The organism is Paenibacillus sp. RC334, from assembly GCF_030034735.1.
Lineage (GTDB): Bacteria > Bacillota > Bacilli > Paenibacillales > Paenibacillaceae > Paenibacillus > Paenibacillus terrae_A.
Window position 1 is genome coordinate 2,131,650 of the sequence record NZ_CP125370.1, and the last position, 57,671, is coordinate 2,189,320.

Below are 57,671 nucleotides of genomic sequence, written 5' to 3' on the forward strand. Positions count from 1 at the left end.
CGAAGGAGGAAGTCAGCATGCGGATCGCCATTGATGCCATGGGGGGAGACAATGCTCCCGAGGCGACAGTAGAGGGCGCGTTATCTGCGGCGGCGGAATGGAAGGATACAGACATTACGCTGGTTGGTGACCGGGAACGAATCGAATCGGTGCTGAACGGCAGAGTGTTGCCTGCGAATCTCAGCATTCGCCATACATCTGAAACGATAGATGCGCAGGACGAGCCTGTGAAGGCAGTACGACGTAAAAAGGATGCCTCGATGGTCGTAGCTGGCCGAATGGTCAAAGAAGGCGAAGCGGATGCCATGATATCGGCAGGTAATACGGGTGCGCTGATGACGACAGGGTTGCTGGTGGTCGGGAGAATGGAAGGCATTGAGCGCCCTGCTCTCGCACCGATGATTCCGACGATTGACGATCAGGGTGTGCTGGCGCTGGACTTGGGAGCTAATATGGACGCGAAGCCCGAACATCTTGCCCAATATGCGCTGATGGGTAGCTTGTACCGCCAAAAGGTTCATGGTGTGGCTTCCCCCAGAGTGGGTTTACTGAATGTTGGGACGGAAGCCGGGAAGGGCAATGAACTGACGAAACTGGCTTTCCCTCTGATTGAGCAGTTGCCTGTTAATTTTGTAGGTAATGTAGAGTCCAGAGACGTTCTGACCGGGAATTGCGATGTGCTGGTGTGTGACGGATTCGCCGGAAACATCATGCTGAAATCGCTGGAGGGTACGGCGGGTACGATATTTTCTCTCTTAAAGGAGCAGTTTAGTAAATCTTTAAAGACCAAGCTAGCAGCGGCCCTGATTATGCGTGAGCTTCGCGGTTTGAAAGATAAGCTGGACTACAAAGAGCATGGTGGCGCTCCATTGCTGGGGCTGAGCGGGCTCGTCTTGAAGGGTCACGGTTCATCTGACGGCATTGCCGTCAAAAACGCGGTAAGACAGGCCCGTACGGCCTTGCAAAACCAGTTGGTGGAAAGTATATCCAAGGAAATCAGCAGGAAGTGAGTGACGATATGAATAATTTGCGATCGGTTGGTGTTATCGGAACAGGGAAATACGTGCCTGAAAAAATATTGACGAACAAAGATTTGGAAGCAATTGTGGAAACAAGTGACGAATGGATTGTCAGTCGTACAGGAATTCAGGAGCGCCACATTGCGGCTCCAGAGCAGGCCACATCCGATCTGGCTTATGAAGCAGCGATTAAGGCATTGGCATCCGCAGGTATGACCGCACAGGATTTGGATCTGATCATTGTGGCTACGGTTACGCCGGACATGGCGTTTCCTTCGACTGCCTGCATTCTTCAGGACAAGCTTGGAGCCAAAGGCGCAGCGGCTTTTGATTTGTCTGCGGCATGCTCAGGGTTTGTATATGGGCTGGCAACTGCGACGAGCTTTATTAAGACGGGCATTTATAATAATGCGTTAATCATTGGGGCAGACTGTCTTTCCCGAATCACGGATTATACAGACCGCAATACTTGTGTTCTTTTCGGAGACGGTGCAGGAGCTGTAGTAATTGGTGAAGTACCTGAGGGTAGAGGATTCCAATCCTTTGATCTCGGTGCCGAAGGAGCAGGAGGCGGATTGCTTAAGCTGGAAGCTGGCGGTTCACGTTTGCCTGCGAGTGCGGATACTGTGGAAAACAAGCAACACTATATTTATATGAACGGACGCGAAGTATTCAAGTTCGCGGTACGTGTTATGGGAACGGCAACTGTCGATGTGCTTGAAAAAGCGGGGCTTTCCAAAGATGATATTGATTTGTTCGTTCCGCATCAAGCCAATATTCGCATTATTCAATCGGCGATGCAGCGTTTGGATCTACCGGAAGAAAAGGTTATCATTAATGTTCATAAATATGCGAATACATCAGCTGCATCAATTCCTCTTGCGCTTGTAGAAGCAGCCGAGGAAGGTCGCATGAAGGAAGGCGACCGGGTATTAATGGTGGGCTTCGGCGGTGGTTTGACTTGGGGCGCGTCGGTTCTTGTCTGGTAAGAAAGCGGCGGGTTTGATACAATATTGAATTTGTCTGGTACTTTACAGGACAAGCATTGGATACAGAGAGGTGCATACACGATGGGCAAAACGGCATTTATATTTCCCGGTCAGGGTTCACAAGCTGTAGGTATGGCTAAAGATGTTTATGAAGCGGTTCCTGCAGCAAGAGAAGTGTTCCGCCAAGCGGACGAACGGTTGGGTTTTGCGCTAAGCTCACTGATTTTTGAAGGTCCAGATACAGCCTTGAAGCAAACATCCAATACGCAACCTGCGCTGTTGACGGCGAGCATTGCGTTGTATGAAGCGTTCAAGGAAAAGGGCATTCGCCCTGATTACGTGGCTGGACACAGTCTTGGAGAATACAGCGCGCTCGTTGCTTCTGGCGTACTTGCATTTGAAGATGCAGTTGAGATCGTTCGTACTCGTGGGGAGTTCATGGAGCAAGCCATTCCTGACGGACAAGGCGGGATGGCTGCTGTACTGGGAGCCGACCGTGAAGCGCTGTCGACACTATGCCGTGATATTACGGAATCTGGTCAACTGGTCGAATTGGCGAACATCAACTGCCCGGGGCAGATTGTCGTATCCGGTGCGAAGGAGGGCGTAGCCGCTGTCGCTGAACGCGTGAAGGAAGCGGGTGGCAAACGTGCTATTACTTTGGAGGTCAGTGGTCCTTTTCATTCTTCGTTGATGAAGGAAGCAGCGATTAAGTTGTCCGGCAAGCTGGAAGACGTAGCTTTCTCCAAAGCTCAGGTTCCGGTTGTAGCCAATGTCACAGCGAAACCTGTGCGTGAGGGTGGCGAAATTCGCCAGCTACTGGTCGAGCAGGTCTATTCCCCGGTATTGTGGGAAGACAGTGTAGCATGGCTGCTGGAGCAGGGAGTTGACACTTTTGTCGAGTTCGGACCGGGCAGTGTTTTGACCGGACTGGTTAAAAAGATCGACAAAACGGTTAAGCTGTATAATATAAGCAGCCTGGAATCGCTTGTTTCGGTAACGGAAGCCTTGGAGGCCCGTTAAAAGTAGCAATTATCGCCTTAACGGTTATATACTTGCAAGGGGAGGCTGGATGATGTCTAAGCCATTAAGTGGAAAAACGGCGCTCGTTACAGGGGCGTCACGGGGGATCGGCCGCAGTATCGCATTGGCGTTGGCTGAAGCAGGCGCTAATGTAGCGGTAAACTACGCTGGTAGTGAAGCGGCTGCGGCAGAGGTTGCGGAGCAAATTCGTGCCAAAGGCGTGGAAGCTATTACGGTTCAGGCTAATGTCGGTCGCGCCGACGAGGCAGATCGGTTAATCAAGGATGTGATCGGCGCTTGGGGCAAGATCGATATTCTGGTGAATAATGCCGGAATAACAAGAGATAATTTAATCATGCGTATGAAGGAAGAGGAGTTCGATCAGGTGATCGAAACGAATCTGAAAGGTGTGTTTAATTGCCTCAAGGCAGCGACTCGTCCGATGATAAAGCAGCGTTCCGGTCGGATCATCAATATTTCTTCCGTTGTCGGCGTACTCGGCAATGCAGGACAAGCCAACTATGTGGCTGCCAAAGCAGGAGTGATCGGTCTTACCAAATCGTCCGCGAGGGAGCTTGCTTCGAGAGGTATTACAGTCAACTGCGTAGCCCCAGGATTCATTGATACCGAAATGACACAGGTGCTTGCTGATGATTTGCGTGACAATATGCTCAGCGGTATTCCGCTGGCCCGTCTCGGACGGCCTGAGGAAATTGCGGATGTGGTGCTATTTTTGGCCTCTGATGCTTCCTCATACATGACGGGCCAGACTTTGCATGTGGATGGCGGCATGTACATGTAGCTACATGTAGCTAATCCGCATGCCCCGAAGAAGAGTAGTGATTGAAAACTCTCTTCTATGGCATTTTAATTGTAATTTTCGTATAATACCTAAGGAGGAGGTGAGCCGGATGTCCGACGTATTGGAGCGCGTAAAGCGCATTGTCGTTGACCGTTTGGGAGCCGACGAAGCCGAAGTTACACTTGAAGCATCTTTCAAAGATGATTTAGGCGCTGATTCTCTCGATGTAGTTGAATTGGTTATGGAATTGGAAGATGAGTTTGATATGGAAATCTCTGATGAAGATGCAGAGAAAATTACAACCGTAGGTGAAGTTGTAAAGTACATACAATCTCATACCTAATTCAAGTCAACAAAGTCCCGTTCTGTTACAGGCGGGACTTTCTCCTAATCATACAGATTGAACTAAAGACGGAATTGCCGCGTGTTCTTGAGCTTGGCTCGGCATGACTTAGTCAAGGGTGGGAGTAAGCGGCATTACTAACTTTAGTTGATTCTATATTATTTTTGCACACAAGAGCGTACGGCCTTGAAATACAATATGCAGTAGACATAGAGGTGATTATCTTTGAAACAACGTGTTGTCATAACAGGAATGGGTGTAATCACTTCGCTGGGACAGGATTTGAACACACTGTGGGATAATCTGATGGCTGGAAAATCTGGCGTCAGTGAAATCGAAGCTTTCGATACCAGTGAATATACAACGAAAATTGCGGCTTCTATTAAGGATTTTAATCCTGAGGATTATATAGAGCGCAAGGATGCCCGAAAAAATGGATCGTTTTGTACAATTTGCTGTTGCCGCCAGTAAATTGGCACTCAAGGATAGCGGACTCGTAATCGGAGAGAACGCCGATGCCGAGCGTGTTGGTGTATCCGTTGGCTCCGGTATTGGCGGATTGGGTACCTGGGAGGATCAGCACAATGCGCTGATTGAAAAAGGACCTAAACGCGTAAGCCCTTTCTTTATCCCGATGATGATTGCTAATATGGGTTCCGGTCAAGTGTCGATTTCACTCGGCGCTAAAGGACCTAATACATCACCGGTTACGGCTTGTGCAACGGGTAGTCATGCGATCGGCGATTCGTTCCGCATGATTCAGCGTGGTGATGCTGACGCTATGATTTGCGGCGGAGCTGAGGCAACTATTCGTCCTATTGGAATGGCTGGCTTTTGTTCGATGCGGGCGATGTCCACTCGTAATGATGAGCCTGAGAAGGCAAGCCGTCCTTTTGATACAGACAGAGACGGATTTGTTATGGGCGAAGGCTCCGGTGTTCTGATTCTGGAATCGTTGGAGCACGCATTGAAGCGCGGCGCACGTATTTACGGCGAAGTGATCGGCTACGGTCTGTCCGGCGATGCACATCATATGACAGAGCCAGATCCGGATGGTGCAGCACGCTGTATTAAAATGGCGATCCGCGACGCAGGGTTGAATCCTGAAGATATTGATTATATCAATGCGCATGGTACATCCACGCCAGTCGGTGACAAATCGGAAACAGAAGCGGTTAAGAAAACGCTTGGAGACCACGCCTATAAAGTGGCGATTAGCTCAACCAAGTCAATGACGGGGCATTTGTTGGGTGCAGCTGGCGGTGTTGAAGCCGTGATTTGCGGATTGGCTCTCCAGCATCAGACCATTCCGCCGACGATTAATCTGGATAATCAGGACCCGGCTTGCGATCTTGATTATGTACCTAACGAGCCGAGAAAAGCGAAACTGAATGTAGTGATGTCCAATTCCTTCGGTTTTGGTGGTCACAATGCTACGGTTATTCTAAAAAAATATGAAGCGTAAGGGGTCAGTTCGTTGAGTGGAGACTTGAAGCAATTACAGCAGAAACTTCATATTCAATTCAACAACCGGCAGCTTCTGAAGCAGGCCTTTACGCACGCTTCCTACGTAAACGAACATCGGTTCAGTCAGCATGCAGACAATGAGCGGCTTGAATTTTTAGGCGACGCAGTTCTGGAGCTGACCGTATCCGAGCAATTGTACAATCAGTACCCTAACCGGCCGGAAGGCGAGCTGACCAAGCTGCGTGCAGCCATTGTCTGTGAGCCTTCTCTGGTGAAATTTGCTGTCGGACTTGAGTTCGGGCAATATGTACTGCTTGGCAAAGGTGAAGAGCTGACAGGCGGACGTACTCGTCCGGCTCTGTTGGCCGATGTATTCGAAGCGTTCGTAGGCGCGCTTTATTTGGATCAGGGTCTGGATGCCGTCCGGTCGTTTCTGGAACGTTATATTTTTCCTCAAATTGTGTTAAACGGTAAGCTTCAGATGAGTGATTTCAAAACAGAGCTTCAGGAACTGACGCAGCATCATAACATGGGGATGCTTGAATACAAGATTGTGGAGGAGCGCGGACCTGCCCATGAGCGCGAGTTTGTAGCTGAGGTATATATGGGCAGCGAACGGCTGGGTACAGGTACAGGACGCTCCAAAAAAGAAGCTGAGCAGCAGGCGGCGGCAGTAGCCTTAAACCGTTTGAAACTGGCAGAATCGTAATCGGTACCTGAGCGGCCCGGACGGGTTACACGAGCAGGGGACACAAAGTAAGAGCAAAGGGCAGTCCGCGGGGAGTCCCGGCCCGCAATGGCGAATGGACTGCGTTTTGCTCTTTTTTCGTGGCTTTGCTACTGTAGCTTTGTATGTCTTTGCCGCGCTTTATCCGCGGTAGTCTTGTGCTACAATAGGGATAATTCTTGTTAACCAGGTAAACGGTGTTGTACAAGCATATTTAAATGTTAGAGGTGAGATTGAGTATGTTTTTAAAGCGCATTGAGCTGGCGGGCTTCAAATCGTTTGCAGATAAAACGGAGATGGAATTTGTCCGCGGCATTACAGCGGTCGTCGGACCCAATGGAAGCGGAAAGAGTAATATATCCGACGGTATTCGCTGGGTGCTGGGTGAACAGAGCGCCAAATCACTGCGCGGCGGTAAAATGGAGGACATTATTTTTGCGGGTAGTGATGCACGTAAGGCTGTTAATTACGGCGAAGTGTCGCTTACGCTGGATAATGAGGATCAGGCGTTGCCTCTTGATTTTGGAGAAGTCACGGTCACGCGGCGTGTGCATCGCAGTGGAGATAGTGAATATTTTATTAACCGACAATCATGCAGACTCCGTGATATTACCGAGCTGTTTATGGATACAGGTATTGGTAAAGAAGCTTATTCCATTATCGGACAGGGGCGCATTGAAGAGATTTTGAGTACCCGTTCCGAGGACCGCCGGGGGATTTTTGAGGAAGCGTCCGGTATCGTGAAATATAAATCACGTAAAAAAGATGCGGTTCGCAAGTTGGATGACACGGAGCAAAATTTGCTTCGGATTCATGATTTGGTCAGTGAGCTGGAGGATCAGATCGGACCGCTCAAGGAGCAGTCGGAAAAGGCAATCCACTTTAAGGAGCTGCGGGGTGAACTGAAATCGAAGGAAATTTCGATGTATGTCCATCAGATTGAACAGATTCATACCTCGTGGAGCGATGCGACTTCCAAGCTGGCTTTGTTGCAGCAGGAGCAGCTACAGCTGTCTACGGTGGTGTCACGTCATGATGCGATGCTGGAGAGCGATCGTAACGAGCTGCGTCAGCTGGAGGAGCAAGTGGAACGGCTGCAAAGGGATCTGTTGCAATACAGTGAAGCTACGGAAAAGAGCGAAGGCTACGGCGAACTGTTAAAAGAGCGCACACGCAATCTGGAGGCAAACCGGGAGCAGCTCATTTTATCGCTCAGCACAAGCGAATCACGTCATTCCGAGCGCAAAAGTGAGCTGGATCTACTGAACGAAAAACTGTCTGCATTGACTGTTGAGCTTGACGAGCTGCGTGAACGGCTATCCGACGAAGAGGCGAAGCTGATTGGTGTCACAGGTGGAATCAGCCAGGAGCAGGAGGAAAGCCTGAAGGGCGGACTGCTGGAGCTGATGAATCAGATGGCACAGGCCCGTAACGAAATCCGTTATACCGACCAGCAGAAGGAAGCGTTGGAACGGCGGGTGACTCGCGTAAGTGACGAATCCGGCAAATGGGAAGCCCAGAAAGCTGAACTGGAACAGCGTAAAAAGGGTTTGGAAACGGCTGTTCAGAAGCTTGGTCAGGAAATCAGCAGTCTGCGCAGCGGATATATTCAGGGAAGCGAAAAATACCAGGCGCTGCAAAAGCTGCTGGAAGAAAGCCAGGGTACTGTCCGCAAATGGGAACAAAAACGTGAGGCCCAAATTTCACGCCGAGATACGATGAAGGAAATGCAGGATGACTTCGACGGCTTTATGCTGGGCGTTAAAGAAGTGCTGAAGGCGGCACGCAAAGAAACCCTGCATGGCGTGCATGGAGCTGTAGCAGAGCTGATCCGGGTACCTGAGCATTTGGAGCAGGCGATGGAAACGGCTTTGGGCGCTTCGATGCAGCATATCGTGATGGAAAATGAATCGGTGTCCAGACAGGCGATCAGCTTTTTGAAGCAGCGTCAGCTGGGCAGAGCGACGTTTTTGCCTATGGATGTTATCCGTCCGCGTCAAATTGGGGCGGGTGAACGCCAAATCGTGGAAGGCGCCGAGGGTTTTGTCGGAATTGGTGCGGATCTTGTTCAGTATGATGAACGGTATGCTGGCATTGTAGGCAGCCTTCTGGGAAATGTGGTTATTGCCCGTACGCTGGAAGATGCGAACCGTATTGCGGCTCGTTGCCAATATAGATATCGCGTCGTGACGCTGGAAGGCGATGTCGTCAATGCAGGTGGTTCCATGACAGGTGGTAGCCAATTCAAGAAAAATGCCAATTTGCTTGGACGTAAACGTCAGCTGGATCAGCTTGATCAGGATATTATCGATACGGAGCAACAAATTGCAAGGCTGCGTCAGAGCGCGGTAGATGCAAAACGTCAGTTGGAAGAGACACAGACCCGTTTGGACGAGCTGCGTCAGGGCGGCGATGTGAAGCGCGGCGAAGAGCAGCAGGCAGCAATGGAACTCAAGCAACTGGAGCATGAGCTTCGTCATGTTCTGGAGCAGGTGGCTGCATCTGGTCAGGAGAAGAAGGGTTTTGATCAGGAGATCAAGGAACTGGAAGCTTCCCGTGAAGAGGCGTTGCTGAAATTAGCTGCGCTGGAGGATGAAGAGAAGAAAACCCACCAGGCTATCCATGCCGCTGAATTTGCCCGTAAGGCCAACGAATCTGCGAAAGAACAGTTACAGGGAGAACTTACGAATCTCAAGGTAAGAGAAGGAAAGCTGGATCAGGAGCGTTTTTCACTGGAAGAACAGCTGCGTAGATTACGGGGAGATTATGATACCCTTGGCAAGGATTCGAGACAGAACAAGACCTTGCTTGCTTCCATCGAAGCTGATCTGCTGACCAATGAGCAGGAAAGCGTGAAGCAGATTGAAAATCTCAATCAGTATCGGCTTAAAAAGGAAGAGGCTTCGCAGCAATTGGAATTTAAGCGTGCTGCACGCAGTAGCTTGTCCAAAAAGCTGGAAGTGGCCGAAAACGAGACGAAAGAGCAACGCGTTCAGCTCAAGTCTGTCGAAGAACAGCTTCGCCAGACAGAAATTGGAGTGAATCGGCTTGATGTAGAGCTGGAGAACGTCCTGAAAAAATTGAGTGATGACTATGAACTCAGCTATGAGCTGGCCAAGCAGCGTTATCCGATACCAGAAGATATAGAAGGTACGCAGGCCGAGGTGCAAAGGCTCAAACGCGGTATTTCCGCATTGGGCGAAGTAAACCTGGGTGCCATTGAGGAATACCAGCGTGTGCATGAGCGTTATACGTTTCTCGATGAGCAGAAGTCTGATCTGGTCGAGGCCAAGACAACGCTCTATCAGGTTATTCGAGAAATGGATGATGAAATGTCCAAACGCTTCAAAGCCACTTTCGATGCCATCCGGCGCGAATTTGGTACGGTGTTCTCCAAGTTGTTCGGAGGCGGACGTGCTGATCTGGTGCTAATTGACCCGGAACGCATGTTAGAGACGGGAATTGACATCGTAGCCCAGCCGCCAGGAAAAAAACTGCAAAACTTGCAGCTACTGTCAGGAGGCGAGCGGGCGTTAACGGCGATGGCGCTATTGTTTGCCATTTTACATGTCAAGCCTGTCCCATTCTGTGTGCTGGATGAAGTGGAGGCCGCATTGGACGAAGCTAATGTGGTACGTTTTGCCCAATATTTGCGGGAATTCTCCGAGCAGACACAATTCATTGTAGTTACACATCGCAAGGGAACGATGGAAGAAGCCGATGTGTTGTATGGGGTTACGATGGAAGAAGGCGGGGTTTCCAAGCTCGTATCCGTCAAGCTGGACAATGATGAAGCTGAGATTGCCTGACATAAAATAACATACTTTCAGATCAACGGAGGGAACCTATGAGTTTCTTTAGGAAATTAAAGGAAAGCATTGCAAGCAAAACCGAATCCGTCACCAAACAGTTCAAGGACGGTTTAGAAAAAACACGCAAAGGATTTGTTGAAAAAGTATCGGATCTGATGATTCGCCGCAAGAAGATTGATGAGGAGTTCTATGAGGAGCTGGAAGAAATTCTGATCGGTGCCGATGTTGGCGTCAACACCGTTATGAACCTCATTGAAGACCTGCGAGGAGAAGTGAAAAAACGCAAAATCGAGGACGCATCCGAGCTACAGCCTGTATTATCGGAAAAGCTGTCTGAGTTGCTGCGGGGCAATGACAACAGTCAGCTTCAAATGAGCCCTGACGGGATTACGGTCATTCTGTTCGTCGGTGTCAATGGTGTCGGTAAAACAACAACAATTGGCAAGCTGGCGCACCGTTTTAAACAAGAGGGTAAAAAAGTGTTGCTGGCCGCCGGGGATACGTTCCGTGCTGGCGCGATTGAACAGCTGGAGGTATGGGGCGAAAGGGCTGGTGTAGAGGTCATTAAACAGCAATCTGGTTCTGATCCAGCCGCGGTTATGTTTGATGCGGTACAGGCTGCCAAGCAGCGTCAGGTGGATGTGTTACTGTGTGATACCGCAGGACGTCTCCAGAATAAAAGCAATCTGATGGAGGAACTGAACAAAATTTTCCGCGTAATCCAGCGTGAAATTCCCGATGCTCCCCATGAAGTACTGCTGGTACTCGATGCGACGACTGGACAAAACGCGCTCAATCAAGCCAAAATGTTTGGCGAGAAAAGTGGCGTAACCGGGCTGGTGCTGACGAAGCTGGATGGTACAGCGAAGGGTGGTATTGTCGTGGCGATCCGCCAAGAGCTGAATTTGCCGGTGAAGCTGGTAGGCTTGGGTGAAAAGGTGAATGATCTCCAGCCATTTGATTCCGAGCAATTCGTTCATGCGTTGTTCGCTGGGTTGATTCAGGAAGAAGGCGTAGATGAAACCGCTCTGGGTGAGGAAGAACAGGCTTAATCAGGTTTGTTGCAAGGTTGGACGAGGCTTTTTTGATCTTAAGACCTGCCAGGTCTGGGGCTAAGTAGGGTCCGGTTGCTGCGTGAGATCACAGGGATGTATAATGAAAGAAAAGGGTCTGTCGGCGCCGGATATGAATTTTTTGGATGTAAAAAAATATTTCACAGGAAGCCGGGTGAAGAACCAATGGCGAATACCTATACTTATTCCCGCCGGGAAGAAATAGCCAATGCGATCACACACGGAATTGGAGCCGTTTTAAGTGTGGCGGCACTTGTGCTGCTCATTGTTTTTGCAAGCTTGAAAGGGACCACTTGGCATGTCGTCAGTTTCACGATTTACGGAATTACGATGCTGCTGTTGTACACCAATTCCACGTTGCTTCATAGTCTGCGCGAAGGAAAATTGAAGGATTTGTTCGAGATATTCGATCATTCTTGCATTTACCTGTTCATTGCAGGCAGCTACACCCCGTTTATGCTCGTTGCACTGCGCGGGACATTAGGTTGGACGCTGTTTGGCGTTATTTGGGGAATCGCCCTGTTTGGTGTGCTATTCAAGGCATTCTTCACCAAGCGCTTTCTGTTCATGTCTACCGTGTTCTACATCGTGATGGGCTGGCTCATCACGATTGCCTGGAACCCGCTGGTGGCGGCTGTTCCCGCCGGAGGCATGACGCTATTGTTCCTGGGCGGTCTAATGTATACGCTGGGCACAATCTTCTATGTGTGGCGGGCGTTTCCGTATCATCACGCGATCTGGCATCTGTTTGTTCTGGCAGGCAGCATACTTCATTTTCTGGCTGTTCTGCTGTATCTTACCCCGGTAAGAGTTTAAACCCTAGTAGGCAAAAAGCCGATTCGTACTTCCGTTTAAGGGCAGTGAATCGGCTTTTTTTTGGTTGACAAGGGATAACGCTTGACATCTTCTTTTCTTTTATGTATGATAAGGATCGTTGAAAAGAACTGTAAAGTGTTTTTCCTTGACGATGGAGGTATACGCGATGAGTCAGGAGAATCGGCTGGAAAAGACAAACCGGATTAACCGACTGTTTGACTTCTATGAACCTCTGCTTACGGAGAAGCAACAGATGTTTTTGAAATATTACTTCCATGATGATTTTTCTCTGGGAGAGATTGCTTCGGAGTTTCAAATTAGCCGTCAGGCCGTGTATGAGCATATCAAACGTGCCGAGCAGGTACTGGAAATGTATGAGGAAAAGCTCGGGTTGCTCAGTAAACATGAGCGCAGAAGCCGAGATCTGGAAGAATTGAATACAGCGTTGTATGAGGCGTTCGGTAAAATCGGTAAACCCGATGAAGGCACTCTGCAACATGTTAATCAAATTGTAAATCGCCTGCAGGAATTGTAGGTCATATAGATTAGTAAACAAACAACCCTGGTAGACAAGGAGGTGCGGAAATATGGCATTTGAAGGATTGTCGACCCGCTTGCAAAATGTATTCAGTAAACTGCGCGGCAAAGGAAAAGTGTCTGAGGATGATGTAGCTCAGGCGATGCGCGAAGTACGATTAGCTTTGCTGGAGGCGGACGTTAACTTCAAGGTTGTAAAGGACTTTATTGCCAAGGTGAAGGAGAAATCCGTTGGCAAGGAAGTGATGGACAGCTTTACACCAGGTATGGTAATCATCGACATCGTGAACAAGGAACTGACCGAGTTGATGGGTGGCAGTCAAGCCAAGCTTGCCAAGGCAAACAAACCGCCTACGGTCATTATGATGGTGGGTCTCCAGGGCGCAGGTAAGACGACGACATCCGGCAAGCTGGCGAAGTTGCTGCAAAAGCAAAATCATCGCCCATTGCTTGTAGCTGGTGATATATATAGACCGGCTGCAATCAAGCAACTACAGGTACTTGGTGAGCAGATTAATGCTCCTGTATTTACGCTTGGTGATCAGACAAGCCCGGTGGAGATTGCAAAACAGGGCTTACAGCATGCCAAGGATAATGGTAATGACTACGTTATTATAGATACTGCCGGTCGTCTTCATGTGGATGAAGAGCTTATGGAAGAGTTGCGTCAGATTCATGCGAACGTCAAGCCGGACGAAGTTCTGCTGGTTGTTGACAGCATGACAGGTCAGGATGCGGTAAACGTCGCGGAGCACTTTAACACTAGCTTGGAGTTAACAGGGGTTGTACTAACGAAGCTGGACGGTGATACCCGCGGTGGTGCGGCCTTGTCGGTTAAGGCTGTGACCGGATGCCCGATCAAGTTTGCTACATTGGGTGAAAAGCTGGATGCGATGGAGCCGTTTCATCCGGAACGGATGGCTTCACGGATTTTGGGTATGGGCGACATGTTGTCCCTGATTGAAAAAGCGCAATCCAATATCGGCGCCGATAAGGCGAAGGAAATGGAACGGAAAATGCGCAATGCTGAATTTACCTTCGAAGATTTTCTGGAGCAGATGGATCAAGTTAAAAAGCTTGGCCCAATCGACCAGATTCTCGATATGATTCCCGGCATGGGCAATATGAAGCAAATGAAAGATGTCAAAGTGGATGACAAGCAGATGGGCCGGATTGAGGCTATCGTTCATTCCATGACCACACAAGAAAAGCAAAACCCGGACATGATTAATCATAGCCGTCGCAAACGGATTGCTGTAGGCAGTGGAACATCACTGGCTGAGGTAAACCGCCTGATCAAGCAATTTGATGAAATGCGGCGCATGATGAAGCAGTTCTCAGACATGATGGGACCCAAGGGTGGCAAAAACAAAGCCCTGAAGCAGTTGAAGGGTATGGGTAAAGGTATGAAGTTTCCTTTCCGTTAAGGCCAATAGGCCGTTGGAATTATAGGATAACAATATACAGTCTACTTTTTGAAGGAGGTGAATTTTCGTGGCAGTTCGTATTCGTCTGAAACGTATGGGTGCACATAAAGCTCCTTTCTATCGCGTCGTGGTATCGGATTCCCGTTCCCCGCGTGACGGTCGTTTTATCGAAGAAATCGGTTATTACAACCCTATTACAGTACCAGCAGTTGTAAAAATTGATGAAGATAAAGCGTTGAAATGGTTGCAAGATGGTGCACAAGCATCCGATACAGTCCGCAACTTGCTTAGCAAAGCGGGCGTAATGAAAAAGTTTCATGAGCTTAAACAACAGAAATAAGGTGCTGATGCGGAGGGTCAACCATGGAAGAATTAGTGATAATCATTGCTAAGGCTTTAGTCGATCATCCGGAAGATGTAACCGTGAAGACCTTGGAGAAGGATCGGCTTGTCGTATATGAGCTTAGCGTGCATCCTGAGGATGTAGGCAAAATCATTGGCAAGCAGGGTCGTATCGCCAAGGCGCTTCGCACTGTGGTTGCATCAGCAGCCGTTAAGATGGATAAACGGGTTACCGTAGACATCATATCTTAAAGATATACGAAAGTGGGTTAGGATGTATGTCCTAACCCTTTTTCGTACATGATGAAGATGATATGGAGCGGGACCGATTATATGCAGGAGGAACACGATGCAGCAATTGTTTAATGTCGGGAAAATTGTGAATACACACGGAATCCGCGGCGAGCTTAAAATATTAACGACGACCGATTTCCCGGAGGATCGTTTTGCTAAAGGCAGTGAGCTGTTGATCATTCCTGCGGATGGTAAAGCGCCGATCCCTGTAACTATTGAAACAGCACGTTTTCAAAAAAATATGGTTGTAGCCAAATTCAAGGAATATCATAACATCAATGATGTTGAAAAGTATAAAGGCAGCTTATTGAAGGTATCCGCTGAACGGCTAGGCGAACTAGAGGAAAATGAGTTCTATTTTCATGAAGTTGTTGGCCTGGAAGTAGTGACAGAAGGTGGAGAAAAGCTCGGTGTGGTGAAAGAGATTTTGACACCAGGAGCTAACGATGTATGGGTAGTCACAATGCCTGATGGCAAGGAACTGCTGTTGCCGTATATAGAAGATGTCATTTTGGATGTAAACGTGCCTGAAAAACGGGTTACGGTACGGTTGATGGAAGGACTACTGTAATGCGGGTGGATGTGCTGACCCTGTTTCCCGAAATGTTTGACGGTGTATTTAATGCAAGCATTCTGGGAAAAGCAAGGGATAAGGGAACCATATCACTGCAAGCGGTTAATTTTCGCCAATATGCCGGGAACAAGCACGGTCAAGTGGATGATACACCCTATGGCGGCGGGGGCGGGATGGTATTGAAGCCTGACCCGATTTTCACTGCGGTGGAGGCGCTACTGGATGAGGCAGAGTGTCCAACCATATTAGGGAACACAGACGAAGTTGTTCAAGGTGATGAGGCTGGGTCGAGTGCAGGTTTGAAAGCTCCGCGTATTATTTTGATGTGTCCGCAAGGTGAGACTTTTACGCAAAAGAAAGCGGAGGAGCTTGCTAAAGAGGACCATCTTATTTTTATATGCGGGCATTATGAGGGCTATGATGAGCGTATTCGCGAATATTTGGTGACGGATGAGCTTTCTATCGGAGATTATGTGTTGACTGGTGGGGAACTGCCCGCCATGGTCGCTATAGATAGTGTGGCACGGTTGCTGCCTGGAGTGCTGGGCAATGAAACGAGTGCAGTAACGGACTCTTTCAGTACGGGGCTGCTGGAGTACCCGCATTATACCAGGCCTGCTGAGTTTCGGGGCTGGAAGGTACCAGAGGTGCTGTTGTCAGGACATCACGTTAATATTGATGTATGGAGACGGCATGAGGCACTGCGTCGTACGATGGAACGTCGACCGGATCTGCTGGAGCAGGCTGAATTGACAAGCAAGGAACGGGTATGGATAGAGGAACAGCGCAAGATGGATTGATCATGGGAAGAGTGTATTAAAGTGCTGAGCAATGAGGGGATTTGAAAGCAGGTGCTAACCTGTTTTATAATGTAATTAATTAAATATAATGTTTGGTCAAATCCCTTTTTCTTGTTGCAATGCGGTATCCTCCATGATACAATACATCTGTTGTGTGTAATACGGTGGTCCTCTGTGGATGATGAAGGAAACGGATGTGTTTCCAGAAGATGCATGAACACCTGTACGGAAGGAGGGAGTCATAGATGAATATCGTCCAAGCGATCACTGAAGAACAACTGCGTAAAGATTTGCCTAACTTTCGTCCCGGTGACACTTTGAAAGTGCACGTGAAAGTTATTGAGGGAACTCGTGAGCGTATCCAGTTGTTTGAAGGTGTTGTAATTAAACGCCGTGGTGGCGGAATCAGTGAGACTTTTACAGTTCGTAAAATTTCTTACGGTGTAGGTGTGGAAAGAACTTTCCCGCTTCATTCCCCGAAAATCGATAAAATCGACGTGGCTCGCCGTGGTAAAGTGCGTCGTGCGAAGCTTTATTATCTTCGTGAACTGCGCGGTAAAGCAGCGAGAATTAAAGAAATTCGTCGTTAATACAACGAATAACGAAAGGGGCTTGATTACAAGCTCCTTTCGTTTTTTCTACGTACATAGGGAACTGTGGATTATTGACCGTAAAGAGAGGACAGTGAGCTATGGAGCAAGAAGTAGGACAAGGAGCTATACAGCAGCCGACCGATCAGGATGGTACGCCCAAGCGTAAACCGAAAAATGAGATTTTTGAGTGGGTCAAGGCCATCGTTATCGCGTTAGTGTTGGTCTTTTTAATCCGTTGGTTTCTTTTTAAGCCGTTTATTGTGGATGGCCCGTCGATGCAGCCTAACTTTCATACCGGAGAACGTGTCATTGTAAATGAAATTTTGTATGATTTCCGTTCCCCAAAACCGGGAGAGGTAATCGTTTTTCATGTGCCGGATGAAGGAAGAGACTTCATTAAGCGCGTCATTGCCGTTGAGGGCGATACGGTTAAGGTAGAAGGTGACACGATTACGGTGAATGGTAAACCTATTCAGGAGCCTTACTTGAAAACTCCGTTGGAGGAAGCGCATCAAAATGGTGAGCTTTACAACAAGTTTACAAATTTCCCGAATGAAAATTTTAAGGATGGTAAAGTTCCCGCAGGACATATTTTTGTTATGGGGGATAACCGTTCCAACAGTACAGACAGTCGGATGATTGGATATATTGATTTGAAAGAAGTCGTCGGCCGTGCTGATGTTATTTTCTGGCCGGTGAAGGATATGAAGTGGATTAACCACTAGAACAACTAATATGCAGCATAGCTGCCGTAATCCTGACGCATAACTCTATGGGAAACGTTAGGAGTTACGATCAATGAGGTGATGACGGTGACGATACAATGGTTTCCTGGTCATATGACCAAAGCGCGCCGCCAAATTGAAGCAAAATTAAAGCTGATTGATTTGGTAATTGAGTTGATTGATGCTCGATTGCCGCTTTCCAGCCGAAATCCAATGATTGATGATATTTTGCAGGGCAAGCCGCGAATGATTATTTTAAATAAGGCAGATTTGGCGGACCCGGTAGTATCACAGCAGTGGATTGCCTACTTTAAGGAGCAAGGGCATATCGCTTTTCAGGTGGATGCTACAACAGGCACAGGGATGAAAGAAATTCCGGTTCAGGCCAAGTTGCTGCTTAAGGAAAAGATAGATCGGCAGATTTCTAAAGGTATGAATCCTCGTCCTATGCGTGCTTTGATTGTTGGTATACCGAATGTCGGTAAATCGACCCTGATCAACCGTATGGCAGGACGTAGCATTGCAGCTACGGGCGATCGTCCTGGGGTGACGAAGGCACAGCAATGGATCAAGATTGGTGAAATTGAGCTGCTGGATACACCGGGTATTTTGTGGCCCAAATTTGAGGATCAGAATGTTGGTTATCGTCTGGCGGTTACAGGCGCGATCAAGGAAGAGATTTTGAATGTTGAGGATATCGCTTTTTTCGCGACAAAATATTTGGTTCAATATTACTGGGATGAGCTGGCAGCGCGCTTTGAGCTGACTGAACGTCCCGAGGATACGGAAAATGCCGATGAAATTGTCAGTGTCATGGAAGCGATTGGACGTAAACGCGGCTGTATTGTCAGCGGTGGACGTGTAGATCTCGAAAAGTCGTCAAAAATCATTTTACGTGAGCTGCGTGCAGGTAAGCTGGGACGTTTCAGTTTGGAAGCTCCTTACTGATTCTGCCAGATGTACCGGATACACAACATAGCATAGTGTGGCAAGGAAGAACCTTCCCCATCTCTCCGGAGAGAGGAAGGTTTTTTGGTATGTGAAGGCAGGTTAACGAAAAGGGTTTTGGGGTGGACAGGTCTGTGTTAAGCTGAATAAAATTGTACAGAACTATGGCGTGAATTAAGCGCCAAACTACATATAGATAGGCGGGTATGGAGTATGGAAGAAAAAGCGGTAACGGACATGCTGCGTTATGAAAAAGAGTGCTGGGAGCAATCCTATGAGCGCATCGCTGGCATTGATGAGGTAGGCCGAGGATGTTTATTCGGGGATGTTGTGGCTGCGGCGGTCATTTTGCCGAACGGTGAGCTGCTGGAGGGCGTGGATGATTCCAAAAAGCTGACGGACAAAAAGAGGGAAACCTACTATGAGCTGATTATGGAGAAGGCCATTGCCGTAGGAGTCGGGTATGTGGACGCACGAACGATTGATGCCATCAATATTAAACAGGCAGCTCGTTTGGCTATGAAGCAGGCTGTTGAGGCTCTGCATGTATCTCCTGATTATTTACTTGTAGATGCAGAAAAGGTGGATTTGCCTATATCCCAGCTTTCTATTATTAAAGGAGATGCGAACAGCCAGTCTATTGCTGCGGCTTCTATTATTGCCAAGGTAACCCGTGATCGACTGTGCAAAGGTGAATGGGATGCAAAGTACCCGGAATATGGGATTGGCATACATAAAGGTTACGCTACGAAGCTGCATAGGGAACAAATTTTGATGCTGGGACCTACAGCAATGCATAGACGCAGCTTTCTTGGTAATTTGTTGATCGAGCAACCGACGTTGTTTGACCTGTAAATACTTATTATGAGTCGGGACTGTGCCGATATAATGTATACCTAAGGATTTTGAAAAATCCTGACCTAATAAAATAGGCCCCTTGAATATGGGGCATGAAGAGAGGAGGGACCCTATGAATATCGGATCTGTATTTCGAGGATTACTTGGTGATGTGAAGGCGGGAGAGGCTAAAAAGCTTGATATGCAGCCAGGTCAGGTCGTACGAGGCGTCGTATTAAAGGTGTCTGAGGACGGCGGTGAGGCTGTGTTGCAAATTCAAGGTTCCCAGGTCAGAGCCAAGCTGGAAACCCCTCTTCAACCTGGACAGTCCACATTACTCCAGGTCCAGCCAGCCTCGCCCAGCGGAATGACTGTACTTAAGCCTTTGAACGATGCAGCCAACACAGGGCAGCAGACTGTAGCGCTGGCAGATGTACTGGATTCGGTGGGACTACCGGATACAGCGCAGAACAGGGAGCTGATACAGGCGATGCAAAAGAATGGCGTACCGTTGACATCGGAAAATGCGGCTTCTTTACGAGACGCTTTGGCGAAGCAGCCGGGAAAAGTACAAATAGAGACGTTTGTGCAGGCAGCAGCGGTTGCCTTTCAACGTGGATTGCCGTTGACGGCGGAAAGTATAAACGGCCTGCGACAGGCGATGTTTGGGCCTCCTTTAAATGATCTTTTGTCTTCGCTGGAGCAGGAGCTTGAAGCAGTATTCAAGCAGCAAGGTCAAGGAGCATCTGGTGACCGTATGGCGGGAGAAGCAACAGCGGTAAAGGGGGCTGACCGAATGTCCCCTGCTCCATCAGGCGCTTCTTCAGCTGTGATTGCAGATGCACCAGAAGGCCAAGTTCCTGTATTGTCCAAAGATGCCGCTGCTGTTACTACAAAGCAGGCAGAAGCGGCACTGGCAGCAGGAGGCAAGGAGACGCTGAAAGGGACTCAGGCGGCAAATCTTGCTGCTATGGTGGGTGAAGCGGGCGCTTCGGCGACAGACACGGATGCTCCGACTGGTACTGCTGCATCTGTAGCTAAAGGTGCTGCCTCCGGGGAACCAGCACTAGCTAATGGGCGTGGAGCCATAGCCACGGACGTGGTGGCGGACTCTGGTGTAAATGCACCTGAATCGGGCGCTGATGCACTAAGGGCTTCACGTGCCGGAGCGGAGAAGCCGCAAGCAGCCACAGCGGGTACACAGCAGCCTAAGGGCGCCGACGGCGCTCCAGCGGCGGCAATGGCAGAGCCTGCCGGGGCGAAGCCCGCTGCAAACGCCGCTATGGCCGACCGTGCCGCCGCGCAGCTGGCTGGCGGCTCTGCGCCGCAGGCCGCTGCGGGCAACGCGGCCACGCCGGAGGCGCCTCTTCAGCGGCTGCGTACGCTGCTGCAAGAGCTGCGCGCGGCGGTGCCGCCCGCGCTGGGCACGGCTGCGCCGGAGCAGCCCGCAACAGAAGCGCCGCAGCCTGCGGCTGGCGCTCTGCGGGCTACGGACGCAGCTGCTGCGCAGCCAGCGGCGTCCAGCACGCAGCTCACCCCCACGGAGGACCCGTGGGTGGGCCGCGTGCTGAAGCTGCTCGGTGCAGAGCACGAGCAGCAGGTACACCGCGCGGCTGCACAGACCGCGCAGGGAACGGCGGCGGCCCGTATGGAGCCGCCGGAAGGAACGCATCCGCTGCCGGGATTAGCGGCTGCGGCGGGCGGTACGGTGTCAGCGGATGCCGACACCGTAAAGGGGGCGCTGCTCCAGTTGATGGGCAGCGATGACCTGCCGCCTGCCCTGAAAGAGGCGGCGCAGCAGGTCGTGCAGCACCTGACGGGTCAGCAGTTGCTGCTGAATACGGACCGTACGGCCCCTTTTGCACAGGTACACATGTTTATTCCGTTTGTCGGACCGGATGGTCGTGAAACAGCTACGATCCAGATTCAGTCTCGACGCGGTAAACGCGGGGAACTGGATGCATCCAACTGCCGGCTTTGGTTTGATTTGGACATGAAGGCGCTAGGGCCAACATTGGTGGATGTGCAAGTCGTGGACCGGATAGTGAGCCTTAAGCTCCATAACGATCAGGATTGGGCTGCTTCGCTGTTGACCAGCGGGCGTGAATCCATTCATACGGCGCTGGAATCGCTAGGGTATCAGCTTTTATCCCTGCGCACCGAACCGATGCCGATAAGGACTGGACAGGAGAGCAAAGGTCTGGTCTCTTCGGAGGTACAAAGCTATGTGCCTCAGCCGTATAAAGGAGTCGATCTTAAAATATGAAAGAGCCGTTGGAGGCTCCTTCTCCTTCCAGGAAGAAGGCTGTCGCCCTTAAATATACGCCCGGTGAGAGCGAAGCCCCAATCGTCGTTGCCAAAGGAAGCGGTCGTATTGCGGATAGCATTTTGGAAAAAGCCAAAGAGCACGGCGTTCCCGTTCAAGAGGATGCCGCACTGGTTGAGGTATTGTCCAAGCTTGACTTGGATGAACAAATTCCTGCTGAGCTATATCAATTGGTGGCAGAGGTGCTCACCTATATATATCAAATGGATAAGCTTGCTCCAAGGGATGATAGCTGATGAGGAACGATATGAGGACCGGAAGCAAGGATCAACGAAAAGCCAAAGGAGCTTTGGGTGAACAGGCGGCGGCTTCGTTTTTGGAAAATCTGGGGTATCGTATCATAGAGCGTAACTGGCGATGTCGTAGTGGTGAAATGGATCTGATTGCCTCCCGGGAGGATATTCTCGTGTTTATTGAAGTACGCAGCCGAAGTAGCTCCAATTATGGAACGCCCGCAGAATCAATCACTGCACGTAAAATAACCCAGGTTCGCCAGACAGCTGCTGTTTATTTGCATATGAACGGGATTGGAGATGTTCCAATCCGTTTTGATATGATTTCTGTACGATTGATTGACGAAACCGCAGTCGTCACGGAGCATATAATTGAGGCATTTTAAAAGAGCAGTAAAGTACACTGGATTGAATTTCATATGTACAGGTTGACAGGAAGGAATGCTAAAGGTATATTTTATTGAGAATGGTTATCATTTTGAATATATAGTTATAGTGATATCCACGAGCTATACCTGTGAAGGAGGATATACGTGACAGAGCATACCTTTAGTGAACATGTCATAGATGTAATTCAGGAACGACGGACCATTAAACGCTTCAAATCCGACCCCATTTCGGTAGATACCATTAAAGAACTGCTGGACGTTGCTGTATGGGCTCCTAATCATAAAATGCGTGAGCCATGGCGTTTTTTCTTGTTTGCTGGCGACGGACGGAAAAAGCTCGCTGAAGCTATTGAAGCCGATATTGGCAAGGATAACAAATTCGAAAGCGGCATTTTACACAATCCGATTCAACTTTTAGTTGTGTTGGAGGAAGACCCTCGTCAGTCAGTTTGGGATGAGGATTTTGCAGCGGTTAGTGCCCTTGTACAAAACTTTATGCTTGCCGCATGGAGTAAAGGAATCGGAACGTTCTGGGTCACAAAGCCTTTTCTTTATTCGCCGAAATTCCGCAAGCATTTGGGAATCCAGCCTGGTGAGAAGGTCATCGGAATGGTGTATGCAGGTTATCCTGAAGTCATTCCAGAACCAAGACCACGTATTCCAGCAGCGGATAAGCTAACCCTTTTTGACAAATAATCTTTTGTCGAATAACCTTGATTAGACAGTTTGTGAATTAAAGATGTAACATTACATTTGCAACAGATGAAAATTTGGAAGCACCTTTTTTCATACATGCAATGCTCCCCCGGGAGGAGACATTTCAATATGAGGAGAGGTGTTTTTTTGTTATGTATGGAAAACTACATGGAGCTTGTCTTTATGGAATAGACGGTGTTCTGATTGAAGTTGAGACTGATTTGTCTAATGGGTTACCTCAAACTGCGATCATCGGATTGCCGGATTCAGCAATTCGAGAAGCCGTAGAGCGCGTAAGAGCAGCGATCAAAAACTGCGGTTTCAAATATCCGTCCCAGCGTGTAACCATAAATTTGGCTCCTGCTGATTTACGTAAGGAAGGCTCATCCTTTGACTTTGCAATCGCTTTGGGACTGCTGACAACCAGCGGACAAGTCGTTTTACCTGCGGGGAAACGGACGTTATTCATCGGTGAACTAGCGTTGGACGGCAGTATTCGCCCCGTGAACGGGGTATTGTCTATGGTTGATTTGGCCAAGCGAGAAGGATTTCATTCGGTGCTGCTTCCTGAGGAAAATGCAGGGGAAGCACGCCTGATCACGGGTATACGTATTTACGCTGTTCGCCATCTGATGGATCTCATTCCAGCAAAAGATCACGCACAATACATTATTGAAGGACAATCAAAAGATCGGAATTCTAACTACTTACCTGATCAAACGGATGGTGAAGGAACTAATCAAACAGGTAATCAAATAATTAATCAAGATATTAAGCAAGCTATTGATCCAGATCCTAACCCCGTCTCGAATCAAGTCGAAAATCATGACCATGGTATGCGTATTACTGCTAGACAGCAGGTCATTATCCATTCTTATGAGCATTTGCTTTCGGTAGATCAGATACCCATGTGTGAGGTCAAAGAGATGATTGACGTTATGGAGGATTACAGCGATGTATTGGGCCAGCTACACGCCAAACGAGCGCTGGTTATCGCTGCTGCCGGGATGCACAATATTGTCCTTATCGGGCCGCCAGGTGCCGGAAAAACGATGCTTATCCGCAGGCTGCCATCCATTCTGCCGCCCTTGACCGAAAAAGAGGCATTGGAGGTTACCAAAATTTACAGCGCCGCCGGGAAGTGGAAGGAGTCGTCGCCTCATTTGATGAACATTCGCCCCTTCCGTTCACCTCATCATACGATTTCCGCTGCTGGACTGGTGGGCGGCGGCGGCATTCCCAAGCCGGGAGAAATTAGCCTTGCCCATCGGGGGATTTTATTTCTGGATGAGTTGCCTGAGTTTAGTCGTCATGTGCTAGAGGTGCTGAGGCAGCCGTTGGAAGATCGCAATGTAACAATTAGCCGTTCACGTGCAGTTTTTAAGTACCCGGCACACTTTTTACTTGCAGCTTCTATGAACCCGTGTCACTGCGGCTTTTTCGGAAGTGATACGCAACATCAGCGCTGTACCTGTTCACCTGCTGCGGTAGCCCGCTATCGTTCGCGTATTTCTGGTCCATTACTGGACCGGATCGATCTTCAGCTTGAGGTATCGCAACCGAAGGACTGGCGTGAGGAAAAGGAGTCACTGTCATCCGCTGAAATGCGAAGACAGGTACTAGCTGCTCAAGCGATACAAATCGATAGGTACAGCAAGCTTCCTTTTTCATGGAATAGCGAACTATCCGGTCAAATGCTTCGGAAATATGCGGTATTAGAACTCAATGCGGCAGAACTGCTTGATCAGACGATGGATGCACTCGGTTTAAGCATGCGTGCGTATGATCGAATTCTCAAGCTGTCACGCACTATTGCGGACTTGAGTCAATCAGAGAAGATCACCGTGTCGCATGTAGCTGAAGCCATTCAATATCTGAATATGGACAGAGCACATGCCAGTTTTTCAGAAGAATAAAGCGGCATAGAAGTAACTCCATGTCCATATTTTTTATGTCAGGATTTTGCAAAATCCTCATGTAAGACAAAAAAAGCTCCAGACGCTTAAGTTCTGGAGAAGAAAAAAGATTATGACAACGTTATTATACAATAAGTATATCAATTTCGTATATACGATTATGCATCATCTCCCATGTTACTTGATGGAAGAAAAACCATCTATCAATCCTTTGTTGAGAAGGTGTAGCTGAAAGTATACAAAGCCTCCGAACCAGAAACAGCTCGGAGGCTTTATTGTAAAATTCGGATTAGAGCACGTTCAACTTGACTTCAATGTTGCCGCGGGTAGCGCGGGAGTAAGGACACTGTTCATGTGCGCCTTCTACCAGTTTTACCGCTGTTTCATGGTCAACGCCTTTCACCACTACATCGAGGTTTACTCCGATTCCAAAGCCGCCGTCTTCAACTTTACCGAAATTGACCGTTGCTGTTACTTCGGTACCTTCATGTTTAATACGTTGCATGCGGGCAACCATATTCAAAGCACTGTCAAAACACGCTGAATAGCCTGCTGCGAACAATTGCTCCGGATTCGTACCCGCGCCGCCTGCACCGCCCATTTCTTTGGGTGTATCAATATTTAAACGAAGTTCAGGGGAAGAAGACTCGACATAACCATTACGTCCTCCAACTGCTTTCACTGTTGTTTCATACATTTTTTGTTGAATGGTCATCATAATTCAATCACTGCCTCTCGCTCAGTTTATATTTTACACAATTTAATTTATCAAAATAATTATTATTTGTAAAGTATTTTGTGCAATTAGCATGCTTTTTGTTATATAATGTGATAAAATAATGACGAAAGTAGGTGATCTGACAGCATGGACAACAACAAACATAATGAAGGTACAGCATTAAAACTTGATAATCAGTTATGCTTTGCCATATATGCGTGCTCCAGAGAGATTACGAAGCTATACCAGCCTTATCTGGAAAAGCTTGGTGTGACATACTCACAGTATTTGGTACTCATTGTGTTGTGGGAGCGCGAGGAATGTACAGTGAAGGAATTAGGCGAGGCGTTGTATCTGGACTCAGGCACACTGACCCCGTTATTGAAAAGATTACAGAATGCCGGACTCATTGACCGAAAGCGTTCGACTCAAGATGAACGTAAGGTGCTGATTTCTTTGACTCCTGAAGGAAGTGCATTGCGGGAAAAAGCGCAATCTGTACCGGGATGTATTCAGGAAAAAACAAGCATGACCCACGATCAATTCGGCTCGCTCCTGTTTCAGTTCAACGATCTGCTGGATCGAGTTCATGAAGCGAATGTGCAGGTTGAAAAATCATAATCGGTATTTCCGGCTACATTACGAATCTCTTGTTATGTAGCCGCCCGTAGCTGGATGAAGGAATGCCCCAATGTAAAGTACCTCTCATACGGATTTAATAAATCCCGAACTTGAAGAGGTGCTTTTTTTGTATTCTATTAAAATGAATATCCATTAATATCCAAGCATTCGATTTTGGGAATGATAATGATATCAAAATACTGTAATTCATAAGGTTAAATTATAAGGAAAGCGTTTTAAAAACATGTTACAATGATGTAGGTTTAGTATAGATTTCCTTGTGAACCGCCCTTGTTGCAGTCATGTTGATAGGAGGATTCCAGAATGAATATCCATGAATATCAGGGTAAAGAAGTATTGAAGCAGTACGGAGTGGCTGTACCGAACGGTAAGGTTGCCTATACGGTGGAGGAAGCCGTTGCTGCAGCAGAATCGCTTGGAAGCGCTGTTACGGTGGTCAAGGCGCAAATTCATGCCGGTGGACGTGGTAAAGCGGGCGGTGTGAAGGTGGCCAAAAGCTTGGATGAAGTGCGTACCTATGCTTCTGAAATTTTGGGTAAGGTGCTGGTGACACATCAGACCGGGCCTGAAGGCAAAGAGGTTAAACGCCTTTTGGTAGAGGAAGGCTGCGATATTCGTAAAGAGTATTACGTCGGTGTTGTCGTGGATCGTGCGACCGGACGTGTCGTGATCATGGCCTCGGAAGAAGGCGGTACGGAAATCGAAGAGGTAGCTGCGGCTACTCCGGAGAAAATTTTTAAAGCGGTTGTTGATCCGGCGATTGGGCTTCAGGTATATCAGGCGCGCAAACTGGCGTATGACATTAACATCCCGAATGAGCTGGTAAACAAGGCGGTTAAGTTCATGCAGGCGCTCTATGAAGCTTTTGTGGACAAGGATTGTTCGATTGCAGAGATCAATCCGTTGGTCGTCACAGGTGACGGGAATGTGCTGGCGTTGGATGCCAAACTGAATTTTGACTCTAATGCGTTGTTCCGCCACAAGGATATTTTGGAGCTGCGTGATTTGGACGAAGAGGACGAGAAAGAAATCGAAGCTTCCAAATACGATCTGAGCTACATTGCATTGGACGGAAATATTGGGTGTATGGTCAACGGCGCAGGTCTTGCAATGGCGACGATGGACATTATCAAATATTACGGTGGCGATCCGGCCAACTTCCTGGACGTAGGGGGCGGTGCGACGACAGAAAAGGTAACCGAAGCGTTCAAAATCATTTTGTCCGATCCGAAGGTAAAGGGCATTTTTGTGAACATTTTCGGCGGAATCATGCAGTGTGACATCATTGCGAACGGTGTGGTGGAGGCTGCCAAGCAATTGGGGCTGACACGTCCGCTTGTTGTCCGTCTCGAAGGTACGAATGTCGAGTTGGGTAAACAGATTTTGGCGGAATCCGGTTTGAACATCGTGGCGGCTGATTCCATGGCGGATGGTGCCCAGAAAATCGTCGAACTTGTTCAATAGCCTGTTTGCATTCCGATATGCCGAATAAACGATAGGGGATGTGAAGATCGTGAGTATTTTGGTCGATAAGCATACAAAGGTGATTACACAGGGGATTACGGGAAAAACGGCGTTATTCCACGCCAAGGGTGCGCTTGATTATGGCACACAGATGGTAGGAGGCACCTCTCCAGGCAAGGGCGGCACCGAGGTGGAAATTACGCTGGAGAACGGACAGCAGGTCAAGTTGCCCGTGTTTAATACAGTGAGCGAAGCGAAGACTGCTACAGGCGCGACAGCGAGTGTTATTTATGTGCCGCCTGCTTTTGCTGCGGATTCCATTTTGGAGGCTGTGGATGCAGAGTTAGACCTCGTGATTTGTATAACCGAGGGCATTCCGGTGCTTGATATGATCAGGGTAAAGCGTTTTATGGAAGGTAAAAAGACCGTTCTGATCGGTCCTAACTGTCCAGGCGTAATTACACCTGGAGAGTGCAAAATTGGCATCATGCCAGGTTACATTCATCTGCCGGGCCATGTAGGCGTTGTGTCGCGTAGCGGCACGCTAACCTATGAAGCGGTACATCAGCTGACTACCCGGGGCATCGGACAATCTTCCGCGGTTGGTATCGGAGGGGACCCAGTTAAAGGTTCGGAATTTATTGATATTTTGCATCGCTTCAATGAAGATTCTAACACGCATGCTGTCATTCTGATCGGAGAAATCGGCGGTACAGCCGAGGAGGAAGCAGCAGAGTGGATTCGGGACAATATGACGAAACCGGTGGTCGGTTTTATCGGCGGTGTGACTGCGCCTCCGGGCAAACGGATGGGGCATGCAGGCGCTATCATTTCCGGCGGAAAAGGAACAGCCAAGGAAAAAATCGCTACGCTTGAAGCCTGTGGTATCAAGGTGGCACCGACTCCTTCGGAGATGGGCTCGACGCTGGTCAGTGTGCTGGAAGCGCGTGGTATTTTGAATTTATGTACAACACATTAAATCGTGTTTCTTCATTAATATACAAGCTGTAAAATGGCATCGAAATTTGCCGCTTGCTAGTGTATAATGAAAGAAAGGTAAGCAACCTTTTTGTCTTCTTAAACAGGGGATGAAAAGGTTGCTTTTTTTGCGTTAGGACAGGCTTATCAGGGAAACGCTTGCAAAATGATACGTTGTGCCACAAAATAAGGGAGGGTTCACTCTCCCCGAGAATGGGGGAACCACAGTTTGGAAGAAAGATGGCTTTTGCTGGGTTTGCATGAATTAGAGGGTATCGGTAGAAAAACAATTCAGCGTATTTGGTCGAGTGACTACCGACTGCATGAACTGCTGCATTTTAGCGAGCAGAAATGGCTTGAGGTAGGATTAAATCCCACTCAGGCCCGTATAGCGGCGCAGTGTTACGATGAAGATTGGGTACATGAAAGATATGAGCGGGTTCGATCCGGCGATATCGGAGTGATTACTTATGTGGATGAGGATTATCCCCTATTAATGAAAGAAACGGTTGACGCGCCTTGGGTATTGTATACGAAAGGGGACATTTCACTTTTGCATACATGCTCTATAGCTATGGTGGGGACTCGCATTCCTACGGCTTATGGACGCAGAGCGGCCGAAATGCTGACAGAGGGATTGTGTGATGCGGGCATTACAGTAGTCAGTGGACTGGCGAGAGGGATCGACAGTATTTGCCACGAAGCTGCCCTGCGCCGGGGAGGCAATACGATAGGGGTTCTTGGAACGGCGATTGATCAAATTTACCCGCCTCAAAATGCATCTTTATTTGCAGAGATGGCGAGCAAAGGCTTGATTGTATCGGAATATCCACCTGGCACCAGATCGCATCCGGGAATGTTTCCGCAGCGTAACCGGATCATTGCTGGTCTGACACAGGGAACCGTTGTGGTGGAAGCAGATGTAAGAAGCGGTTCCCTAATTACAGCTGATGCTGCGTTGGAGGCGGATCGAGATGTGTTCGCCGTTCCCGGACCGATTACATCACCGAAGAGCAGAGGTACGTTAAGTTTGATTAAGCAAGGGGCTAAAACGGTCACCGAAGCTTCGGATATTGTAGAGGAGTACGTAGCTAATTTGCGTACAAGGGATGTTTCTTCATACAATAGAGAGCAGAGTCTGGATGTGAATGGTGTCTCCAAAGTACCAGTGAGTGAGACTGCCGAGGAAAAACATGTCGTGCTGTTACTGGAGCAGGGAACACTTACACTGGATGAACTGCTTGAAGCGACTGCATGGGATTTTGGACTTTTACACTCAGTTCTGTTATCGTTAATCATAAAAAAAAGGATCACCCAGCTTGCGGGTACAAAATACAAACTTATTTAATAGTTGATTTTGCAAATCCTTAATGTAGTAATTGTATAAATTCAGTATTAAACATCCAGGGATGGGAGTTTAGATATTTATCCGCACAGCGGATTCCTGCTCCCTCCCCACTTCCTGAAATGTGTTGACTTTATAGCTCGGAGCGCCTCCGCGCTATAACTCACCACATTTCAGGAAGTCTATCCTAATTGTACGTAATTGAGAGGAGGAAGAGCCTATGGCGGATTCACTCGTCATCGTGGAATCGCCTTCCAAGGCGAAGACGATCGGCAAATACTTGGGCAGCAAATATATCGTCAAGGCTTCCATGGGTCATATCAGGGATTTGCCAAAGAGTCAGATCGGCGTAGAGGTCGAAAATGATTTTAATCCCAAATACATTACCATTCGAGGTAAAGGCTCGATTTTGAAAGAATTAAAGGATGCCAGAAAAAAAGTGAAAAAAGTATATCTGGCGGCTGACCCGGATCGCGAAGGCGAAGCTATTGCTTGGCATTTGGCGCATGCGCTGGATTTGGACGATACAGCAGACTGCCGCGTTGTATTTAATGAGATCACAAAGCAGGCCGTCAAGGATGCTTTTAAAACACCACGCAAAATCAATATGGATTTGGTCAATGCCCAACAAGCACGGCGGATTCTTGATCGGCTTGTCGGCTACAAAATCAGTCCATTGCTTTGGAAAAAGGTAAAGAAGGGCTTGTCTGCAGGGCGCGTGCAGTCGGTTGCCGTGAAAATTATCCTAGACCGGGAAAACGAGATTAATGAGTTTGTGCCTGAAGAGTATTGGACGATCACAGCTAAACTAGCGATTAAGGACAGTACCTTTGAAGCGAAATTCCATCAGCTTCGTGGCGAAAAGAAAGAGCTCTCCAGCGAAGCGGATGTACAAGAAGTGCTGGAGGCTATCGGCAAGTCGTCTTACAAGGTCCGTGATGTGAAAGAGAAAGAGCGTTTGCGCAATCCTTCTCCACCATTCACGACTAGCTCCTTGCAGCAAGAGGCGGCTCGGAAACTCAACTTCCGTGCATCCAAAACAATGTCCGTGGCCCAGCAGCTGTATGAGGGTGTGGACTTGGGCAAGGAAGGAACCGTGGGTCTGATTACGTATATGCGTACGGATTCCACACGAATCGCCGTCTCGGCCCAAGAGGAAGCGAAGGAATTCATTATTCAGAAATATGGTGAAGCTTTTGTACCTGAAAGTCCTCGTCAATATTCCAAAAAAGCGGCCAACGCCCAGGATGCACATGAAGCGATTCGTCCAACCTCTGCGCTGCGTGATCCGGAAACGGTTAAGCCGTTTATGAGTCGGGACCAGTTCCGTTTGTACAAACTGGTATGGGAGCGTTTTATGGCCAGTCAGATGGCTTCAGCTATTATGGATACCTTGTCCGTTGATATTGAAGCGGGTGAGACCATATTCCGTGCAGCTGGCTCGAAGGTTCGTTTTTCAGGCTTCATGAAAGTGTATGTGGAGGGGAATGACGACGGCAAAACCGAAGAAGATAAGCTGCTGCCGCCGCTTAAACCGGGCGACAAGCTGAAAAAGGAATCGGTTGAGCCGAAGCAGCATTTCACGCAACCGCCTCCTCGTTATACAGAAGCACGGCTGGTGAAAACGTTGGAAGAACTGGGTATCGGACGTCCGAGTACGTATGCACCGACACTGGAAACTATTCAGAAGCGTGGCTATGTCGCCATTGAAGAGAAGAAGTTCTTCCCTACAGAGCTGGGAGAACTGGTCATCGAGCAGATGGAGGAATTCTTTCCTGAAATTCTGAACGTGGAATTCACGGCCAATATGGAAGGTGACCTTGATCACGTAGAAGAAGGCGAAGGAGACTGGGTCAAGGTCTTGAGTGACTTTTATGAGTCGTTTGAGAAACGTCTGGAAGTGGCAGAGGAAGAAATGAAGGAAATTGAGATAAAGGATGAAGAATCCGATGTCATTTGTGACAAATGTGGCAGCCCGATGGTGTATAAGCTCGGCCGCTTTGGTAAATTTCTAGCCTGCTCTGCGTTCCCAGATTGTCGCAATACGAAGCCGATTGTCAAGGATATCGGGATCAATTGTCCTACATGTGGTGAGGGCCATGTTGTGGAACGGCGGAGTAAAAAAGGACGTATCTTTTATGGGTGTGACCGTTATCCGGAATGCGATTTTGTATCCTGGGATAAACCATCCATTAAGCCTTGTCCAAGCTGTGATGGCCTAATGGTTGAAAAACGTACAAAACAGGGAACGAAGCTCAACTGTACCGTCTGTGATCACAGTGAAATGCTGGAAGATAGCGACGAGGGCGTAGAGACTTCATAAGAACAACAATAGCAGGGGGATTTAAACGTGAGTGAACCACTAAAGGTAACGGTCATCGGAGCAGGTTTGGCGGGCAGCGAAGCTGCCTGGCAGATTGCAAGCCGTGGTGTGCCTGTGAAGTTATATGAAATGAGACCGGTTGTTAAAACACCGGCACATCATACAGATAAATTTGCCGAGCTGGTGTGCAGCAATTCTTTACGGGCTAACGGCTTGACTAACGCGGTAGGTGTGCTGAAGGAAGAAATGAGAATATTGAACTCCTTGATTTTGAATGCCGCAGATCGTCATGCTGTTCCGGCTGGTGGTGCGCTGGCGGTGGATCGAGATGGATTTTCCGGCCATATTACAGATACCCTTCATCAACATCCGCTTATTGAGGTTGTCAATGAGGAACTTCAGGAAATTCCACAGGATGGGATCGTGGTCATTGCTACCGGGCCTTTAACTTCTCCGGCTTTGTCGGAACAGATTAAATCGCTGATGGGAGAAGAGTATTTTTACTTTTACGATGCGGCGGCCCCGATTGTGGAGAAGGACTCTATCGACATGAGTAAGGTTTATCTGGCTTCCCGTTATGATAAGGGAGAAGCAGCCTACTTGAACTGTCCGATGAATGAAGCGGAATTTGACGCTTTTTATGAGGCGCTGATTACGGCTGAGGTGGCACAAGTTAAGGAATTCGAAAAAGAAATTTATTTCGAAGGCTGTATGCCCATTGAAGTGATGATGCAGCGCGGTAAGCAGACGGCATTGTTTGGGCCGATGAAACCAGTCGGTCTCGTGAACCCACATACAGGAGAGTTGCCATATGCCGTTGTGCAGCTTCGTCAGGATAATGCGGCGGGTACACTGTACAACCTGGTTGGCTTCCAGACTCATCTGAAATGGGGAGAGCAAAAGCGCGTATTTTCCATGATACCGGGCCTGGAGAATGCAGAGTTTGTACGTTATGGTGTAATGCATCGCAACACCTTTATTAATTCTCCACAGCAGCTTCATCCGACCTATCAGTTCAAAGGCAGAAGTAATCTGTTCTTTGCCGGACAAATGACTGGAGTAGAAGGGTACGTGGAATCCGCGGCCTCAGGATTGCTGGCGGGAATGAATGCAGCGCGTGCGGCGCGTGGACAAGAAATGTTTGTGTTCCCTGCGGAAACGACACTCGGCAGTATGGCTCGTTACATCACAACCGCTGATTTCAAACATTTTCAGCCGATGAATGCGAACTTCGGTCTGCTGCCAAAGCTGGAAACGCGTATTCGCAACAAGAAGGAAAAGAACGAAGCGCTTGCTAACCGTGCGCTGGAAAGCTTGCGTGGTTACATCAACGAAGCGGAAGTTATGTCAGCCGAAGTACAGGCATAAGGATGAAGGAAAAGGAGGAGCGCGTTATGGATATATCCTTTCATGCTACCACCATCTGTGCTGTACGCCACAATGGCAAGGGAGCTATTGCCGGTGATGGTCAGGTAACGTTTGGTAACAGTGTCGTCATGAAGCAGACGGCAAAAAAAGTACGCAGATTATACCGTGGTCAGGTGGTTGCAGGTTTTGCCGGCTCAGTGGCGGATGCCATCACATTGTTTGAAAAGTTTGAAAACAAGCTGGAGGAACATCACGGCAACCTTCAGCGGGCTGCGGTGGAGCTGGCTAAGGACTGGCGGCAGGACCGTATCCTGCGTAAGCTGGAGGCTTTGATGATTGTTATGGATCAATCCGGAATGCTACTCATTTCCGGGGGCGGTGAAATTATTGAGCCGGACGATGATGTGCTTGCGATCGGCTCAGGCGGTAATTTTGCATTGGCGGCGGCGCGCGCATTCAAGCGTCATGGCTCCGGTATGGAGGCAAAGGATATGGCCCGGGAAGCGCTGGAGGTTGCCTCGGAGATATGCGTGTATACGAACAATCAGATTATCGTGGAAGAACTGTAAATCGGCTCTGAGTATTCAAGGGTGGAGGAGTGCAAAATGAATAATCAATCGTTGACGCCCAGACAAGTTGTATCCGAGCTGGATAAATATATTGTCGGACAAAAGCAGGCTAAAAAATCCGTTGCCGTTGCCTTGCGCAACCGTTATCGGCGCAGCAAGCTGCCGGACGATATCCGGGATGAAATTGTGCCCAAAAATATTTTGATGATCGGTCCGACGGGCGTGGGTAAAACCGAAATTGCACGCAGACTGGCCCGGCTCGTGGGAGCTCCTTTTGTTAAGGTAGAGGCGACTAAATTCACAGAAGTGGGTTATGTCGGCCGGGATGTGGAATCCATGGTGCGTGACTTGATGGAAACCTCGATTCGCATCGTTAAAGCGGAGCGGACGGAGAATGTGAAGGACAAAGCCGAGGACATGGCGAATGAACGGATTGTCAGCATTCTTGTACCTGCGGAGAAATCGAATAAATCCCAACGTAACCCTTTTGAAATGCTGTTTGGCAATAACACTGGGAATTCGGTAGAGGAAGAACCCCCACAACAGGACGCATCCTTGGCAGAGAAACGGCGTAAGGCTAAATTCGATCTGTTGTCCGGCAAGCTTGAGGATGAAGTTATTGAGATTGATGTGGAGGATACCGCACCAAATATGCTGGATATGTTTGCTGGGCAGGGAAATGAGCAAATGGGCATGAACATGCAGGAAATGTTCGGAAGCTTTCTGCCAAAGCGGACCAAAAAGCGCAAGTTGCCGGTGAAGGAAGCCCGCAAGGTGCTAATTCAGGATGAGGCTGCCAAGCTGATCGACATGGATGATGTCATTCAGGAGTCCGTGAAACGTGCTGAACAATCCGGTATCATTTTTATTGATGAAATCGACAAAATTGCCAGCCAGGGCAAGGGCAGTGGTCCTGATGTATCTAGAGAAGGTGTCCAGCGCGATATTTTGCCTATTGTCGAGGGTTCTACCATTATGACTAAATACGGCCCGGTAAGGACAGATTATATTCTTTTTATCGCCGCTGGAGCTTTTCATGTTGCTAAGCCTTCTGATCTGATCCCTGAGCTGCAGGGACGTTTTCCAATCCGTGTTGAACTGAGCAGTCTCACATTGGATGAATTTGTGTCCATACTGACAGAGCCTAAAAATGCGTTGACCAAGCAATACACGGATTTGCTTCGTACCGAAGAGATTGAAGTAGAATTTTCGGCGGAAGCCATCCGTGAAATTGCCAGCATTGCCGAGTCTGTAAACCGGAACACGGAAAACATCGGTGCGCGCCGATTGCATACGATTTTGGAGAAGTTGTTGGAGGATTTGTCCTTCGAGGCTCCGGAGCTTACTTTGGACCGCATGATCATTACCCCGGAATATGTTCGGGAGAAGCTGGGTGATATTGCCCAAAACAGGGACCTTAGTCAGTATATTTTATGAGCGGGAGCTTTTAAAATAGGATGCGTTGTCTAGAATAACACTATCTTGCACCGTCACATAGACCTAGATGAGTGTCCCTTAGATGATTTTTCTGTCTATTCCAAAAGTAGGACGTATAATCTTTTACAGGTGCAAAGTGCTAAGAAAACATTCATTTCATTGAAAAAAACCTGAAAAATTTAACATTTTATGCATCGAAAGCCCTCTTTTTTTAAAAAAGATAGGGCTTTTTTCTTATTGTAATTAGGTCCCAACTCTACGAAACTTAGAATATATGACACAAAGCAATTATTTTCTACTTAAGACCTAAGAGAAATGTATAATTATGAAATTTTATTGTCGAAAAAAAGTGAAAAATCTTGTTTTATTGAATCTTACTTTGGAGTAGACGCTGGAAGGAGGAGCTAAATGAATCTGCTGGGTGATATGAGCTTTCAAAAACTTCAGGCAGGTGTTCAGGCGGCAAATACGAGACAACGTGTGATAGCCAACAACATTTCCAATGAGGATACCCCGTATTTTAAGCGTTCAGAGGTTTCATTTGAAGAATTGCTTCAGCAGCAAATGGGTGGCGACGTGACACCATTACGTGGAAAAGTAACCAATGCGAAACATTTTCAGATAGGACCTGCGAACTCCATTCCAGATGCTGTGGTCACCAAAGATGGGTATTCTGTCATGAACAACAATATGAATAACGTGGATATCGACAGAGAAATGAGCCTTATGGCTGAGAATCAACTGAGATATAATACCTACATCCAAGAAATTAGTGAACGCATCAAAATGATGAGAACAGCGGTAGAAGGGAGATAGGACCAGGTGAAGATTAACAACGGCTTTGATATCAGTGCCTCTGCTCTTACGGCCCAAAGGTTGCGGATGGATGTCATATCAAGCAACATTGCCAATGCAGAGACAACCCGGGCAAAAGTGGAGAATGGACAAGCGGTTCCATATCGGAGAAAAACGGTTGTTTTGGAGCCTAACCAATCTCGGTTTGCCGATGTTTTGCAGGCTCAAATGGAAGGAAATGGAACAGGCGCCGCTGGCGTCAAGGTTTCGCAAATACAGGAAGATCAGTCACCTTTGAAGCCTGTGTACAATCCGGGTCACCCGGATGCTGATAAAGATGGCTATGTATATATGCCTAATGTAGACATTATGAAAGAAATGGTAGACATGATTTCCGCAACACGCTCTTACGAAGCCAATGTAACAGCTCTGAATGCATCCAAGGCAATGGTTTCCAAGGCACTTGAAATCGGTCGCTAAGTTCCAGGACTACTAACTACAGAATAGGGAGAGTAAAACATGATCCAGAACGCCATGTTTAATGTACAGACACCGGCAATACAGCAAATTCAATCGCCTAACAATGAGTTGACGAAAGCGACGCCTTCCGAATCCTTGAAGGATTTTGGTTCGTTCCTAAAGGATGCGCTCAATGAAGTGGGGCAGCAGGAAGCCGCTACACACACGATGTCCGACCAGTTCATGGCAGGAAAAGTTGATGTTGATCAGGTCTTGATCACTTCCCAACAAGCGCTGCTTTCTCTGCAGCTTACTACTCAAGTCCGAAACAAAGCGATTGAAGCCTATCAGGAGATCATGCGTACACAGATGTAAAGAGGATCTAGCAAAGTTTCGGATGGGGTGACGGAGTGAACGAGAGAATCGCCCAATATCGGGATAAGATTTCCGGGTATTGGAATAATTTCAGCAAAAAACAGAAGATATTACTTGTTTCGACATTGGCATTCATCATCATTGCCATTGTAGTGCTAACGATGCAGTTTACCAAAACCGAGTATGAAGTGGCTTTCCGGGATTTAAACGCAAACGATGCTGCCGGGGTCATTAAATATCTCGATTCTGCGGGTATTCCGTATCAGCTCAATGCTGGCGGGACGCAAATCGCAGTTCCAACCGCAAACGCGGATAAGGCAAAGGTAGATGTTGGGTCTCAGGGCCTAATTCAAAAGGGTTCAATCGGCATGAGTGCCTTTGACCAGTCCTCCTCGGCAATTGGTATGACGGAGAACGAGTTCAATGTGAAATACAATAACGCCTTGAACGGCGAAGTGCAGCAATTGTTGGAACGGATGGATGGTGTCCAAAGCTCCAAAGCTGTCATAAATATGCCGAAGGAAAACATTTTTGCTGGGCTTGAAGAAAAAGACAAAGCTTCTGCTTCGGTTCAAATGGAATTCGAACCTGGCTTTACGCCAAATCAGCAAGCCATCGACGGATACTTTAATCTGGTAAAGACGGCTGTGCCGAATTTGCCTGTAGAAAACATTACGATCACCAATAAGGAGTATGAACTGATTCCAACGGCCAAGGGCGGTCAAGGAGGTCTCTCCAGTGGTGTTGAGGAAAACATGGCTCTGCAGAAGAAGTTTGAGAGCGATGTAAGGAATAATGTCCAACAATTTTTGTCGAAAATTGTTGGCGAAGACAAAGTGAATGTGCTGGTTATGTCACAGCTAAATTTCGACAAAGTAACGTCGAAAGAGCAGATGGTCACACCAGTTGATCAAACGAAAATGAAGGGCATTGAAATCAGCGCCCAGCAAATTCAGGAAAGCTACACTGGCAGTAGTGGACAAACCGGAGGAGTCGCAGGAACAGGAACGCAGGATGTACCTGGTTACCCTGGAGGAAGCAATTCGGGCAACACAAGCTCAGATAAGAGCTCAAGCACAATTAACTACGAAGTTAACCGAATTGCGAAGGATATTATCCAAAGTCCGTACACTGTAAAAGATTTAACCATTAATGTAGCAGTTGAACCACCAACGGGGCAGCAAACTTTGGATGCAGCAACTCAGGCCGCAATCCAAAATATTTTGGTTAATATTGTAAGAGCTTCATTAGCGAATTCCGGTATTACTATTACAGACGCTGATTTAGCCAAAAAAGTTTCAGTGTTCTCTCAAACCGTACCGGCGCCAGCGAACACCAACACGTTTTTTTCAGCTTCCAACCCTTGGGTATGGGGCATCGGGGCTGCTGTACTGGCACTGTTGGCAGGCGTAATCTTCCTGATTGTACGCGGTCGTCGTAAGCAGCAGGAAGAAGAATTAGATGAAGATCTGCAACTTATGCCAACACCGACGGAGTTCCCGTCCATTACCATGGAAAGTGTGACAAATGAAAGTCAAGTGCGTAAACAGCTTGAGAGTCTGGCGAAAAAGAAACCCGACGAATTCGTCAATCTGCTTCGTACATGGCTGGCTGACGAATAGAGGTGAGTTCATTGGCAAAAGCAAGCAGTCAAGGTTTAACGGGAAGACAAAAAGCGGCAATTCTGCTAATCACGATGGGGCCGGAAGTATCTGCTCAAATATTCAAGCATTTGCGTGACGAAGAGATTGAGCAACTTACATTGGAAATCGCCAATGTGCGGAAGGTCGATGCAACGGAAAAAGATTCGATTATGGCTGAGTTTCATCAAATTTGTTTGGCTCAGGAGTACATTTCCCAAGGCGGCATCAATTATGCCAAAGAGATATTGGAAAAGGCACTCGGGTCGCAAAAAGCAGTTGAGGTCATTAACCGTCTGACGGCGACGTTGCAGGTGAGACCGTTCGATTTTGCCCGCAAGGCTGATCCAAACCAGATTTTGAACTTTATACAGAACGAAAATCCACAGACGATTGCTCTCGTGCTCTCGTACTTGCAATTTGAGCAGGCGGCGGCGATTCTGTCGTCCCTGCCACAGGAAAAGCAGGCTGAGGTGGCTCGGCGTGTCGCTGTAATGGACAGCACTTCGCCGGAAGTCATTTCACAAGTGGAACGTGTGCTGGAGCAAAAGCTGTCAGCAACCGCGACGCAGGATTACACGAATGCAGGTGGTATCGAGTCCATTGTTCAGATTTTGAATGGGGTAGACCGAGGGACCGAACGCACGATCCTCGACTCGCTTGAAATTCAGGACCCTGAACTGGCCGAGGAAATCAAGAAAAGAATGTTCGTATTCGAGGATATCGTCAATGTGGACAACCGTTCCATTCAACGTATTATCCGCGATATCGACAATGCCGATTTGCAGTTGGCGCTTAAAGTGTCCAGCGAAGAAGTACGCGATGTGATTTTCCGAAATATGTCGAAACGGATGGCAGAAACCTTCAAAGAGGAAATGGAATATATGGGACCGGTACGGCTGCGTGATGTGGAAGAAGCGCAGACTCGCATCGTATCGACGATCCGCAGATTGGAAGAGGCCGGTGAGATTATAATCGCACGCGGCGGAGGAGATGACATCATTGTCTAACTTGATCAAATCTTTCCAATATGTGCCTGTTGAAGCTTTGAAAACCATTGATGTGGCACATACGTATGCGCCAGAAACGTCGGACGAGGAAGTCACAACTGAACATATGGAGCCGGAACCACAGAGAGATTACGAGACTGAACGGCTCCGGGATGAAATGCTGAATGATGCCAAGGATTTTGCCGAACGGCAGGTTCGTGAGGCGGCTGAAGAAGCGGAACGGATGCTTCAGGAGGCGCAGCAGCAGATTGAAACCTGGTGGCAGGAACGCCGTGAGCAGGACGAGCAGTTAACAGAGTCCTTAAAGGCTGACGGGTTTCAGCAAGGCTATGAGGAAGGCCAAAAGTTGGCTGAGGCCGAGCTTCAGGTGAAATCGGAACAGATGATGGCAGAAGCGCAGGATATTTTGCGTCAGGCCTATGAGACCAAGGAGCAATTGATTCAGGAGGCTGAGCCTTTTCTGGTCGAGCTGAGTAGTTCTATTGCTGAGAAAGTTATTGAAAAACAGCTTAGTATTGAGCCTGAATATACCATTGAGCTCATTCGTAAAAACTTGGCTCGTAAGCGGGAAAAAGGAACAATTACACTGTGTGTGTCGCCTCAGCATTTCGCATTTGTGCAAGGTGCACGCGAAGAATTGTCATTAACTGTCGATTCGCAGGCAGAACTGCAAATTATTCCTGATGGAACTGTGAAGGATCGCGGCTGTGTTATTCGTTCTTCCTTTGGAAGTGTGGATGCACGGATAGATACACAACTGGCTGAGATCAAAAAGGAACTGCTGCGTCTGGCACATGAGAACGAGGAGCGAAGACATGAAGGGGCTTAATGCGCAGCGCTACATGGATCATTTGCGACAATTAGACCCGGTTCGGGTAAACGGCAAAGTGACACAGGTTATCGGTTTGATGGTGGAATCGGAAGGTCCGGACGCCAGTATTGGGGATGTTTGTTACATTTATCCGGGTAAAACGGCTAAGCCACTGCAAGCGGAAGTTGTAGGCTTTAGAGACAACAAGGTACTTTTGATGCCGCTCGGAGAACTGCAATCCATTGGTCCCGGCTGTGATGTCGTAGGAACAGGAAAGCCATTGAACGTGCAGGTGGGATCGGAGCTGTTAGGCAAAGTGCTGGACGGTTTGGGCCAACCTTTGGACGGTTCGTTGATTCCCTCACGGATGGCGAGATACTCGACCTTCAACATTCCATCGAATCCGCTGAGTCGCCCGCGTGTGCAGGAGCCGATCAGTATCGGTGTACGAGCCATTGACGGATTGCTTACCATCGGTAAAGGACAGCGGGTCGGTATTTTCGCAGGCTCCGGTGTAGGTAAGAGTACCCTAATGGGAATGATTGCCCGTAATACGGAAGCAGATGTGAACGTAATTGCTCTGATCGGGGAACGTGGACGCGAAGTGCTGGACTTTATTGAACGGGATTTGGGTCCGGAAGGGCTTGAACGTTCAGTAGTCATCGTGGCAACTTCCGACCAACCCGCGTTGATCCGTATTAAGGGTGCGCTCATTGCAACGACGATCGCTGAATACTTTCGTGATCGCGGATTGAACGTCATGCTGATGATGGACTCGGTAACCCGGTATGCGATGGCGCAACGTGAAGTAGGATTGGCAGTCGGTGAGCCACCGGCGATGAGGGGTTATACCCCTTCTGTATTCGCCAGTTTGCCCAAGTTGCTGGAGCGTGCGGGAACCGGGCCTACAGGTTCCATAACCGCTTTTTATACGGTGCTGGTCGATGGTGACGACATGAATGAACCCATCGCGGATGCGGTGCGCGGGATCTTGGATGGGCATATTGTGCTCAACCGGGGGATAGCGAATAAAGGACATTTTCCTGCAATTGATGTGTTAGCCAGCATTAGCCGGGTCATGAAGGATATTGCACCACGTGACCAGATTGACGCTGCCGAGAATATTAAGCGCCTGATGGCGGTTTATAAAGATTCAGAGGACCTGATTAACATTGGGGCTTATCAGCAGGGTTCGAATGCAGAAATTGACGAATCCATGGATCGCATACGGGATATATGGGATTTTACAAGGCAAAGAACGGATGAAAAGGTTGAGCTGGACGAGGTTCGTGAGCGTTTGATTTCTGAATTTACGAGGAGATGAAGGTTGAACGATGAGATTTCAGTATTCCTTTCAGAAAGTTGTAGACTTGAAAACCAACGAAAAGTCACAGGCCGAATGGTTGCTTTCCAGTGCTGTCGGACAATTGCAGGCTGAGGAGCAGACATTGATACAGCTATTAGGCGAAAGGAATCGGGTCATATCAGCCATTCAAAAGGCTGCCGAGGATTGCGCGCCGCTCTCTACCATTCAGGAATTACAGACTTACGTCAATCATCTGGATCAATGTATCACACGCAAGCATAGGGACGTTCAATATGCGCAGCAAAATGTGCAAAGCAAACAAACCGTTTTGACCGATAAAATGCTGGATGAACAAGTTTGGCTGAAAGCGAGAGAGAAGGCCAACGTGAAATTCCAACAGGAAATGCTCCTGCGCGAGCAGAACGAGCTGGATGAAATGGCTTCCGTGAGATTTGCCATGAAAGCCCGGTAAGCGGAAAGTCACAGGATACGCATATCAGCTGCCTGAGGAGGAAGACGATGGCACGGAATTTAGCAGAAAATGAACTGGATATGGATTTGGAAAAAGAGTCAGGCGGGGGATTTGAACGGTTTATGTTTTTCCTGATTCCGATTGTTTTTACAATCGTTCTGGTCGGGGTCCTGCTTACGCTGTTCAACATGGATTTCAGAAGTGAAATGATTTCATTGGGAAACAAGATTCCGATTGTGAAGAATTGGATTCCTGAACCGAAAGACAAGGTTGCCAAGAGCAAAGAGGCTGATCAGAAAGCCCAGTCCCAAAGCTCCGAAGCCACTATCCAGCAGCTTAAGGCAGATTTGGCCAAGCAGACAGAAGAACTTAAAAAGGCTAGTGATGCCAAAACGACTCAGGATAAAAAGGTTACAGAACTGCAAAATCAGGTTAGTACGTTGCAAACGCAACAGGAACAACAGCCGCAGTCCAGTCAGCAGGGACAGACACAGACAGGTACGCAAGCGGCAGACGGAACAGCGAATGAAGACCCATATGTAAAACAGGCCAGAGACCTTGCTTCCATGTATGAAGGAATGACGGCAAGTAAGGCAGCACCGATTATGGAAAACTTGACCACCGAAGAAACGGTACAACTGCTAAGCTACATGGACCCTGCGAACAGTGCGAAGATTTTACAAAAGATGGATGCTAAAAAAGCAGCCGATATCACGATGGCTCTGAAAAACGTAACGCCATCTACCGATTTGTCGTTGGCTGCGTTGCAGTCCCGCTTGAAAAAGGACCAAAGCACGGCAGCGGGAACAACGAGTAAAAGCCTGCAAAACACTCAAATTAGCAGTACATTCGCTTCCATGGACAAGAAAAGTGGTGCCGAGCTTATTTTACAAACTTACAAAATCAGTCCGGACAAGGCATTGAACATATTAAATACAGTAGATGATTCGACACGTGCCTCTTTACTGCAAAATATGTCTGCGAAGGATGCTGCACAGACGGCGAAAATTTTGAACAAGCTGATGGGCAGCAAGTGATTTGAATGAAGGGAGGTGAAAAAATAAATGACACTTATTTCTCAAAGTGTATCTCTCAGCAGTTCCAGTCAGACGGCTGGTAGCACAGCTAGTACAGCGACAACTTCAACAGCAGGGACGGCAGCAGCAGGAGCCACAGGCGGTGCTTTTAATCAGACGCTTACGCAAATGATGACTGGCGGGCAAACGGGTTCTACAAGCACAGATGCTGGGAAATCTCCATTAGTTATGGTGCTGCCGTTGATTGCTGCCGGAGAATCGACAGAAGCTTCAGCAGAACCGCTTGTTGAGACATTGGCTCCATTACTGCAAAATCTTGAAAAGCTGGATGATCAGGTAACAGCTGATCCAGCCTTGTTTGCAGCTCTCCAGTCGTGGGTTCAGCAAGTACAGCAGCTTTTAGGCGGTGGAGCGGAGCAGCAAACAGACGGGGCAGGAACGAATGAGGCGACAGGCTTAACGGCTTTGGCAGCTCATCCGGCTACCATTCGGTTTGCATTACAGGATGCTTTGTCACAGCTTGCAAATGTAGCGAATCAGGCTACGGGAGACCAAAAGTCCCAGATTACACAGCTGTTACAATCGCTTCAAAATACGACGGCTGGTACGGGAGCTATTTCCGATGAGCAGTGGACCGGCGTACTAAAAGCTGTGGAGCTTGCTGATGGCGCAGATTCACAAGCAGTTCAGCCTTCCGCGAATCGGGCGAATGGCACTCAGACATTAACGGCTGTTTCTACAGACAAACAGGTTGTTGCTACTGAGCAGCAGACGAGTCAAGGTGGGACAAGCCAGCAAGGTACAGAAGGACAACGTTCATCAGCTAATATTCATGTTCAAGCCGCTGTTAAAGCCACTCCAACGGATGAAACTGGTGCAGTAGTAGACGTAACCGAGCAGTCTGATCCGGCAGCGACCGACAGTCAAACTTCTGTGATTACGACCGCAGGCCAGCTTTCGGTGCAGACGCAAGGCACAACTCCTTCCGCTCCGGCGCAGCCTGTTGTACATGTACGACAATTTGCTAAGGAAATGACGGAATTTGTAGTGCAAAAGCTTGATATCGTGAAACATTCTGGGTTAACGGAAGCGACTATCATGCTTCGCCCAGATCATTTGGGACAGCTGGAAGTTAAACTGACGATGCAGAATGGGCACTTGGTCGCCCAGTTCATGACTGAGCACAGTGGAGCTAAGGATTTGCTTGAACAGCAAATGTCACAGCTGCGTGCAAGTCTTCAAAGCCAGGGTATTCAGGTAGATAAAGTGGAAGTGACGCAAAATGAATCACTCTCTTCCCACATGTATCAGGATGGCCGTGGATCAGGTGCAAATCAGCAGCAACAATCCGAGCAACGTTCCAAGTCGCGGAGTAGAGAAGAAGCCGAGGATGCTCTAAAGGTAGCTGAAATGGCGGAGGAACTCCGCAATTGGACAGCAGAACAACGCACAGATGATGTAAATCGGACAGGCTCCTTTACAGCACAAGCGTAGCATGGAGGTGAGAACACAATGACGACTGCGGACAATAATGTATCCACCAGTAACGTCTGGCCAAACTACAACGTGAATAACGTCAAAACGGCAAGCGCCAAGGATACCAAAACGATGGGTAAGGATCAATTTTTGAAAATTTTGATTACCCAGCTCCAAAACCAGGACCCAATGCAGCCTCTGGAAGATAAGGAATTTATCGCGCAAATGGCGCAATTTTCTTCCGTGGAGCAGTTGATGAACATTTCTACCCAGTTGAATACGTTGGGACAGTCTTTAGGAATATCCTCCGGTTTGATTGGAAAAGAAGTCAGTTGGATTGAGGCTGGTAAAAAGGATTCGCTTACGGGTGAAACGGGTGCAGGTGCGGTGAAAAGTGGAATCGTGGATTCCATCGTTATTCGTGACGGTGTACAGTATGCCAAAATCGGAAAGTCAGAGGTAGCCCTGAAAGATGTGACATCGGTAAGCCAGGCTCAAACAACGGCTTCCTCGGCAGGGACAACGGATACTACAACTTCTTCCTCTACTGGAAGTGGTGAGACACGTGAATGACCGAATAACGGTCGGATGTCTTTTTCCCGCCAATGTCCCTCCGGCAGCAATCTCGCAGAACCGGGTAAATACGGTACCTAAGGATGGTAGACCATTCGGACAGGTGTTGCAGGATCAAGTACTCAAGCTGAGCAACCATGCAGCAAAGCGTTTGGAGCAGCGGGGGATAGAGCTGAGAAGTGACCAGATGGCGAAGATTAACTCCGCTGTGGATAAAGCAGCTGCCAAAGGCGCCAAAGAATCATTGATTTTAATGCAGGATATGGCGTTGATTGTAAGTGTGCCCAACCGGACAGTAGTTACCGCGATGGATAAGCAATCCATGCAGGATAACGTATTTACGCAAATTGATAGTGCCGTTATTATTTCATAGAAAATTTAGCAAGAAGTGGCTGGCCCGAGCAGGAAAGCCATGAAGAAGCCGCGGATCGACTGATGCGGTTAATCGAGCAAGCATTCAGAGGAGGATTTATACTCAATGTTGAGATCAATGTATTCGGGTGTATCGGGTATGAAGGGCTTTCAAACAAAGCTGGACGTTATCGGTAACAACATTGCAAACGTAAATACAACAGGCTTCAAGTCCAGCCGTGTCATGTTCAAGGATATTTTGAGCCAAACAAGTTCGGGTGCAAGTGCGCCGGACGGAACGACTACTGCGGGACAAAATGCCAAGCAGGTCGGTTTAGGGGTATCGGTCAGTTCGATTGATACACTTCATCTTCCAGGTAGTGCTATGACTACGAACAATCCGACAGATTTGCGGATTAACGGTGACGGATTTTTCCTGGTCAAAATGAATGATGCACAGGAAGTTCCTTATCTGACTCGCGCGGGTGATTTTCACGTGGATGCGAACCGAAATTTGGTTACCTCAGATGGCTTTTTCGTAGGAGACGCGGGTGGGGATCCGATCACACTTGCTGACAATGTTACATCGTTCTCTATCTCGCAGGACGGTACGATTGTACAACAATTGGATGATGGCACCGTGGACAATGGCACGCAAATTGGTATAGCCAGAGTGACAAACCCCGAAGGCTTGGAGAAAATCGGAGGTAGCTTGTACCGTACCACTGTTAACTCCAACATTGATGCACTTGAGCCTGGAGTAGCTAATTCGGAGGGCCGGGGCGCTATCATTGCGGGCCAGCTGGAAATGTCCAACGTCGATTTGACAGGTGAATTTACCGAAATGATCGTGGCGCAGCGCGGCTTCCAGGCGAACTCGCGTATCATTACGACCTCGGATGAAGTGCTTCAGGAAGTTGTAAACTTGAAACGATAATCGCATCTAAACGCGGGGAAGTAAAGGCTTCCCCGCTCCTATCAGGAGGTTGGTGTTACGATGATCCCGTTAACGCGGCTGAACGGCTCGCCTATGTGGCTTAATGCTCTGCTCATTGAGACTGTGGAGGAAACGCCGGATACATACGTCACTTTAGTGACGGGGAAACGGTTGATTGTATTGGAAAAAGCGGCAGATGTCGTCTCCTTGATCAAGGGTTACAGCCGTGAAATCGGCATACATGCCGCCACGATAAAAGTGCAACAAATGGAGGAAGACGAATGAAAAAGATGCTGCCATGGCTCATTACAATTTTACTCGCGATTACTTTGATTGCAGGTGCGGCCTTTGTACTTATACCAGCGCTTAGTGGGAAGAAGTCGGAAGCCACTCCAAATGCGCAAGCCGCTCAAGCAGAACAGCTTCCCCGACTGTCAGCAGATGAATTAGTGGAAGTGAGTTCTGAAATTACTGGTATCAAAACAAATTTGGCAGACGCTGATTATATTGTCCAAATGAACCTTTCCTTTCAATTAAACGATGCTAAAGCAAAGGAATCTTTTGAAAAAATCAAGGACATCAGTATCAAGCCAATCGTTATTCAATTACTTGCAGACACCAAGCCTGATGAGCTCAGAACAGCTAAAGGCCGGGACCAATTCAGTGACAAGCTGACGGATCTCATCAACAAGTCGCTCCCTGAAGGTCACCTGGGGAACGCCAAAATTACAGACTTTTTGCTGGCAGCCATTTGATTCCAGGTGAACTTGTCAGAACATGTAAGGGGGTGAATAACATTGGTGGATGTAATGTCGCAAGGGGAAATTGATGCCCTTTTAGCAGCTCTATCGTCCGGTGAAATGGATGCGGAAGAACTTAAAAAGGAAGATACCCAAAAGAAAGTTCGCGCTTATGACTTCAAAAGAGCGCTTCGGTTTTCCAAGGATCATATTCGGAGTTTGACGCGGATACACGAAAATTTTGCGCGGTATCTGACCACTTATTTTTCAGCACAGCTCCGGACGTTTGTCCAAATTAATGTCGTTCAGGTGGAGCAGCTTCCTTATGATGAATTCATTCGCTCCATTCCAAAAATGACCATTTTGAACATTTTTGAAGCCGAGCCGCTGGAAGGACGCATGGTGCTTGAGGTTCACCCGAACGTAGCTTTTGCAATGCTGGACAGGCTTCTCGGAGGAACCGGATCAGCGCCGTCCAAGGTTAACGCGTTGACAGAAATTGAGACGACAATCATGGAGCGGATTTTTAGTCGTACCTTTGACAGCCTGCAAGAGGCTTGGAAAACGGTATTGGATATTGAACCGCGTTTGGAGGCAATGGAAACCAATCCGCAGTTTATGCAGATTGTTTCACCAAATGAAACGATTGCCCTGATCTCACTTAGTACCAAAATTGGTGATACCACAGGGATGATTAACCTTTGTATCCCGCACGTGGTATTGGAGCCGATTATGGCTAGACTGTCCACGCACCAGTGGTTTACATCCGAAAAGAAATCAAGGGCGCCTGAAGAGATTGACGCCTTGAGATTACGGGTCACGAAAGCGCAACTTCCCATTATTGCCGAGCTAGGTGAATCCCGAATAAATGTGGCCGAGTTTTTGGGCCTTTCGGTGGGGGATGTCATTTCATTGAACAAACCCGTCAAGGAAGGGCTCTCCATCCGGGTGGGCGAAAAACTGAAATTCTTGGGAAGTCCCGGCATGGTAAAAGATCGTGTTGCCGTACAGATTGATGAAATTGTCAGCGAAGGAGTTGAAGAAATTGACGAGTAAAGACTATTTGTCCCAGGAGGAAATTGATGCCCTGCTGAAACAGTCTGAAGCGGGCACGGATTCTACTCCCGCCAACAAGACCGTTGACGATTTTCTGACTCCTCTGGAGCAGGATGCTCTCGGAGAGATCGGTAATATTACGTTCGGCAGCGCAGCGACAGCTCTTTCCACACTGCTCGGTCAAAAGGTTGATATTACAACCCCTAAAGTTTCAATTATTACCCGTTCTGAATTCGAAACAACTTTTCCTAAGCCGCACGTAGCGGTACATGTGAATTATGTAGATGGATTTGAGGGTATTAACTCGCTCGTGATCAAAAAGCGTGATGCGCAGGTCATAGCGGATTTGATGCTTGGCGGTGAAGGAAATCCGGTAGATGAAGAATTGAATGAAATTCACATCAGCGCTGTGCAGGAAGCGATGAACCAGATGATGGGTTCGTCGGCAACCTCAATGTCTACTATGTTTAACCGATTTGTTAATATTTCTCCACCTGGAATTGATATTTTGGATCCCATGCATGGTGATGGAGTATCCAGCCTGCCAGACGAACAGACGTTGATTACAGTATCCTTCCGTTTGTTGATCGGTGACCTGATTGACTCTACATTGATGCAACTGTTGCCTGTGCATTTCGCTAAAAAGATGGTGAGCATTCTGATGAATGGCGGAGAGGAAGATGAGCAACCGCAAGCGTCGGCACAGCAAGTAGCTGCAACGACTGCTCCAGAAGTGCCGCAACAAACCGAGATTCCGCAACAGCAACCCGCACCAACGTATCAACAGCCGCCTGTAGCCGCACAGGTGCCTGTCCAGACGCCGCAGGATGCAGGTTATGGACAGCAACCGCCTATGTACCCTCAAGACCCTGGATACGGTCAGCAGGGAGCGCCAGGTTATGGAATGCCTGGAGGTGTCCCACCGCAGGCCCCTTATGGAGCGCCTCATCATTATGGTTCGATACCGGGACGAAATGTAAATGTGCAGCCTGTACAATTTTCAAACTTGCAGTCCGGTGCATTTGCGCAAGTGGATGAAAACAATTTAAATTTATTGATGGACATTCCCCTTAGAGTCACCGTAGAATTAGGAAGGACCCAAAAGCAAATTAAAGATATTCTAGAGCTCTCACAAGGTTCAATTATTGAACTGGACAAGCTTGCTGGGGAGCCAGTAGACATTCTGGTTAACAACAAACTGATTGCCAAAGGCGAGGTTGTCGTAATCGATGAGAACTTCGGCGTGCGTGTGACGGATATTGTAAGCCAATGGGACCGTATTCAAAAATTACAATAATAGCATAATTTAGGGAGGATTTATTTCAGATGGCAAACCGTATTTTGATCGTGGACGATGCTGCATTTATGAGAATGATGATTCGGGACATCCTGTCCAAAAATGGATATGAAGTAGTAGGAGAGGCCCAGGATGGATCACAGGCTATTGAAAAATTCAAGGAACTTCGTCCGGACCTGATTACGATGGATATTACGATGCCCGAAATGGACGGCATTGCCGCTCTGAAGGAAATCAAAAAAATTGACGCGAACGCAAAGGTCATTATGTGTTCCGCGATGGGTCAGCAAGCGATGGTTATTGATGCTATCCAAGCAGGCGCAAAAGATTTTATTGTTAAGCCTTTCCAATCGGATCGGGTTATCGAAGCCATCAACAAAACACTGGGTGTGTAAGGCGCATCCGGTATGGATACACAACAGGGTGCCTCTGACGCATTGAGTACATCTAGCAATATAGGCAACATTGCCTGGGTCCTTTTCGTGCTGATCTTTATCATCGTACTGATCGTGTACTTGATACGGTTTTTGAGTAAAAGAAATCAGAGCTGGTTCAGCAACCGCTCCGTTCGCATACTGGGAGGCGTGGGGCTGGGCCCTAACAAATCCCTTCAGCTTGTTGAAGTTGGCAGCAGTGTGTACCTCATTGGTGTGGGAGAAGATATCCGGCTTGTTGACAAAGTATCCGATCCTGAAGAAGTGGAGCAAATTTTGGCCGCACTGGAGCAGGAAGCTTCTCTGCAGCGCGGCCCGATTGCCCCGCTATTCGCTAAAATTGCGGATAAGCTTCGCCGGAACACCGCGGCACAGCAGCAGTCTGAAGAGGAAACGTCTTTTCACGAGATGTTCGAATCCAAGCTTCGGCAGATGCCGAATCGTAAGGATAAACTCGAAAAGCTGCGCAATGAGGAGAATACTACAGATCGGTCGGGAGATTCATGAGAAAAAAGATTATACTTGCATGTTTGCTGCTTGTCTTGTTCAGCTTCATTTCGGTGACGGCGGCCTCTGCGGAACCGATTCCGAACATTGATATTCAAGTCGGCAACTCGGATAAAGGACAGCCCGGTGCCACCTCGCTGTCTATTATTTTACTTATTACTGTCATCAGTGTAGCGCCCGCGTTGCTTGTGCTTATGACGAGCTTTACGCGAATTGTGATCGTGCTGGGCTTTGTTCGCACCTCGCTGGGGACTCAGCAGATGCCGCCTAACCAGGTGCTTGTCGGGCTGGCTCTGTTTCTTACCTTATTCATTATGGCACCGACGTTCTCAGCTATGAACGAAACTGCCCTCCAGCCGTATCTCAAGGGGGATTTGACACAGTCTCAGGCGCTGGACAAGGCTGCGGTACCCATCAAGACCTTTATGTTCTCTCATACACGGGAGAAGGATCTACTGCTCTTTATGAAATACACCAAGATGGAAAAACCGAAAAACTACCAGGATATTCCATTAACGGTGATGGTTCCGGCTTATGCCATTAGTGAGTTAAAGACAGCATTTCAGATGGGCTTCATGATCTTTATACCATTTTTGGTTATTGACATTGTGGTGGCGAGTACGCTCATGGCTATGGGGATGATGATGCTGCCGCCGGTGATGATTTCGCTTCCTTTTAAAATACTGCTGTTTGTGCTCGTAGATGGTTGGTATCTGGTCGTCAAATCATTGCTTCTGAGCTTTAACACATGAATATTTCCCGCAGGGACAGCAATCAAGGAGGACGGCAATGACTTCGGAGTTTATTATTTCCCTTGCCGGACAAGCGGTGTACACAGTGCTTAAAGTTAGCGCTCCGATGCTGATTTTGGGACTGGTCGTCGGTTTGATTATCAGTATTTTTCAGGCGACAACCCAAATTCAGGAGCAGACTTTGGCATTTGTTCCGAAGATTGTCGCCGTATTACTGGCATTGCTCTTGTTCGGACCTTGGATATTGACGACATTAGTGGATTTTACGTTTAACATTCTGGACAATCTGTACAAATATATAGGTTAGGCTGAAGTTATGGACATGTTGTTACAGAGTTTTCCTGTTTTTTTGCTGATTTTTTGTCGGATTACCTCGTTTTTTGTAGTAGCGCCTATATTTTCAACCCGAGGAGTACCTAGTACCTTTAAGGTCGGGATTTCCGGATTTCTCGCATTGATTGTGTATCTCACTTATGGTACGCATCAGCAAGTACCGACGGATGCAGCGTATGTGCTGTTGGTAGGTCGCGAGGTGCTGATTGGATTGTTGCTGGGTTTCACCGCTTATTTATTCATGACAGCGATCCAAACCGCAGGTTCCTTTATTGATCTTCAGGTGGGTTTCGGGATGGCAAGTGTGTTCGACCCGATGACAGGAGCTTCGTCGCCTCTAACGGGGAATTTCAAGTTTGCCATAGCCGTGTTGCTCTTTTTAAGTTTAAATGGGCATCACCACCTGATAACCGCTATTTTATACAGTTATGATTGGGTGCCGCTGACAAATGATTTTTTTGTAAAGCTGTATGGAGGTAGTGTTACAGAGTTTCTGGTACGTTCCTTTGCTGAATCCTTTTTGCTGGCTTTTCAAATTGCGGCTCCTATAGTAGTAGCTACTTTTTTAACGGATGTGGGACTCGGATTTTTGGCTAAAACGGCTCCGCAGTTTAACATTTTTGTTATTGGCGTGCCGCTCAAAATTATTGTCGGGCTGTTCATGTTACTGCTTCTGATGCCGAGTTTTGCTTTTATCTTCGAAAAATTGTTTACTGTGATGTTCGAATCCATGCGCAACTTGTTGGATATTATGGGCAACCGTCCTTAATATCTGGTTTGGAGGAACGTAGTTTGTCATTTAAATATGCTATGAACCTGCAGTTGTTCTCAGGGGAAAAAACGGAAAAAGCCACACCCAAAAAGAAACAGGATGCTAGGCAAAAGGGGCAGGTTGCCAAAAGTATGGAGTTGCCCGGGGCGGGCGTCCTGCTGGTAACGTTTTTCTGCCTTATGATTTTCGGCGGGTATTTCAAGGATCATGCGGTTCGCTTGTTTCGGGATATTTTTGTAAATCGGTTAACGATGGAAGTAACGCCGAACACTACAATGCTGATGATGGGTGAGTATGGCGTGCAAATCATGATTATGCTGGCTCCTATTTTTGTTGGGGCCATTGTCATCGGGATCGTGGCAAATTACATGCAGATCGGTTTCTTGTTAACTGGAGAGGGGATTACGCCCAAGTTTAGCAAGATTGACCCGATTAAAGGATTTAAAAATATTTTTTCCATGCGGTCACTGGTCGAATTCCTCAAATCTGTTTTAAAAATGTCCGTGATCGGCTATCTGGTGTACGGCGTGCTCTGGAAAACAAAAGCAGACTTACCCAAGCTGGCCGAAATGTCCGGTGACCAGATGTTGAGCTTTACGGCATCATTAACCATGGAGCTGGGACTCAAAATTGGTGTGGTGCTGTTCGTTTTAGCAATATTGGATTATATGTATCAACGCTATGAGCATGAGAAAAATCTGAAAATGTCCAAACAGGACATCAAGGATGAATATAAGAAAATGGAGGGTGACCCGCTGATCAAAGGGAAAATTCGTGAACGACAGCGCCGAATGGCTATGCAGCGCATGATGCAGGAAGTTCCCAATGCAGATGTCATCATTACCAACCCTACGCACTTTGCTGTGGCTTTGAAATATGACGGTTCGGAGATGGATGCGCCGCAGATTATTGCGAAAGGGCAAGATTACGTAGCGCTCCGAATTAAGGAAATTGCCAAGCAAAACGGCGTTATAACGATGGAAAACAAGCCGCTGGCACGGGCGCTGTTTCAAAGAGCCGAAATCGGGGATGCCATTCCAGCTGATCTGTTCCAGGCTGTTGCCGAAGTGCTGGCGTATGTATATAAATTAAAAGGTAAAGTGAAATAAAGGGATCGGAGGCCAAGAGACCCGTGAAAATAAAAGAAATAACCGTCCTTGCAGGCGTCATCGGCATCGTCCTTATGATGATTCTACCGATCCCTTCATGGTTGCTCGACATTTTGCTCGTGATCAACATATCGATTGCTTTGATGATTCTACTTGTGTCCATGAACACAAAGGAAGCTTTACAGTTCTCTATTTTTCCTTCATTACTGCTCATCACAACGTTATTTCGTCTGGCGCTTAATATTTCTACGACCAAGCTCATTTTAGGTGAGGGACATGCCGGGGAAGTAGTGGCTACGTTTGGTAGTTGGATTGCAGGTGGACAAATTGCGGTCGGTTTTGTTGTCTTCCTAATTCTCGTGGTTGTGCAGTTTATCGTGATCACCAAGGGCTCCGAGCGGGTTGCTGAGGTAGGCGCACGGTTTACACTGGACGCGATGCCGGGTAAACAAATGAGTATTGATGCCGACCTGAATGCAGGTCTGATCAACGAACAGCAAGCCCGTGAACGGCGCAGTAAAATCGAACGAGAAGCGGATTTTTACGGAGCAATGGATGGTGCCAGCAAATTTGTTAAAGGTGACGCCATTGCCAGTATTATCATTTTGATTATCAACCTGGTCGGCGGTTTTATTATCGGTATGGCTGTTCAGGGTAAAGGGTTTCAGGAGGCGCTGTCGACTTACTCCGTTCTGACCATTGGTGATGGACTGGTTAGCCAGATCCCCGCGTTGCTCATATCCACAGCGTCAGGTCTGATCGTTACACGAGCAACATCTGATGGAAACTTGGCGGATGATTTGACGGAGCAGCTCTTTTCATATCCAAAACTGATTTACATCGTGGCTGCCACGATTGCTTTGTTGGGCTTGTTTACTCCTATTCATATCATTACGACCCTTCCACTGGCTGTTCTGCTGTTTTTTGCGGCCCGAAGAATGCAGGGCAATATGGAACGTAAGCAGATTGCTGATGAACAGATGGAAGAAGAGCAGCAGATTGAAGAGGTGCGCAGTCCGGAAAGTGTCATTAATTTGCTTCAGGTCGATCCGATCGAATTCGAGTTTGGATACGGGCTGATTCCGCTGGCTGATACGCAGCAGGGCGGGGATTTGCTAGACCGGATTATTATGATCCGTCGTCAATGTGCGCTGGAACTGGGCTTGGTTGTGCCGGTCATTCGTATACGGGACAATATCCAGCTCAAGCCGAACGAGTATGTAATCAAGATTAAAGGCAATACGGTAGGCGGCGGGGAATTGCTGTTAAACCATTATCTGGCAATGAGCCCGGGATACGACGACGATTCCATTACAGGCATCGAAACGACAGAACCAGCCTTCGGATTGCCTGCGCTCTGGATTGATGAGAATACCAAGGATGTTGCGGAGCTGTCCGGTTATACGGTTGTGGACCCTCCTTCGGTTGTAGCTACTCATTTGACGGAAACGATCAAGAAACATGCCCACGAGTTGCTTGGTAGACAGGAAACGCGGTCGCTGGTCGACAATCTCAAGGAAAATTATCCGGTGCTTGTGGACGATCTTATTCCTTCCGTGTTGGCGATTGGAGATGTACAAAAAGTGCTGGCCAAGCTGTTAAAAGAAAAAATCTCCATCCGCGATATGGTGACCATTTTCGAAACGCTGGCTGATTACGGCACTTATACAAAAGATCCGGACGTGCTGACTGAATATGTTCGCCAGGCGTTATCTCGCCAGATTACACAACAGTTCGCCCAGCAGGGAGAGACGCTACGTGTCATTACCGTGGGACCAGGGCTGGAGAAGAAAATTGCCGAAAGCGTGCAACAGTCGGAGCAGGGCAGCTATCTGGCACTTGATCCGGTATCAACGCAGACGGTGTATCAAAGGATGATGGAGCAAATCAATCGTCTCATTCAATCCGGGCAGCAGCCTATCGTATTAACATCACCAACGATTCGTATGTATTTGCGGCAAGTGATGGAACGTACGATGCAGGATGTCCCGGTACTGTCGTACAGTGAGCTGGAGCCGAACGTTGAAATTCAAAGTGTCGGGGTGGTGAACTTATGAGAGTGAAACGATATGTAGTGGATACAATGCCGGAGGCCATGATGCAAATCAGAGGCGACTTCGGAACGGATGCCGTCATTTTGAGCACCAAGGAAATGAAGATCGGCGGATTCATGGGTATGTTCGGAAAAAAGAAAATCGAAGTCGTCGCTGCGGTAGAGGAGCAGCAGCTTCAAAAACCACGACGGGTTCAACCGTCACAGCAGCAGTCGGTTGAGGCTTTTCCACCCATAAATGCTCCTGAGCAGCAGGAAGTACCATCGTCACCAGTGGTTCCCAGACAAGCCGCTCCTGAAGCCTATCGACGGGTAACGCAGATGACGAACAGTTCCAAAAAGGGGTTGGCTGATTTGCTGGCTGGCTCCGAACAAGCTGCCTCAAGCATGGAGCGTTCTTCATACGGGGCTGGTTATAGTGTGGAAACAGAAAATGAAGCTTTGAACAACAAAGCAGCGGTTCCGAAAAAGGAGACATCCGACGAATTGTTTAAGCTACCTTCGGAGGCAAGCGTTCCAGACAAGATAGGGGCAGAGGAAAATCAAGCCCTGCTTAATGAATTACGGGAAATGAAAGCTATGATGACTCGATTTTCCCGCAATTCTGTGATGGAAAATACTTGGCCGGAACCGTTACAAAAGATTTGTGAGCGTATGCTGGAGCAGGAAGTGGAACGCGATTTGCTGGAGCATTGGCTTGAACGGGTATATGAGCGCCGAAGTGAGCATCCGTCTGATCCTGAATCTTTTGATTGGGAACATGCTCTTCGTGCAGAAGTGGCCGGTTTCATTCGGGAAAGGCTGGACAAGGGCATCTCAAAAGATACCAAAATTGTGTATGTGGCAGGTCCAACCGGAGTGGGAAAAACGACGACCATTGCCAAGCTGGCAGCAGAACAGCTGTTTAAGCATCAACGCAAAGTCGGATTTATTACCTCTGACACGTACCGTATCTCGGCTGTCGAACAGTTGCGTACATACGCTACGATTTTGAATGTTCCGCTTGAAGTCGTGCAATCTCCCGGAGATGTTCACAGAGCTATTCAGCGTCTGGATCATTGTGACTTGATCCTGATGGATACTGCAGGACGAAATTACCGTAATGAGCTGCTCGTTTCGGAATTGCAAAGTCTGCTTTCACCTATTAAGGAAAGTGAGACGTATCTGGTGCTTAGCCTAACGTCCAAAAGCAAGGATATGCTCAACATAACCGGACATTTCAGTAAGTTTGGCCTTGGTAAGGTTGTATTTACCAAAATGGATGAGACAGGTAGTTGTGGTGGTATGTTTAATCTGTTGCACCAGTTTCCTATGCAACTGGCCTATATTACGAACGGTCAAAATGTACCTGACGATCTACTACATCCAGATACAGAAATGGTGACAAACCTGCTGTTCGGAACCACAGAATCGTCAGGAGATACTGAGGATTCTGTATGAGTGACCAAGCCCAATCTCTTAGACAAATGGCTTCAGCCCTAGATAAGTATCGACTGCCTGCACGTAATCGTCATGCGAAAATAGTGACAGTCACCAGTGGTAAGGGTGGTGTGGGCAAATCTAATTTCACCCTTAATTTTGCTTTGGCCTTGCAATCGCTTGGCCGAAAGGTACTCGTATTTGATGCAGATATCGGTATGGCCAATATTGATGTGTTGATGGGTGCCAATTCAAGATACAATCTTCTTCACCTGTTAAAACGTGAAAAATCAATGGCCGAAATTGTTCAAACGGGCGTAGGAGGCTTGCCTTATATTGCTGGAGGATCTGGCTTGAGCGAGCTGTTTACGTTATCCGATGACGATTTGAACTATTTTGCCGATG

The 57,671-nt window shown here is 48.0% G+C and carries 60 protein-coding genes and 1 pseudogene (2 of these 61 cut by a window edge); 60 read left to right on the forward strand and 1 reads right to left on the reverse strand.

The window, feature by feature from the left end; genetic code table 11:
- From fapR to QMK20_RS10185, 26 genes and pseudogenes are all read left to right on the forward strand, one after another.
- Positions 1 to 34 carry the end of a transcription factor FapR gene (gene fapR, locus QMK20_RS10060; protein ID WP_044644904.1) on the forward strand. Its footprint begins 563 nt before the window's first position, so 34 of the gene's 597 nt are visible here — the last part of the coding sequence; its start codon lies off the left edge, out of view; it ends in the stop codon at positions 32 to 34.
- On the forward strand, positions 18 to 1,010 hold the full coding sequence (gene plsX / locus QMK20_RS10065; protein ID WP_283655603.1) for a phosphate acyltransferase PlsX: 993 nt from the start codon (positions 18 to 20) through the stop codon (positions 1,008 to 1,010). Before fapR ends, plsX begins: the two co-directional genes overlap by 17 nt.
- 8 nt (positions 1,011 to 1,018) lie before the next feature.
- On the forward strand, positions 1,019 to 2,008 hold the full coding sequence (locus QMK20_RS10070) for a beta-ketoacyl-ACP synthase III (RefSeq protein ID WP_044644902.1): 990 nt from the start codon (positions 1,019 to 1,021) through the stop codon (positions 2,006 to 2,008).
- 81 nt (positions 2,009 to 2,089) lie between these two features.
- The gene (gene fabD / locus QMK20_RS10075) at positions 2,090 to 3,031 is read left to right on the forward strand and encodes an ACP S-malonyltransferase (protein ID WP_283655604.1); all 942 of its coding nucleotides are present in this window, start codon (positions 2,090 to 2,092) and stop codon (positions 3,029 to 3,031) included.
- Between the two features lie 52 nt (positions 3,032 to 3,083).
- Positions 3,084 to 3,833, forward strand: coding sequence for a 3-oxoacyl-[acyl-carrier-protein] reductase (gene fabG, locus QMK20_RS10080; protein WP_283655605.1), 750 nt, complete (start codon positions 3,084 to 3,086; stop codon positions 3,831 to 3,833).
- 109 nt (positions 3,834 to 3,942) lie between these two features.
- On the forward strand, positions 3,943 to 4,176 hold the full coding sequence (locus QMK20_RS10085) for an acyl carrier protein (RefSeq protein WP_007429985.1): 234 nt from the start codon (positions 3,943 to 3,945) through the stop codon (positions 4,174 to 4,176).
- A gap of 225 nt (positions 4,177 to 4,401) precedes the next feature.
- Positions 4,402 to 5,641: pseudogene (gene fabF, locus QMK20_RS10090) on the forward strand (beta-ketoacyl-ACP synthase II).
- Between the two features lie 12 nt (positions 5,642 to 5,653).
- Positions 5,654 to 6,352, forward strand: coding sequence for a ribonuclease III (gene rnc / locus QMK20_RS10095; protein ID WP_283655606.1), 699 nt, complete (start codon positions 5,654 to 5,656; stop codon positions 6,350 to 6,352).
- Between the two features lie 257 nt (positions 6,353 to 6,609).
- Positions 6,610 to 10,179, forward strand: coding sequence for a chromosome segregation protein SMC (gene smc / locus QMK20_RS10100; RefSeq protein WP_283655607.1), 3,570 nt, complete (start codon positions 6,610 to 6,612; stop codon positions 10,177 to 10,179).
- Between the two features lie 38 nt (positions 10,180 to 10,217).
- Positions 10,218 to 11,234 (forward strand): signal recognition particle-docking protein FtsY, encoded by a 1,017-nt coding sequence (ftsY, locus tag QMK20_RS10105; protein ID WP_283655608.1) that lies wholly within the window; start codon positions 10,218 to 10,220, stop codon positions 11,232 to 11,234.
- Positions 11,235 to 11,420: 186 nt separating this feature from the next.
- Entirely contained in the window at positions 11,421 to 12,071 is a 651-nt protein-coding gene (gene trhA / locus QMK20_RS10110) for a PAQR family membrane homeostasis protein TrhA (protein ID WP_044644895.1), read from the forward strand.
- A gap of 166 nt (positions 12,072 to 12,237) precedes the next feature.
- Entirely contained in the window at positions 12,238 to 12,606 is a 369-nt protein-coding gene (locus QMK20_RS10115; protein WP_283655609.1) for a putative DNA-binding protein, read from the forward strand.
- A 52-nt stretch (positions 12,607 to 12,658) separates the two neighbouring features.
- The gene (gene ffh, locus QMK20_RS10120; protein WP_283655610.1) at positions 12,659 to 14,035 is read left to right on the forward strand and encodes a signal recognition particle protein; all 1,377 of its coding nucleotides are present in this window, start codon (positions 12,659 to 12,661) and stop codon (positions 14,033 to 14,035) included.
- Positions 14,036 to 14,102: 67 nt separating this feature from the next.
- Positions 14,103 to 14,375, forward strand: coding sequence for a 30S ribosomal protein S16 (rpsP, locus tag QMK20_RS10125; protein WP_014281051.1), 273 nt, complete (start codon positions 14,103 to 14,105; stop codon positions 14,373 to 14,375).
- A gap of 23 nt (positions 14,376 to 14,398) precedes the next feature.
- A complete protein-coding gene (locus tag QMK20_RS10130; RefSeq protein WP_013309863.1) occupies positions 14,399 to 14,629 on the forward strand; it encodes a KH domain-containing protein in 231 nt (76 codons plus the stop codon).
- 97 nt (positions 14,630 to 14,726) lie between these two features.
- Positions 14,727 to 15,242 (forward strand): ribosome maturation factor RimM, encoded by a 516-nt coding sequence (gene rimM, locus QMK20_RS10135; protein ID WP_283655611.1) that lies wholly within the window; start codon positions 14,727 to 14,729, stop codon positions 15,240 to 15,242.
- A complete protein-coding gene (gene trmD / locus QMK20_RS10140) occupies positions 15,242 to 16,045 on the forward strand; it encodes a tRNA (guanosine(37)-N1)-methyltransferase TrmD (protein WP_283655612.1) in 804 nt (267 codons plus the stop codon). The genes rimM and trmD overlap by 1 nt, the downstream gene beginning before the upstream one ends.
- 245 nt (positions 16,046 to 16,290) lie before the next feature.
- On the forward strand, positions 16,291 to 16,635 hold the full coding sequence (rplS, locus tag QMK20_RS10145) for a 50S ribosomal protein L19 (RefSeq protein ID WP_010346403.1): 345 nt from the start codon (positions 16,291 to 16,293) through the stop codon (positions 16,633 to 16,635).
- A gap of 101 nt (positions 16,636 to 16,736) precedes the next feature.
- Positions 16,737 to 17,363: a signal peptidase I gene (gene lepB, locus QMK20_RS10150; protein WP_283655613.1), complete on the forward strand. Its 627-nt coding sequence runs from the start codon at positions 16,737 to 16,739 to the stop codon at positions 17,361 to 17,363.
- Positions 17,364 to 17,450: 87 nt separating this feature from the next.
- The gene (gene ylqF / locus QMK20_RS10155) at positions 17,451 to 18,311 is read left to right on the forward strand and encodes a ribosome biogenesis GTPase YlqF (RefSeq protein WP_134910182.1); all 861 of its coding nucleotides are present in this window, start codon (positions 17,451 to 17,453) and stop codon (positions 18,309 to 18,311) included.
- 192 nt (positions 18,312 to 18,503) lie between these two features.
- Entirely contained in the window at positions 18,504 to 19,166 is a 663-nt protein-coding gene (locus QMK20_RS10160; protein WP_283656243.1) for a ribonuclease HII, read from the forward strand.
- Positions 19,167 to 19,281: 115 nt separating this feature from the next.
- Entirely contained in the window at positions 19,282 to 21,414 is a 2,133-nt protein-coding gene (locus QMK20_RS10165) for a DNA ligase (RefSeq protein WP_283655614.1), read from the forward strand.
- Positions 21,411 to 21,710, forward strand: coding sequence for an EscU/YscU/HrcU family type III secretion system export apparatus switch protein (locus QMK20_RS10170; RefSeq protein WP_044644886.1), 300 nt, complete (start codon positions 21,411 to 21,413; stop codon positions 21,708 to 21,710). Before QMK20_RS10165 ends, QMK20_RS10170 begins: the two co-directional genes overlap by 4 nt.
- A complete protein-coding gene (locus QMK20_RS10175) occupies positions 21,710 to 22,093 on the forward strand; it encodes a YraN family protein (protein WP_283655615.1) in 384 nt (127 codons plus the stop codon). Before QMK20_RS10170 ends, QMK20_RS10175 begins: the two co-directional genes overlap by 1 nt.
- Before the next feature lie 147 nt (positions 22,094 to 22,240).
- Positions 22,241 to 22,792: a nitroreductase family protein gene (locus QMK20_RS10180; protein WP_283655616.1), complete on the forward strand. Its 552-nt coding sequence runs from the start codon at positions 22,241 to 22,243 to the stop codon at positions 22,790 to 22,792.
- A gap of 152 nt (positions 22,793 to 22,944) precedes the next feature.
- Complete coding sequence (locus tag QMK20_RS10185; protein WP_404580044.1) at positions 22,945 to 24,708, forward strand: YifB family Mg chelatase-like AAA ATPase; 1,764 nt, start codon at positions 22,945 to 22,947, stop codon at positions 24,706 to 24,708.
- Between the two features lie 289 nt (positions 24,709 to 24,997).
- On the opposite strand, the gene QMK20_RS10190 is transcribed toward QMK20_RS10185, so the two are convergent.
- Positions 24,998 to 25,426: an organic hydroperoxide resistance protein gene (locus tag QMK20_RS10190; RefSeq protein WP_283655617.1), complete on the reverse strand. Its 429-nt coding sequence runs from the start codon at positions 25,424 to 25,426 to the stop codon at positions 24,998 to 25,000.
- A gap of 147 nt (positions 25,427 to 25,573) precedes the next feature.
- Here QMK20_RS10190 and QMK20_RS10195 point away from each other — a divergent pair, with 147 nt between their 5' ends.
- The 34 genes from QMK20_RS10195 to QMK20_RS10360 form a co-directional block, all read left to right on the forward strand.
- Entirely contained in the window at positions 25,574 to 26,047 is a 474-nt protein-coding gene (locus QMK20_RS10195) for a MarR family winged helix-turn-helix transcriptional regulator (RefSeq protein WP_044644881.1), read from the forward strand.
- A 324-nt stretch (positions 26,048 to 26,371) separates the two neighbouring features.
- Positions 26,372 to 27,532 carry an ADP-forming succinate--CoA ligase subunit beta gene (gene sucC / locus QMK20_RS10200; protein WP_137062710.1) on the forward strand — a complete coding sequence of 387 codons (1,161 nt, stop codon included), beginning with the start codon at positions 26,372 to 26,374 and terminating at the stop codon, positions 27,530 to 27,532.
- Positions 27,533 to 27,581: 49 nt separating this feature from the next.
- Complete coding sequence (gene sucD, locus QMK20_RS10205) at positions 27,582 to 28,511, forward strand: succinate--CoA ligase subunit alpha (RefSeq protein ID WP_283655618.1); 930 nt, start codon at positions 27,582 to 27,584, stop codon at positions 28,509 to 28,511.
- A gap of 228 nt (positions 28,512 to 28,739) precedes the next feature.
- Positions 28,740 to 29,858 (forward strand): DNA-processing protein DprA, encoded by a 1,119-nt coding sequence (gene dprA, locus QMK20_RS10210; protein ID WP_283655619.1) that lies wholly within the window; start codon positions 28,740 to 28,742, stop codon positions 29,856 to 29,858.
- Between the two features lie 217 nt (positions 29,859 to 30,075).
- Positions 30,076 to 32,178 carry a type I DNA topoisomerase gene (gene topA / locus QMK20_RS10215; RefSeq protein ID WP_283655620.1) on the forward strand — a complete coding sequence of 701 codons (2,103 nt, stop codon included), beginning with the start codon at positions 30,076 to 30,078 and terminating at the stop codon, positions 32,176 to 32,178.
- Between the two features lie 27 nt (positions 32,179 to 32,205).
- Positions 32,206 to 33,546 carry an FADH(2)-oxidizing methylenetetrahydrofolate--tRNA-(uracil(54)-C(5))-methyltransferase TrmFO gene (trmFO, locus tag QMK20_RS10220; protein WP_283655621.1) on the forward strand — a complete coding sequence of 447 codons (1,341 nt, stop codon included), beginning with the start codon at positions 32,206 to 32,208 and terminating at the stop codon, positions 33,544 to 33,546.
- A 26-nt stretch (positions 33,547 to 33,572) separates the two neighbouring features.
- Positions 33,573 to 34,115 carry an ATP-dependent protease subunit HslV gene (hslV, locus tag QMK20_RS10225; protein WP_283655622.1) on the forward strand — a complete coding sequence of 181 codons (543 nt, stop codon included), beginning with the start codon at positions 33,573 to 33,575 and terminating at the stop codon, positions 34,113 to 34,115.
- Between the two features lie 36 nt (positions 34,116 to 34,151).
- On the forward strand, positions 34,152 to 35,552 hold the full coding sequence (gene hslU / locus QMK20_RS10230) for an ATP-dependent protease ATPase subunit HslU (RefSeq protein WP_283655623.1): 1,401 nt from the start codon (positions 34,152 to 34,154) through the stop codon (positions 35,550 to 35,552).
- Positions 35,553 to 35,960: 408 nt separating this feature from the next.
- Positions 35,961 to 36,368 (forward strand): flagellar basal body rod protein FlgB, encoded by a 408-nt coding sequence (gene flgB / locus QMK20_RS10235; RefSeq protein WP_044644874.1) that lies wholly within the window; start codon positions 35,961 to 35,963, stop codon positions 36,366 to 36,368.
- Positions 36,369 to 36,374: 6 nt separating this feature from the next.
- Positions 36,375 to 36,827: a flagellar basal body rod protein FlgC gene (flgC, locus tag QMK20_RS10240; RefSeq protein ID WP_014281074.1), complete on the forward strand. Its 453-nt coding sequence runs from the start codon at positions 36,375 to 36,377 to the stop codon at positions 36,825 to 36,827.
- Between the two features lie 39 nt (positions 36,828 to 36,866).
- Positions 36,867 to 37,181, forward strand: coding sequence for a flagellar hook-basal body complex protein FliE (gene fliE / locus QMK20_RS10245; protein WP_283655624.1), 315 nt, complete (start codon positions 36,867 to 36,869; stop codon positions 37,179 to 37,181).
- Between the two features lie 35 nt (positions 37,182 to 37,216).
- Entirely contained in the window at positions 37,217 to 38,803 is a 1,587-nt protein-coding gene (fliF, locus tag QMK20_RS10250) for a flagellar basal-body MS-ring/collar protein FliF (protein ID WP_283655625.1), read from the forward strand.
- Positions 38,804 to 38,814: 11 nt separating this feature from the next.
- Positions 38,815 to 39,831, forward strand: a complete 1,017-nt coding sequence (fliG, locus tag QMK20_RS10255; protein WP_283655626.1) for a flagellar motor switch protein FliG — start codon at positions 38,815 to 38,817, stop codon at positions 39,829 to 39,831.
- On the forward strand, positions 39,824 to 40,660 hold the full coding sequence (locus QMK20_RS10260; RefSeq protein WP_283655627.1) for a FliH/SctL family protein: 837 nt from the start codon (positions 39,824 to 39,826) through the stop codon (positions 40,658 to 40,660). The genes fliG and QMK20_RS10260 overlap by 8 nt, the downstream gene beginning before the upstream one ends.
- Complete coding sequence (gene fliI / locus QMK20_RS10265) at positions 40,647 to 41,966, forward strand: flagellar protein export ATPase FliI (protein WP_283655628.1); 1,320 nt, start codon at positions 40,647 to 40,649, stop codon at positions 41,964 to 41,966. Before QMK20_RS10260 ends, fliI begins: the two co-directional genes overlap by 14 nt.
- 10 nt (positions 41,967 to 41,976) lie before the next feature.
- The gene (fliJ, locus tag QMK20_RS10270; protein ID WP_283655629.1) at positions 41,977 to 42,420 is read left to right on the forward strand and encodes a flagellar export protein FliJ; all 444 of its coding nucleotides are present in this window, start codon (positions 41,977 to 41,979) and stop codon (positions 42,418 to 42,420) included.
- A 47-nt stretch (positions 42,421 to 42,467) separates the two neighbouring features.
- The gene (locus tag QMK20_RS10275) at positions 42,468 to 43,457 is read left to right on the forward strand and encodes a magnesium transporter MgtE N-terminal domain-containing protein (RefSeq protein ID WP_283655630.1); all 990 of its coding nucleotides are present in this window, start codon (positions 42,468 to 42,470) and stop codon (positions 43,455 to 43,457) included.
- A 27-nt stretch (positions 43,458 to 43,484) separates the two neighbouring features.
- The gene (locus tag QMK20_RS10280; RefSeq protein ID WP_283655631.1) at positions 43,485 to 44,951 is read left to right on the forward strand and encodes a flagellar hook-length control protein FliK; all 1,467 of its coding nucleotides are present in this window, start codon (positions 43,485 to 43,487) and stop codon (positions 44,949 to 44,951) included.
- 18 nt (positions 44,952 to 44,969) lie between these two features.
- Positions 44,970 to 45,506 carry a flagellar hook capping FlgD N-terminal domain-containing protein gene (locus tag QMK20_RS10285; protein WP_283655632.1) on the forward strand — a complete coding sequence of 179 codons (537 nt, stop codon included), beginning with the start codon at positions 44,970 to 44,972 and terminating at the stop codon, positions 45,504 to 45,506.
- On the forward strand, positions 45,499 to 45,879 hold the full coding sequence (locus QMK20_RS10290) for a TIGR02530 family flagellar biosynthesis protein (RefSeq protein ID WP_283655633.1): 381 nt from the start codon (positions 45,499 to 45,501) through the stop codon (positions 45,877 to 45,879). Before QMK20_RS10285 ends, QMK20_RS10290 begins: the two co-directional genes overlap by 8 nt.
- Before the next feature lie 105 nt (positions 45,880 to 45,984).
- Complete coding sequence (flgG, locus tag QMK20_RS10295; RefSeq protein WP_134910131.1) at positions 45,985 to 46,794, forward strand: flagellar basal body rod protein FlgG; 810 nt, start codon at positions 45,985 to 45,987, stop codon at positions 46,792 to 46,794.
- Positions 46,795 to 46,854: 60 nt separating this feature from the next.
- Positions 46,855 to 47,079 carry a flagellar FlbD family protein gene (locus QMK20_RS10300; protein WP_014281086.1) on the forward strand — a complete coding sequence of 75 codons (225 nt, stop codon included), beginning with the start codon at positions 46,855 to 46,857 and terminating at the stop codon, positions 47,077 to 47,079.
- Positions 47,076 to 47,549, forward strand: coding sequence for a flagellar basal body-associated FliL family protein (locus QMK20_RS10305; protein WP_014281087.1), 474 nt, complete (start codon positions 47,076 to 47,078; stop codon positions 47,547 to 47,549). The genes QMK20_RS10300 and QMK20_RS10305 overlap by 4 nt, the downstream gene beginning before the upstream one ends.
- A gap of 42 nt (positions 47,550 to 47,591) precedes the next feature.
- Positions 47,592 to 48,590, forward strand: coding sequence for a flagellar motor switch protein FliM (gene fliM / locus QMK20_RS10310; protein ID WP_137062728.1), 999 nt, complete (start codon positions 47,592 to 47,594; stop codon positions 48,588 to 48,590).
- Positions 48,580 to 49,887, forward strand: a complete 1,308-nt coding sequence (gene fliY / locus QMK20_RS10315; protein ID WP_283655634.1) for a flagellar motor switch phosphatase FliY — start codon at positions 48,580 to 48,582, stop codon at positions 49,885 to 49,887. The genes fliM and fliY overlap by 11 nt, the downstream gene beginning before the upstream one ends.
- Before the next feature lie 29 nt (positions 49,888 to 49,916).
- Positions 49,917 to 50,282 carry a response regulator gene (locus tag QMK20_RS10320; RefSeq protein WP_014281090.1) on the forward strand — a complete coding sequence of 122 codons (366 nt, stop codon included), beginning with the start codon at positions 49,917 to 49,919 and terminating at the stop codon, positions 50,280 to 50,282.
- Positions 50,283 to 50,294: 12 nt separating this feature from the next.
- Positions 50,295 to 50,828 (forward strand): flagellar biosynthetic protein FliO, encoded by a 534-nt coding sequence (locus QMK20_RS10325; RefSeq protein WP_283655635.1) that lies wholly within the window; start codon positions 50,295 to 50,297, stop codon positions 50,826 to 50,828.
- Positions 50,825 to 51,580 carry a flagellar type III secretion system pore protein FliP gene (gene fliP / locus QMK20_RS10330; RefSeq protein WP_134910122.1) on the forward strand — a complete coding sequence of 252 codons (756 nt, stop codon included), beginning with the start codon at positions 50,825 to 50,827 and terminating at the stop codon, positions 51,578 to 51,580. The genes QMK20_RS10325 and fliP overlap by 4 nt, the downstream gene beginning before the upstream one ends.
- A 37-nt stretch (positions 51,581 to 51,617) precedes the next feature.
- Entirely contained in the window at positions 51,618 to 51,887 is a 270-nt protein-coding gene (gene fliQ / locus QMK20_RS10335) for a flagellar biosynthesis protein FliQ (RefSeq protein ID WP_014281093.1), read from the forward strand.
- Positions 51,888 to 51,896: 9 nt separating this feature from the next.
- Positions 51,897 to 52,682, forward strand: a complete 786-nt coding sequence (gene fliR / locus QMK20_RS10340; RefSeq protein WP_283655636.1) for a flagellar biosynthetic protein FliR — start codon at positions 51,897 to 51,899, stop codon at positions 52,680 to 52,682.
- The gene (gene flhB / locus QMK20_RS10345; RefSeq protein ID WP_283656245.1) at positions 52,682 to 53,794 is read left to right on the forward strand and encodes a flagellar biosynthesis protein FlhB; all 1,113 of its coding nucleotides are present in this window, start codon (positions 52,682 to 52,684) and stop codon (positions 53,792 to 53,794) included. Before fliR ends, flhB begins: the two co-directional genes overlap by 1 nt.
- A gap of 23 nt (positions 53,795 to 53,817) precedes the next feature.
- Positions 53,818 to 55,851 (forward strand): flagellar biosynthesis protein FlhA, encoded by a 2,034-nt coding sequence (gene flhA / locus QMK20_RS10350; protein WP_044644858.1) that lies wholly within the window; start codon positions 53,818 to 53,820, stop codon positions 55,849 to 55,851.
- On the forward strand, positions 55,848 to 57,287 hold the full coding sequence (flhF, locus tag QMK20_RS10355) for a flagellar biosynthesis GTPase FlhF (RefSeq protein ID WP_283655637.1): 1,440 nt from the start codon (positions 55,848 to 55,850) through the stop codon (positions 57,285 to 57,287). The genes flhA and flhF overlap by 4 nt, the downstream gene beginning before the upstream one ends.
- Positions 57,284 to 57,671: the start of a MinD/ParA family protein gene (locus QMK20_RS10360; RefSeq protein WP_283655638.1), read on the forward strand. It continues 500 nt past the right edge of the window; only the first 388 of its 888 coding nucleotides appear in the window; it begins with the start codon at positions 57,284 to 57,286; the stop codon falls past the right edge of the window. Before flhF ends, QMK20_RS10360 begins: the two co-directional genes overlap by 4 nt.

Coding starts and splice junctions, on each gene's coding strand:
- plsX (WP_283655603.1), top strand. CDS start 18: ATGCGGATCGCCATTGATGCCATGGGGGGAGACAATGCTCCCGAGGCG.
- QMK20_RS10070 (WP_044644902.1), top strand. CDS start 1,019: ATGAATAATTTGCGATCGGTTGGTGTTATCGGAACAGGGAAATACGTG.
- fabD (WP_283655604.1), top strand. CDS start 2,090: ATGGGCAAAACGGCATTTATATTTCCCGGTCAGGGTTCACAAGCTGTA.
- fabG (WP_283655605.1), top strand. CDS start 3,084: ATGTCTAAGCCATTAAGTGGAAAAACGGCGCTCGTTACAGGGGCGTCA.
- QMK20_RS10085 (WP_007429985.1), top strand. CDS start 3,943: ATGTCCGACGTATTGGAGCGCGTAAAGCGCATTGTCGTTGACCGTTTG.
- smc (WP_283655607.1), top strand. CDS start 6,610: ATGTTTTTAAAGCGCATTGAGCTGGCGGGCTTCAAATCGTTTGCAGAT.
- ftsY (WP_283655608.1), top strand. CDS start 10,218: ATGAGTTTCTTTAGGAAATTAAAGGAAAGCATTGCAAGCAAAACCGAA.
- trhA (WP_044644895.1), top strand. CDS start 11,421: ATGGCGAATACCTATACTTATTCCCGCCGGGAAGAAATAGCCAATGCG.
- QMK20_RS10115 (WP_283655609.1), top strand. CDS start 12,238: ATGAGTCAGGAGAATCGGCTGGAAAAGACAAACCGGATTAACCGACTG.
- ffh (WP_283655610.1), top strand. CDS start 12,659: ATGGCATTTGAAGGATTGTCGACCCGCTTGCAAAATGTATTCAGTAAA.
- QMK20_RS10130 (WP_013309863.1), top strand. CDS start 14,399: ATGGAAGAATTAGTGATAATCATTGCTAAGGCTTTAGTCGATCATCCG.
- rimM (WP_283655611.1), top strand. CDS start 14,727: ATGCAGCAATTGTTTAATGTCGGGAAAATTGTGAATACACACGGAATC.
- trmD (WP_283655612.1), top strand. CDS start 15,242: ATGCGGGTGGATGTGCTGACCCTGTTTCCCGAAATGTTTGACGGTGTA.
- rplS (WP_010346403.1), top strand. CDS start 16,291: ATGAATATCGTCCAAGCGATCACTGAAGAACAACTGCGTAAAGATTTG.
- lepB (WP_283655613.1), top strand. CDS start 16,737: ATGGAGCAAGAAGTAGGACAAGGAGCTATACAGCAGCCGACCGATCAG.
- QMK20_RS10165 (WP_283655614.1), top strand. CDS start 19,282: ATGAATATCGGATCTGTATTTCGAGGATTACTTGGTGATGTGAAGGCG.
- QMK20_RS10170 (WP_044644886.1), top strand. CDS start 21,411: ATGAAAGAGCCGTTGGAGGCTCCTTCTCCTTCCAGGAAGAAGGCTGTC.
- QMK20_RS10175 (WP_283655615.1), top strand. CDS start 21,710: ATGAGGAACGATATGAGGACCGGAAGCAAGGATCAACGAAAAGCCAAA.
- QMK20_RS10185 (WP_404580044.1), top strand. CDS start 22,945: ATGTATGGAAAACTACATGGAGCTTGTCTTTATGGAATAGACGGTGTT.
- QMK20_RS10190 (WP_283655617.1), bottom strand. CDS start 25,426: ATGATGACCATTCAACAAAAAATGTATGAAACAACAGTGAAAGCAGTT.
- QMK20_RS10195 (WP_044644881.1), top strand. CDS start 25,574: ATGGACAACAACAAACATAATGAAGGTACAGCATTAAAACTTGATAAT.
- sucC (WP_137062710.1), top strand. CDS start 26,372: ATGAATATCCATGAATATCAGGGTAAAGAAGTATTGAAGCAGTACGGA.
- topA (WP_283655620.1), top strand. CDS start 30,076: ATGGCGGATTCACTCGTCATCGTGGAATCGCCTTCCAAGGCGAAGACG.
- hslV (WP_283655622.1), top strand. CDS start 33,573: ATGGATATATCCTTTCATGCTACCACCATCTGTGCTGTACGCCACAAT.
- hslU (WP_283655623.1), top strand. CDS start 34,152: ATGAATAATCAATCGTTGACGCCCAGACAAGTTGTATCCGAGCTGGAT.
- flgB (WP_044644874.1), top strand. CDS start 35,961: ATGAATCTGCTGGGTGATATGAGCTTTCAAAAACTTCAGGCAGGTGTT.
- fliE (WP_283655624.1), top strand. CDS start 36,867: ATGATCCAGAACGCCATGTTTAATGTACAGACACCGGCAATACAGCAA.
- fliI (WP_283655628.1), top strand. CDS start 40,647: ATGAAGGGGCTTAATGCGCAGCGCTACATGGATCATTTGCGACAATTA.
- fliJ (WP_283655629.1), top strand. CDS start 41,977: ATGAGATTTCAGTATTCCTTTCAGAAAGTTGTAGACTTGAAAACCAAC.
- QMK20_RS10275 (WP_283655630.1), top strand. CDS start 42,468: ATGGCACGGAATTTAGCAGAAAATGAACTGGATATGGATTTGGAAAAA.
- QMK20_RS10280 (WP_283655631.1), top strand. CDS start 43,485: ATGACACTTATTTCTCAAAGTGTATCTCTCAGCAGTTCCAGTCAGACG.
- QMK20_RS10285 (WP_283655632.1), top strand. CDS start 44,970: ATGACGACTGCGGACAATAATGTATCCACCAGTAACGTCTGGCCAAAC.
- flgG (WP_134910131.1), top strand. CDS start 45,985: ATGTTGAGATCAATGTATTCGGGTGTATCGGGTATGAAGGGCTTTCAA.
- QMK20_RS10300 (WP_014281086.1), top strand. CDS start 46,855: ATGATCCCGTTAACGCGGCTGAACGGCTCGCCTATGTGGCTTAATGCT.
- QMK20_RS10305 (WP_014281087.1), top strand. CDS start 47,076: ATGAAAAAGATGCTGCCATGGCTCATTACAATTTTACTCGCGATTACT.
- QMK20_RS10320 (WP_014281090.1), top strand. CDS start 49,917: ATGGCAAACCGTATTTTGATCGTGGACGATGCTGCATTTATGAGAATG.
- QMK20_RS10325 (WP_283655635.1), top strand. CDS start 50,295: ATGGATACACAACAGGGTGCCTCTGACGCATTGAGTACATCTAGCAAT.
- fliP (WP_134910122.1), top strand. CDS start 50,825: ATGAGAAAAAAGATTATACTTGCATGTTTGCTGCTTGTCTTGTTCAGC.
- fliQ (WP_014281093.1), top strand. CDS start 51,618: ATGACTTCGGAGTTTATTATTTCCCTTGCCGGACAAGCGGTGTACACA.
- fliR (WP_283655636.1), top strand. CDS start 51,897: ATGGACATGTTGTTACAGAGTTTTCCTGTTTTTTTGCTGATTTTTTGT.
- flhF (WP_283655637.1), top strand. CDS start 55,848: ATGAGAGTGAAACGATATGTAGTGGATACAATGCCGGAGGCCATGATG.